A 57,671-nucleotide genomic window follows, 5' to 3' on the forward strand; every position below is an offset into this window, starting at 1 on the left:
CCACGTCGGCGAGGCCGAGGGCGAGGGCGAGGGAGGCGAAGAAGGTCTCGCCGCCGGAGAGGCTCGCGGTGTCCCGCTCGCGGCCGGTCCAGGCGTCGATGACATGCAGTCCGAGTCCGCTGCGGGCGCCGCGTCCGGCGCGGTCGTCGGAGTGGACCAGGGTGTAGCGACCGGCCGACATCCGCTGCAGGCGGGCTGTCGCCGCGGCGGCGACCTGTTCGAGCCGGGCCGCGAGAACGTAGGACTCGAGCCGCATCCTGCGCTCGTTGTCCGCAGAGGTCCCGGCGGCGAGGCCGGCCAGGCGCGCGACACGGTCGTACTCCTCGCGCAGCGGGGCGAGTCGGCGTGCTTCGGTGGCGGCCTGGCGCGAGAGCCGGTCGAGTTCGCGGCAGCGTTCCTCGGCGGCCGAGCGGGCGGTGACCGCTCGCTGCAGGGCCCGCTCGGCCTCCTCGGCGGCGCGCTCGGCAGCCGCCGGGTCGGCCGGGGGAAGCTGGGCCGCGGCCTGGGTACCGGGTTCGGCGAGGACCGCCCGTACGGCCAGATCCTCCTGCTGCCAGGCGTCGAGGCGCCGCTGCAGGGCGCGGTGGGCGGCTTCGTCGAGCGCGGCGGCGGCCGCCGCCTGCGGGGTGTCGAATCCGGCCCGGTAGGCGGCTTCGGCGAGCCGGCCGTCGGCGTCCTTGAGCCGCTCGGCGGCCTCCCGCGCCGCCCTGGCGGCCTCGGCGGCGCCGCCGAGCAGCTCGGCCTGCCGCTGGAGTTGGCGGGTCCGGTCGGCGACACTCGCCGCCCGGCCGCGTGCCCGGCTCAGCTCCTCCTCAAGCACACTCTGCTCCCGCGCGAGACTCTCGCGCCGCGAGGTGCGGGATGCGCCGCGGGTCTCGGCGTCCTGCCGGGCGGCGAGCCGACGTCCGTGCTCCTGCTCCTCGCGGCTGAGGGCCTCCCGTGCGGCGTGCAGGGTGGAGGCGAGGGCCCGGACCCGGGTGTACTCCTGCTCGACGGCGTGGAGTGCGGCGGCAAGTTCCGCGGCCGGTGCCTCCCCCGCCGCCGCGGTGGCGGCGGCCCGGGTCTCACGGACCTGGGCGAGGGCCTGTTCGGCCCGGGTGCGGGCCTGCTCGGCGCGCTGGTGGGCGGCGAGTGCGTTCTCCTCGGCCTGCCGGTCGACGTGTCCTTCGGTCCTGCGCGCGGGAGCGGGGTGTGCGGCCGAACCGCAGACCGCACAGGGTTCGCCGTCGGTGAGCCGCTCCGCGAGTTCGGCGGCGATGGTGCGCAGCCGCTGCTCCTTGAGGTTCAGCCAGTGCTCGCGCGCCTCGCCCGCCCGGTCGGCCGCCGCGTGGGCCGCCTCCTGCGCCTCGGCGACGGCGGAGCCGAGCGAGTCACGGCGACGGGCCGCCTCCAGCTGCTCGCGGGCCGGTGCGATCCGGCCCTCCAGCTGTCCCGCACGGGTGGCTGCCTCCTGCGCCGCGTCGATCCGTGCCCGGTGCTCATGCATTACGGCATCCCAGTCGGCCAGCCATTGGGAGGCCTCCTGGAGGGCTTCCTGGTCGGCCCGCTCCTCGCGCTCCACCTCGGCGCGCTCCCGGCCCAGTTCGGCGAGGCGCTGTTCGGCGCGCCGGGCTGCGGTGAGCGTGCCCAGTTCCTCATGGGCCCGGCGGGCAGCGGTGGCGAGCGCGGCGGCTTCGGCTCCGGTCAGCGGGTCGGGCAGTGCCTGCCGTGCCCGGGCTTCCTCGGCCGCGGTCCGCTGCTGCTCCGCTTCGGCGTCCGCACGCAGGGACAGCGCCGGTGCCACGGACTCCGCCTTACGGGCGCGTTCCATCCGCTCCTGGTCCGCGCGGTGCTCCCCGGCGCGCTCGTCGAGCAGCACGGCCCGCTGCCGCGCCTCGGCGTGCCGCCGCTGGAGGCGGTGGGTCTCCCGTGCCGCGTCGAGATGTTCCCCGGCGGCGGTGCGCGCCCGGTGTGCCGCGTCCTGGGCCACGCGCGCCACGGTGAGGGTCTCGCGGGCGCCCGCGCGGGCGCAGGCCGCCCAGCCGAGCACGCCTTCCGCGAGGCCCGGTTCACCCGCGGCCAGTTCGGGCAGCGGCAGGCCGGCCGCGCGGCCGGCCGCCTGGCTCATCCGCTGCGCGGCGGCCAGCAGCCGCTCGTCGGCGGCCTTCACCTGGGCCTCGGTGGCCTTGCGCTGCTGGGCCAGCCACTGCTCGACGGCGGCGAAGCGGCGGGTGTCGAAGAGGCGGCCGAGCAGTTTGCCGCGCGCCTCGGCATCGGCCCGCAGAAAGCGCGCGAAGTCTCCCTGCGGCAGCAGCACGACCTGGCAGAACTGCTCCATGCTCATGCCGAGCAGCTGCCCGATCTCCTCACCGATCTCCTGGTGGGAACGGCTGAGGTCCTTCCAGGCGCCCTGCCGTGCGTCGTACTCCCGCAGCCAGGACTGGGCCTTCTCGATGGTGGTGCCGGTGCCGCGCTTCTTCGGGCGCTCCCACGGAGGCTGCCGCCCGATCTCCAAGTGGCGACCTGCCACGGTCAGTTCGAGCACCACCTCGGTGCGCGCGCCGGTCTCGGCATGGTCGCTGCGCAGCGCGGCCGAGTTGCTCTGCCGTACGCCGGGGACGGAGCCGTACAGGGCGAAGCAGACCGCGTCGAGCACGGAGGTCTTGCCCGCGCCGGTCGGCCCGTGCAGCAGGAAGATCCCCGCTTCGCCGAGCGGGTCGAAGTCGACTTCCTGTGTGCCGCCGAACGGCCCGAAGGCCGTGAGCTTCATCCGATGCAGTCTCACCGGGCCACCTCGCGCACCGTGTCGTCCACGCGCACGGCGTCGAACGCGGCCCGCAGCACGCCCCGTTCGGCCTCGTCGGCGCCCTCGCCGCGCACATGCGCCACGAAGTCCTCGGCGACCTGCTCGTCCGTGCGGTCCCTGAGCCGCTGCGCATAGGAAACCTGCGGCTCCCCCGCCACCCGCTCGGGTGCGAACACCAGGTTCAGTACATGCGGGAAGCGCTCGGCCAGCCGCGCCATCGGCTCGGGCGGCCGTACGGGATCGGTCAACGTGGCCTCGACCCAGTGCCCGGTCACCCGCTCGTGCTCCGGGTCGGCGAGCAGTTCGTCGAGCCGTCCCGCGATCCGGGCCAGCGGGCGCGGCACCGGGCAGTCGACCCGCTCGGCACTCACCTCACCGTCGGCGCCGAGGTCGACGAGCCACATCGACTTCCGGTGGTGCTGCTCGGAGAAGGAGTACGCGAGCGGGGAGCCCGAGTAGCGCACGCGCTCGGTGAGCGTCTGGCAGCCGTGCAGATGGCCGAGGGCGGCATAGTCGACCCCGTCGAAGACCCCGGCAGGCACCGACTGCACTCCTCCGACGGTGATGTCCCGCTCGCTGTCGCTCGGCTCGCCGCCGGTCACGAAGGCATGGGCGAGGACGACGGAGCGGGTGCCCCCTCCCCGTACGGCGAGATCGGCGCGCACCCGGTCCATGGCCGCGGCGAGCACCGCCTCATGGGCGGGCCTGTCCACCTTGAACTCGTCCTTGACCAGGGCCGGTTCCAGATACGGCAGCCCGTAGAAGGCCACCTCGCCGTGCTCGTCCCGCAGCACGACGGGCGCGCCGCAGTCGGCGGGTGCGGTGCGCAGGTGGATGCCCGCCTTGCCGATGAGTCCGGCACCGACGCCGAGGCGGCGGGCCGAGTCATGGTTCCCGGAGATCATCACCACCGGCACCCCGAGGTCGGCGAGCCGGTGCAGCGCCTCGTCGAACAGTTCCACGGCGGACAGCGGCGGCACCGCCCGGTCGTACACATCCCCGGCCACGGCGACCGCATCGACCCGCTCCTCGCGCACGACGGCGACGAGGTGGTCGATGAACGCGGCCTGGGCATCGAGCAGGCTCACGCGGTGCAAAGCCCGGCCCAGATGCCAGTCGGAAGTGTGCAGCAGCCTCATGATCCCCGAGACTAACGGGCGGGTCGGACAACCCGGGCGGCTCCCGGCGAATCAACGGCCTCAACGGACGGCCGGCGGATCATGCCCCACGGCTCCCCGGCGTCCGCGTACGCCCTACGCATCCCCGTACGCCTCCGCGCCGATGTCGAGCCGGGCCGTCCCCGCCGTCGCATCGGCCAGCCAGGTGCGGAAGTCTTCGACGTCGGCGTCGGGGAGGCCGATCTCCAGGGTCACGGCCTCCCCGTAGCGCATGTCGCGTACGTCACGTCCGGCCGCGCGGAGGTCGTTCTGCAGTTTGCCCGCACGCTGGTGGTCGACGGTGACCGTGACCAGGCGAAAGCGGCGCTTGGTGAGGGTGCCGAGGGCGTCAAGGGCTTCGCCGACCGCGCCCCCGTAGGCGCGGATCAGTCCGCCCGCGCCGAGTTTCACACCGCCGAAGTAGCGTGTGACGACCGCCACCACATAGCGCATGTCACGCCGGGTGAGCATCTGCAGCATGGGCAGGCCCGCGGTGCCGCCCGGTTCGCCGTCGTCGCTCGCCTTCTGCACGCCGCCGTCGGCGCCGATGACATACGCCCAGCAGTTGTGCGCGGCGGCCGGGTGCTCCTTGCGGATCCTGGCGATGAAGTCCTGGGCCTCCTGCTCGGTGGCCGCCGGGGCGAGCGCGCACAGGAAGCGGGAGCGGTTGACCTCGGTCTCGTGCACGCCCTCTCGGGCCACTGTGCGGTACGCGTCCTGCATCCGCCCAGCGTATGCGCAAGGCGGGCAGGTCTCCCCGGCGGGCTTGCGGGCGCAGGCCGACGGCCCGGCTTGCGGGCCGGGTGAGGCTCGCGGACCGCGCTTGCGGGCCGGGTCCCGGGGCCGGGCTTGCGGGACGGGTCCGGGGGCCGGGCTTGCGGGACGGGTCCGGGGGCCGGGCTTGCGGGCCGGGCTTCACGGGCAGGTACCCGGCTGACTGGATGGAGGCTCCATGGACAACGAATCCGCGCCCACCGCCCCACGGCCGGACGGCCCACGGCCCGCCGATCCGCACGGGCCCCCGCCCGGCGCCGCGCGCCCGTGGGAGTTCACGGACGACCGCGGACAGGTGGCCGTCGCGCCCCGCACGCCCGTCCGCTTAGCCGCGTACGCACAGGCGGGCGCCGCCCTCTGGGACCACGGGCTGCGCCCGGCCGGGATCTTCGGCTCCGGCCACGACGACCCCGCCGCGCCGGATCCCGCGAAAACCGGCGAGCTGCCCCTGGACGGGCTCCCCTATTACGGCGCCGGCTCTGCCCTCGACCTCGACGCGCTGCTTGCCTCGGCCCCCGATCTCGTGGTCGCCGTGACGTACGGCGGAGGGCAGACGTACGGGATCGCTCCCGAGGCGGCCAAGCACCTGGAGGAGCAGGTACCGGTCGTCGCCCTGGACGTGAGCCGCGGTCGCTCGCTCACCCAGGTCCGCGAGAGCTGCGCACGGCTGGCTTCCGCGCTCGGCGCCGTGCCCGACGAGGAGGCGGCTGCCGAACTGACCTCTGCAGAACGGCGGTTGACCCTGGCAGCCGGGGTGCTGCCGAAGCCGCGGGTTCTCGCCCTCTCCCCCGCCGACGGCGAGTCGGTCCACCTCGCCCGACCGCACGCCTGGCCGGACCTGAGCGCCCTGACCGCTCTCGGCGTCCCGCTCGTCGAACCCGCCCGGGCGGCGGGCGCGAACTGGTCGACGGTGTCCTGGGAGGCTGCGGCCGCGCTGGAATCCGACCTGGTGCTCGTCGACGTGCGGGCGCACGCGGGTGCCCTGCCCGCCGGCTTCGCCGCGCGCGTACACACCGGGCCGTGGAATCCGGAGCTGCCGCCGAGCGCGCGGGCGCACACCCGGTTCCTCGACACGGTGACGGCAGCGCTCCGGGGACTCCGGGCTCGGCCCGGGTCCTGAGCGGGCGGACCCGAGGGGCCGGCGGGGGAATCGCCGGCCCCGGCCGTACGTTCTGGTCCTTGCGCGCACCTTTGCCGCGCGACCGTCACCGCAGAAGGAGCCGTCCATGTACGCCGACGAGGCGACCATCCGCAGGATCCTCACGGAGTCGGGCGACACCTGGGCCGTCGTGGGTCTCTCGAACAACCGGGAGCGCGCCGCCTACGGAGTCGCCCGGGTCCTCAAGGACTTCGGCAAGCGCGTCGTGCCCGTGCACCCCAAGGCGGAGACGGTCCACGGGGAGCAGGGCTACCCCTCGCTCGACGCCATCCCCTTCGACGTCGACGTGGTGGACGTCTTCGTCAACAGCGACCTGGCCGGCGACATCGCCGACCAGGCCGTCGCCAAGGGCGCGCGGGCGGTCTGGTTCCAGCTGGGTGTGATCGACGAGCAGGCCTACGAGCGGACGCGGGCGGCGGGCCTGGACATGGTGATGGACCGCTGCCCGGCGATTGAAGTCAAGTCCCTGCGTTAGCTCCGTGGCGGTGAGCAGCTCCGGACTCGGCCCTGCCCACCGCCTGGACGCGCCGGCCACGCCCGCTTACGTGGTCACCGTCCCGGGAGTTGCCGGCATGAACACGTCACCTGCGGCAAACAAGGGTGTTGCGCCCGGCGACGGCCGCGGGGCGTTCGGCGACGTGCCGGGCGACCGCGTCGGCCATCGTGGTCCTTCCCGGCGAGACCACATCTTCGCCCGGGAAGGGGCGGGGTGGATGCTGGCCCAGGCAAGGCTGGACCGGCGATGCTGACGCTGCTACCAGATTGACTCGACCCACTCCGGGTGGTCGATGAACGGGTTCCGGTTGCCCTGGTAGTTCGTGTAGATGATGTTGTTGCGCCGCTCCTCAAAGGCGTCAGGCGGATCCTGGGCGCTCCATGCCTTGAGTACGGAGATGCGGCCCGTGAACGGGGTGCTGCCGTTGCTGACGAAGTCGTTGGTCTCCAGGTCCGGCCAGGAGTCGTCACCCTCGTAGCGGACCGCCATGTAGAGGATCATGCGGGCTACATCGCCCTTGACAGGGTCGCGGGGTTCGAAGGAGTTCGAGTCGGTGCAGCTGTCGGGGGCTCCGCTGACCGGGCTGCCGCCGTTGTCGAAGTCCTTGTTGCCCCGGATGCTGTTGACCTGGACGTCCGTGGGTCGCAGGTGGTGCAGGTCTGTGCCGGGGCCCGTCGAGGTGCCGAAGCCGCCGTGGGATTTGGCCCAGACGTGCTCGCGGTTCCAGTCGCCGACGTCGCCGCCGTTGAGCCACTTGCTGCGGGAGAGGCCGCTGTACAGCAGGATCACGTTGCCGCTGTTGTCCGGGTCCTGGTCGGTGACCCTGAGGGCGTTCCAGACGGCGGAGTACGAGAGCTTGTCCTGGTCGCTGATGATCGTGTGCAGCGCGCTCTTCAACGCGGGACCGGTCTTGCCGATCGCGTCCTGGTAGTACGTGTCGGCGGCGGCCGGAGAGGGGGACGAGGCGGCCGCCGACGAGGTGACGCCGACGAGCAAGGCGGCGGCTGCGAGGGCGAGGCTCTTCAAGCGGTGTATTCGGATCGGCGTGCGAGGCGGGACGGTCACGGGCACCTCCAAGAGGACGGCGTTCTACGCGGGTTGACCGTTGAGGCACTTTGACCGTGACATGCCCAGATGGCGTCCGCGGTGAACGCGGCGGGGCGGTCCCGTGTCGTTCCCATGGACAGGAGGCACAGTGGCCCGCAAACCTCGAAGACGGTCGATGATGACCGCGGAGAAGGCGAGGACCTTGTGTGAAGTCGCTGCCCTCGTGCGCCGCCCTTCGGCGCGTCAGGTCGCCCGTAGGATCCGCGCCGGCAGTCCGGGCGGGGCGACCGCGCCGAGGCCGTACTGCGTCGATTCATCGCGCCGCAGGAGTACCCGGACCGCTACCGCTGGGCGCTGATCGAACTCCGCGCCGCACGACGCCGGCGACAGCCCGACCGGGCAAGCACCCTGCCGAAGCCGGGCTTCAGCCGCGCCGAGCTCGTCGGCGGCCGTGATCACAGGACCGCCGGTGATCATGTGCGGGCCATCCTGAGGCGCGCACCCCTCGGGTACGCGCGCGGAGAAGGGCCGCTTCTTCTCAGGCGCGTTCGAGGATCGCCGTCACCCCCTGCCCGCCCGCGGCACAGATGGAGATCAGGCCGCGGCAAGGGCCTTCACGTTCGGCCAGGAGCGTGGCAAGTGTCGCGACGATCCGGGCGCCGGTCGCCGCGAAGGGGTGGCCGACGGCGAGCGAGGAGCCCGCCACGTTGAGCCGGTCCCGGTCCACCGGGGCCAGGCCCCGCTTCTCCCATGCCGCCAGCGTCGCCAGGACCTGGGAGGCGAATGCCTCGTGCACCTCGATGAAGTCGAAGTCCTCCATCCCGAGCCCGGCGCGTTCCAGCATCCGCGGCACGGCATACGCGGGCGCCATGAGCAGGCCGTCCTCGCCGCCGCGGACATCCCCGTCGACGAAGTCGACCGCAGCCGTCTCGTACGCGGTGAGGTAGGCCAGCGGTTTCAGGTTCCGCCCCCGCGCCCATTCCTCGCTCGCAAGGAGCACGGTCGCCGCGCCGTCCGTCAGCGGAGTCGAATTGCCCGCGGTCATGGTGGGTTCGGGGCCGTCGGTGCCGAACACGGGCTTGAGCTTCGCGAGCTTGTCCACCGTCGAGCCGGGCCGCAGGTTCTGGTCCTTGGCGACCCCGCGGAACGGAACGACGAGATCCCGCATCAGGCCCCGCTCGTACGCGGCCGCGAGCCGCTGGTGGCTCGTGGCGGCCAGCTCGTCCTGGGCCTCGCGGGTGATGCCCCACGCGCGGGCGGTCACCGCCGCGTGCTCGCCCATGGAGAGGTGGGTGCGCGGCTCCGCGTTGCGCGGAATGTCGGGGACCACATGACCGGGCCTGATGCGGGACAGCGCCTTGAGCCGCGCTCCGGTGGTCTTCGCGCGGCGCGCCTCCAGAAGAATCCTCCGCAGCCGGTCGTTGACGCCCAGTGGTGCGTCACTGGCGGTGTCGGTGCCGCCCGCGATCGCGCTCCGGATCTGCCCGAGGGCGATCTTGTTCGCCGCGGCGATCACGGCCTGCAGGCCCGTGCCGCAGGCCTGCTGGATGTCGTAGGCCGGGGTGCGCGGGTCCAGCTCCGAGCCGAGGAGTGTCTCGCGGGCGAGGTTGAAGTCCCTGCTGTGCTTGAGCACGGCACCGGCCACGAACTCGCCGAGCAGCTCGCCGCGCAGCCCGAAGCGCTCGACAAGGCCCTCCAGCGCCGCGCTCAGCATCTCCTGGTTCGAGGCGGTCGCGTACGGGCCGTCGGAGCGTGCGAACGGGATGCGGCAGCCGCCGATGATCGCGACGCGCTCCACCGTACGGCCTTCGGTTGTCATCTCGACCAACTCCTGACTCTGAAGTAAGATTACTACCAAGTAAGTTACGGCGATCCGGGGAGTTTTGACAATGACCGACCGCTACCTGCGCTTCACCGGCACGGCCCCCGGCCGGTTCCTGACCCGCAGGCTCGGGCTGCCGCGCCCGGCCGCCCTGCACCGCTGGTCCGGCGAACATCCCGTGCTGGACGGACCGTTGGTGCACCTGACCGTCGGCAGCCCGGCCCCCGGCCTGGACGAGGCACTGGCCCGTACCGGCCTGAAGACCGGTGACGGGCGCCCCGCGGCCGTGGTCGTCGATGCCTCCGGGCTGCGCGATGCCGATGCCCTCCGTGGCGTCCACGAAGAGCTGCGGCCCGTGGTCCGCTCGATCGCACCGAGCGGTCGGGTGGTCCTGCTCGGGTCCGTGCCCTCCGCGGACGACCATCACCAGGCGGCCACGCAGCAGGCCTTGGAGGGTTTCGTGCGCGCCCTCGGCAAGGAACTCGGCGGGGGCCGTACGGCGAATCTGGTCCGGATTCCGGAGGACGGAGCCAGGGCGGCGGAGTCGACGCTGCGGTTCCTCCTCTCGCCCCGGTCGGCCTACGTCAGCGGGCAGGTCGTCGAGATCTCCTCCGCGGCCACGCCGTACGACCCGGAGCTGCCCCTGGCCGGACGCACCGCCCTGGTCACCGGGGGCGCTCGCGGGATCGGCGAGGCGGTCGCGAGCACGCTGGCCCGTGACGGCGCGCGGGTCATGGTGCTCGATGTCCCGTCGGCGCGTGAGGACATCGAACGGGTCGCCGAACGTATCGGCGGCGGCACCCTGCCGCTGGACATCACGAAGGACGACGCGGGCGAGCGGATCGCCGCGGCACTGCCCGACGGCCTCGACATCCTCGTGCACAACGCGGGGATCACCCGGGACCGCAGGCTCGCCAACATGCCGGCCGGACACTGGAATTCGGTGATCGAGGTGAACCTCGCGAGCGTCCTGCGCACGACCGACTCACTGCTCTCCTCGCGGACGCTCAACCCGGGAGGCCGGATCATCACCACCGCCTCCATCTCCGGAATCGCCGGAAACGCCGGGCAGACCAACTACGCGGCCAGCAAGGCCGGAATCATCGGCCTGGTGCGCTCCCTCGCGCCCCGGGCGCTCGCCGAACACGGCTGCACGGTCAACGCCGTCGCACCCGGCTTCATCGAGACGAAGATGACGGCCGCGGTCCCCCTGTTCATCCGTGAGGCGGGCCGCCGCATGAACTCCCTGGCCCAGGGCGGGCTGCCGGTCGACGTCGCCGAAACGGTGAACTGGTTCGCGGGCCCCGGCTCCCAGGGCGTCAACGGGCAGGTGGTCAGGGTGTGCGGGCAGAGCCTGCTCGGCGCCTGAGCACGACCGCGGCCCGGACAGAAGCTGGACACGGCCCGGACACGGGCCGCACACCGACGACACCGCAGATCGCACTCCGACGACCTGCCGGCCGTATCCCGCAGACAGCAGACCGCAGACCTCACACCGACCGCTGACCGACTGCCCACCGATCCACACCGGACCCTGGAGACCTCAGCGTGACCACTCGATCGCTCCCGGCCGCACCTCGGCTCGGCCCCCTGCTGGCCCGCGGGGCCCTGCTCTCCCCGCTCAAACGGGTACGGCAGGACGCCACCGCCCCGCCCACCCGGCTCCTGCTCGACGCCGCGTCGGCCGACCCCAAAAAGCTGGCCGCGTACCGCCGGATCTGCCGCTTCCCGCTCACGGGACCACTCCCCGTGACCTATCCCCACCTGCTGGGCTTCCCTCTGGCCATGCGGCTGATGGCCGAGCCGGCCTTTCCGCTTCCGCTGCTCGGCCTGGTCCACACGTCGATCGAGATCACCCAGCACCGGCCGCTCAGCCCCGGCCTGCCGCTCGAAATCAGCGTGTTCACCCAGGGGCTGAGCGCGCACCGGCGTGGCACCGAGGCGAACGTGGTGACACAGGCGCGGCTCGGCGGCGAGCCGGTGTGGGAGTCGCACAGCACCTACCTCGCCAAGCACCGGACCCCGGCGGACGACCGGCGCGGACCGGACCCCGCCCTGGCCGTGGTTCCCGATCTGCCCGTCTCGGACCGGTGGACGCTCCCCGCGGACCTCGGCCGCCGCTACGGGGCCGTCTCCGGCGACCGCAACCCCATCCACCTGCACCCCCTGACGGCGAAGGCCTTCGGCTTCCACCGCGCCATCGCCCACGGCATGTGGACCTTCGGCCGCTGTCTCGCGGAGCACGGCGCCGAAGGGGAAGTCCGGGTCGGCGCGCGGTTCAAGGCACCGGTGCTGCTCCCCGGAACGGTGAGCTACGCCGCGGACGCCACACGCTTCCAGTTGCGCGGCGAGGACGGCCGGCTGCACCTCAGCGGTGCGGTGACACGGAACGGGCAGGCCTGAAGAGGCGCCGACCGCGCGTCGCACCAGCGGGGTCGGCGCCTGACGAGGCCTCGGCCTAGCGGGGCTCGGTCCAGATACCGAAGGCCTTCCACAGCGGCTTGTTCACCCGGGTGACCAGGCCGAGCTCGGCCATCAGGTCGCGGACCTTGCCGACCGAGGCGCGGATCTCCTCCCGGGCCGTCTCCGACTCGTATGCCTCCCGGACGACCTCGGGCGGAATGGAGAAGCGCCGCACCATCGCGCCCGGCGGGGAGAGCATGATCCGGGCCATGACGCCCAGGATGACCGGCGTGACGAGGCCGAGGTAGCGGCGCCGGGCGCGGCGCATGCCGGGTACGCGGTGTCTGAGGTAGTGGCGGGCGAAGGAGATGTGCCGGGCCTCCTCCGCGATGTGGATCCGCATGATCGCTTCTTCCAGCGGATGCTTGATGTGCCCTTCCTTGAGGGCCTTGCGCTGGACGTAGTCGATGGGGTCCTCGCCGCCGAGCACGAAGACGAAGAACAGCTCGGTGTTGATCAGTGGGATGAGCGGCGTGACCTCGGCAATGGTGCGCAGGGAGCGGGGCATTCCGCGGATGGGCAGCCCGCTGCGGTTGACGAACTCCTGGAACATCATGCCGTGATGGCATTCCTCGGTCGTCTCGTGGTAGACGTACCGGAACTCGGGTCGGCCGTTGGGCAGCCGGTAGGCGTAGTTGAGCAGGCCGCGCTTGAGCAGGTTCTCGAACTGCAGGCCGATCTTCATCATCGTGGCGACGCGCCAGAGACCGATCTGCGCCTGGACATGCTCCGGCTGGGCCCGGTACCAGGCGGTGCGGCCCAGCCGGTCGGCGTCGGACAGGATCCAGCGCGGGTCGTTCCGGTCCACGCGCATCTCCGGATCGTCCCAGGCGATGTCCGCGTACGCTTCCCAGTGCTTTTCCACGGACGCCTTGTTGAGGCGGTCGATGACGCCGAGGTAGGAGCGCTTGTCCTTCACGTCAGCGCGGATCTCCTGGGCGAGATCCTTGGGGGCCTTCGTCATGTCGGGAGTCCCTCGGGTCGGCTTCTGAGTCGGGGACGAGCAGTCTGGCCAGCGCTTTGAACTGATCGACGACGGCGCGGTGATGTCCGTGGACGTCGTCGTCGAGCGCGTTCTGCACGGAGAGCCCCACGTACATCGCGTAGACGGCACGCAGCGGGAGCACCACCGATCCGTCGGAGGGGTTCGCACGCGGGAAGAGCTGCTCGAAGGATGTCTGGATGACGTGCAGCACCCGGTCGTTCAGGTCGCTGCACAGGGCACGCAGTTCGGCGTCGGTACGGGAGGCCACGGCCAGCTCGAGGAGCGCCCTGGCGGGCGGCGAGCGGAAGACGTCCCAGAGCAGGTCGAGCGCCCCTTCGACGTTGTGCCGCTCGGGCGGCAGTTGCGCGAACGCGGCCTCGTACGCCTGCCGTTGCCGTTCGAGGAGGTGCTCGACCGCCGCGTCGACCAGCTCAGTCTTGGTGGGGAAGTGATGCTGCTGGGCACCGCGCGAGACGCCGGCGCGGCGGGCCACCTCGGTGGTGGAGGTGCCGGCCCAGCCGAGTTCGGCCAGGCAGTCGACGGTCGCGTCGAGCAGCCGGGACCGGGTGCGAGAGCGGCGCTCCTCCTGGGTGCGCCGTCCGCCGTTCGCCGTCGAGCTGGACATGCCGGTCACGGTCATGACTGCAAGGTAGAGCGCCAACATACAAGCAGGCAAGCCTGCTTGTATGTTGCGCTGCTCTCAATCGGCTTGCTGGGCAGGCGTGGTTGGGCTCGGTTCGCCGGGGCTCGGGGCGGGATCGGTTGCGCTCGGGGCGGTGGGGCTCGGAGCGGTGGGGCTTGGCTCGGTGGGGCTTGGCTCGGTGGGGCTCGGGGCCGGAGCCGAAGGGCTGGGGGCAGGGCTGGACGTGCCGGGACCGGGTTCCGTCGGCTCTGGGCTGGGGGTCGGGCTGGGACCGGGGCCTGTCGGGTCGGGACTGGGGCTGGGGCCAGGACTCGACGGGTCAGGGTCGGGGCCCGCCGTGGGGCCGGTCGGTGTGGCGCCGGGGTTGCCCGGCGACGGCTCACCAGGGGTCGGCGAGGGGGAACCGGACGGGGAGGCAGACGGCGAGGCAGGCGGCGAGGGCGAGGGGACGGCCGAGCCGGTCTCTGCCGGCTCCGACGGGGGGCCTCCGACCACGATCCCGCCGCCGTCCCCGACGGGCCCGTTCGCCGGTGTCTCGCCGCCCGGTCCCGGACTGAGGGGCAACGCGCCCTTGCCGTCGGGTACTTCCGAGACTCCGTCCCGGTAGAAGTCCAGCCAGGAGAGCACCGTACGCAGATAGGCGGTCGAGTGGTTGTAGCTGAGGATCGCCCGGTCCAGGTCCGCCCGGACGGCGAGGTCCCGGTCACCGGCGCACAGGTAGCGCCCGGCGGCGAGTGCGGCATCGTGCACGTTGTTCGGATCGGCGCGGCCGTCCTCGTTGCCGTCGGAGCCCCAGCGCGCCCAGGTGGACGGGATGAACTGCATCGGGCCGACGGCCCGGTCGAAGTGCGCGTCACCGTCGTACACGCCGGCGTCGGTGTCGGTGATGCGGGCGAAGCCGTCGCCGTTCAGGACCGGCCCGAGGATCGGCCTGAGCGTGGTGCCGCCGCGGTCCACGCGGCCTCCGCGCGCGTGCCCCGACTCCACCTTTCCGATGGCGGCGAGGAGTTGCCAGGGCAGTCGGCAGCCGGGGGCCGAGGCCCGCAGGGCGCTCTCGGCACTCCGGTATGCCGCCAGGGCGGAGGCCGGGATGCCCGACGCGGAGTCCGTCCGGGTGCCACCGGTGTCCTTTGCGCGGCCGTCGCCCCCGGTGTCGGCCACCGGCTGGACGCGCAGCGGCGGGAGTTCGGTGTGGTAGACGTCGGCGGAGGGTCCGCCGGGCGGGATCCAGTCGCCCTCCCCCGTACCCCCACCGGTTTCTCCGGGCGGGGCCGGTGCGGCGGATGCCCCGCCCGGCATATGGGAGGCGGTGAGGCCGGCGAGCATCATCGCCACCAGCGCGGAGCCCGCCACGCCCCGGCCGAGACGGCAACGCTCGGGCCTTCGGTGCCTGTTGTGGTACCCCATGGGTCACCTCTCGTCTCACTGGGAATCGCGATGCCGGGGCGGGCGGACCGGTCAAGCGGCCGGGGCGGACCGGCTCAGCAGGTGGTGGTCGCCGGCCGGTCGGCGAGCCGGTCCGCGATGTACGTCATGGCCTCGGCGTTCGCGGCCTGGATCGGCCACAGGTGGTCGACCACCGGGTCGCGGTCGTCGGTGTCGTAGGTCTTCCAGGTCAGGGGCACGCCCTGCTCGCAGTACGCCTTGTGGAGCGCGTCGGCCTGGTTGGGCTCGACGAGGGCATCCTTGGTCGCGTGGTACTGGAGGACCGGGACGGTGATGTTCGTCGACTCGCCGAGGGAGTTCTCCGTGTAGCGGGCCATCCACTCCGGATCGAGCAGCGGGACTCGGGTGGTGTGGTCGGCGAGTGACTTGTGGCCGTACTTCCCGATCATCTCCAGGGCGCAGCCGTTCGCCTCGAGGTCCGCGACCATGGCGCGGCCCGCGTCGTTCAGCGATGCGTCGAGTTCCAGCTCCGGGTACGCGTTGTCGAGGCCGATCAGCGCGTAGAAGAGGAATCCGGAGCCGGCGCGGCCGTTGAGCGGCAGCGCGAGCTCCATCAGATTCGCCGGTACGCCGCCTGCCACGATGCCCTTGAGGTTCAGTTCGGAGGCGTAGTCCGGCTGGAACTCACCGGCCCACATGGCCGCTCCGCCGCCCTGCGAGTAGCCGCGGAACACGACCGGGGCGTCGGCGGAGAGACCGGCGTCGGTCAGCCGCTGGGCCGCCCGTACGGAGTCGATGAGGGCGGGGCCGAGCGACTTGCCCACCATGTAGGTGGTGTCCGGCTGCGGGTGGTAGCCCTCGTAGTCGGGAACGGTGACCGCGTAGCCCTCCCTGAGCATGTCGTTGATCACCCACTGCTCGTAGAGCGCGCCCTTGGCGATCATGCGGGAGGGGGTGCAGCGGAAGGCCGGTCCCTGGGTGCCGGGGCCCCAGCCGATGATCGGGTGGTCGGCGGGTGAACCGGCCTTGGGGACCAGGACCGTGGCGGTCAGGGCGATGGGCTTGCCCTGGGCGTCCTGGGACAGGTACATGACCTGCCAGGTATCGGCGAGCTCGCGGGGCGTCGGGGTGCCGGGGTCGACGCGGCGGGAGCGGATGATGTCGCCCGGTGCGCCGTCGGGAAGGGTGGCGGGCGGCACGTAGAAGTCGTCGGACGGAAGCTGGGCGGCGGTCTGTTGTGTGCCCGCCTGAGCCGCTGCCTGCGAGTCGGCCTGCGCGGCCGTCTCGCCCGCCGCGGACTCCTGTGGCGCTCCGCTCGATGTGGTGACGGTCAGGGCGCAGGCTCCGAGGAGCAGCGTGAGGACGGTGGCCAGTCGCCGGGTCCGGTGCGGTGCCGAGATCGGCATGTCTAGGTCTCCTGAGTGGGGTTCGGGTCCGGTGCGGAGGGGCCGGGCTCCCGCCGGGCGATCACCCGGTAGGCATTGCTCAGCGGGGTACGGCGGGTCAGCGGCGCGAGGGCCAGGTCGAGCCCGTACGCGACGAGGACGAACGGCAGCGCCGTGAGGGCCACGGCCCAGCGGAGGGCGACCGCCGCCCTGCCCGGTCTGCGCCCGAGCCAGGGGGCGTCCTCCTTGGGCATCGCGCGGCTCGCCCAGAACCAGGTGGCGCAGGCCAGGTCGACCGGGATGTGCTGGTCGCCGCGGCGCTGGGCCGTGACGACGGTGAAGCCGATGCGTTCCAGCTCGCGGCAGAGGTTGCCGATCGGTATGAAGTGCAGGTGCTGCGGCTGGAACCAGGGCATCCACCGGCCGCGGAGCAGCCTGCCCAGGGGTGATTCGGGGTTGGGTACCTCGATCAGCAGATGGCCGCCGGGGCGGAGCGCGGTGTGTGCGGCGGCGAGTTCGGCGCGCTGGTCGAGGGTGTGCTCCAGGTAGTGGAACATGCTCACTACGTCGTAGGTGCCCGCGAGGTCGGTGGCGAGTTCGGTGAACTGGCCCCGGTACGCCGTGCTGATGCGGCCTTCCTTGGCGGCCCGTTCGACGCTCTCCCCCATGTCGAGCCCGTCGAACTCGGTGTCCGGCAGTTCAACGGACGCCGCCACGCAGAAGTGTCCGTGTGAGGTGCCCACGTCCAGCCAGCGGGCCGGATCGGCGTGGCGGAGCAGGGCCCGTGCGCTCCTGCGGAAGCGTTTGGTGCTGCCCCGGCCCTCGAACATCTTGGCCGTGGACTCCTCGCCCAGGCCCTCGTAGAAGTCCCGGTAGTAGAAGTCGAGTCCTTCGAGGGTGAGCCGGGGGTTCTGGAAGATGTGCCGGCAGTCGCGGCACTCGTCCAGGACGAAGACACCCGGCTTGTTCTGCACATGGTCACGGGTGCGCAGACGGCGCTTCAGGCGCGGCGACGCACACCACGGGCATGTGGTGCGCCGCGGCAGGAAGAAGCGTTCGGTTCCCCGGGCCAGATCGGCCTGGTACCGCGGTCTGCGCTCGGCTATCTCAGCAGTCCGTGCCATGAGTTCTCCTGTTCTTCGGTGGCGATGCGCTCCAGGCAGGTGGCGGCTGCAGCGGTGCCGCCGGCGGCGCGGAAGGAGTGGCTGATACGGCGGGCGGCCTCGGTGAAGTCCGGATCGCCGAGCACGGTGTCGAGCGCGGAACCGACCCGTTCGGCATCGGAGCGCCCGAAGCGCAGGCGGACACCCGCGCCGACCGAGGTGACCTGGGCGGCGACGACGGGCTGGTCGTCCCTGATCGGGGCGACGATCAGGGGGACGCCGTGCCACAGGGCCTCGGTGACGGTGTTGTGTCCGGCGTGGCAGATCGCGACGTCCGCCCTGGCCAGGAGGGCGAGTTGAGGCACCGCGGGCAGGATGAGCACATCGTCGTCGAGGTGGTCCGACGGCTGTCGCCGCAGGGCCTCGCCCGGGTCGACGACGATCGCCCTCAGGCGGTCGGAGCGCGCTCGTGCGGCCTTCACGCACTCGGCGAGAAAGCGCCCGCCCACCTCGGCGTTGGCGGTGCCGAGCGAGATCAGGGCGAGGGCCCGTCCGTCATCGCGGTCCACCCACTCCCAGGGAAACCCCGGGAAGCCGTCGCGGGCGCCGAGCGCGGGTCCGAAGAACCGCAGCGGGCCGGGTGACCGTACGACCTGGCCGGTGAGTTCGGGGGTGGAGAAGACCAGGGAGAGCCGGGGCGAGAAGCGCAGGTCGTGGCGGGCCGAGGGGTCGCCGAGGCCGAGCCGCAGCCCGTCAAGGAGGTCGGTGATCCACTGGTCCACCTTCGGCAGGCCGGAGAGGCTGCCGGTGAGTTCGGCCGAGGTGGTCGCCGAGGTCACGTAGGGAACGCCGAGGCGTTCGGCGACCAGGGCGCCCGCAACGGTCTGCTGGTCGACCACGAGCAGGTCGGGGCCGAACTCCATGACGGCGGTGGTCACTCCGGGCGCCATGGCGTGGGCCAGCGGTGCGAAGAAGTCGCTCCACAGGTACTTGAGCGCCGCGACGCCACGCAGTTCCCGCGGCCGGTCGTCGATCCGCACCGGACCGGCGCAGGGGAAGATCCGCGCGCCCGCGGCGGCCAGGCCTTCGGATGCTCCGGGCGGTACGGCCCAGGCGACGGAGTGCCCGCGCTCGACGAGCTCGGCGGCGACGGCCGCGGCGGGATTGATATGCCCGGCGAGCGGCGGCGCGACGAAGAGGAAGCGCCTCATACGTCACCTGCCCCATGTGCGGTCCGGCGCAGCGCCCACTCCAGGGCGAGCGCCCCGACCTCGTCGGAGGCTTCCACAAGTACCGAGTGCTTCTGGCCCGGCACCACGGCGACCTCGCAGTCCTGCAGCAGCCCGGCCAGATGCTCGGTCTGCCCGCCCACCAGGCCGTCCTGGCCGTTGATCAGGAGGACCGGGCAGTCGATCGCCTTGAGCTGGACATCCGTCAGGAGCCGTCCGCCGTGGATGTCCGTTGAAATGGTGGTGGCCGCGATGAGCCGGGCCGCCTTCCGGCCGAGTCGCGCGATGTGGGCATCGTGGCGGGCGTCTCCCTGCCGGGTCGAGGCGAGGGCCCCGTACTCGGCGACGAACCAGTCGAGCGCCTCCTGTTCGGGCAGGGTCGCGGTGGCCTGGTGCAGCGCTCCGCTCATGCTCGCCGCCCAGTTCTGTGTGGCGGGACCCGACTCCACGACGGTGACGGCGGCCACCCGTTCCGGATGGTGGACCGCGAAGTCCAGCGCGAGGGTGCCGCCGAAGGAGTTGCCGACCAGCTGGACGCGGCCGGTAACGGCGAGGGCGTCGAGCAGTGCGTCGAGGTCGGCGGAGAAGTCCTCCAGCGTGTAGCCGGACGCTGGTCGCTCGCTGCGTCCGTGTCCGCGCAGGTCGTACATCACCACGTCGAATCCCGCGTCCGCGAACTGCGGGCCGAGCGTGAAGTAGTAGCTGGCCAGGCTGTCGATGAAGGCGCCGTGCAGGAAGACGACGGTGGGCGCGTGGCCCGTGGAGCCCGCGGCGCCTGTGGAGCCCCTGGCATCCATGGAGCCCGCGGCGTCTGTGGAGCCCCCTGCGCCCCGGGACGTCCGGGCGCGCGCCCTGTCGCGGTGGGGCAGTCGCTGTACGTGGTGGACGATTCCGTTCGCCCGCACTGAGGCCATGGTCAGCGCCCCGTCCCGGCGGCGCGCAGGGCGTCGGCCACGTAGGTCACCAGGTCCGAAACGGTCAGCTCGATGATCTCGTCCAGCTCCAGACCCGCGAGGTACTCGGCGAGGTTGACGTCGGCCCCGTACCACTCGCCGAGGAGGCCGGCCAGTGTGACGAGGTCGATGCTCTCCAGTTCCAGGTCGTCGCCGAGCCGGGTGTCCATGCCTATGTCGGTCGCGTCGAGCAGGCCGTCACCGAGCACCGTGGTGATCATCTCGGCTATCTCGGTGCGGATTCGGGAAGCATCGGGTGGCGCGGTGGCTTTCACAGGGCGTACTCCTTTGTCGTCCAGGCCACGACGTAGCGGTGGTGCGGTGATCCGGGTACAGAGGTCGAGATGTGCTCGCAGCGCACGTGGTGACGCTGCCGCTCGGTCCGAACGAGCAGCCCGTACGGGCTGGCCGAGACCACGGCGAAGTCGCGCGGCCGGCCGCGCAGCCCGTGCCCCTCGGCCTTGGCCGCGGCCTCCTTCGCCGCCCAGAAGCGGGTGAACCACACCGCTTCGTCCTCCCCCGCCGACTCGGCGAGTTCCGTGAGCAGTTCGCGTTCACGGGCGTCCAACGCGACGCGATGGGTGGATTCGGCGCGCTCGGTGACCAGCTCGATGTCGATGCCCACCGACGTGTCCGGGTGCTCACGCTCGGCGCGCGGACGCACGAGGGCGACGGCAGCGTCCGCCCGGTGGGCCACGGAGAGGTCGAGGTCCGGCAGCTCGCGTCCGTGCATTCCGACGGCGTAGGGCCGCCCTTCACGGTCGTTGCGGATCTCGATCTCGGCGGGGAACACGGCGCCCTCACCCCTCTCCCACAGCCAGTGCCGCACCGCGTCCTTAGCGGCGATGCGCCCGAGCAGCCACTGGCGGCGGCCGCGCGGCGGGTGACTGCCGTAGGCGGAGCGTTCGGCGGCGCCCAGATGGGTGCGCACGGCGAGATCGCGGGAGGCGAGGTCGTGCCAGTGGTCCGTGAGCAGGGCCCAGCCGCCCAGCCGTGCTTCGGACAGGGCGAGGCGTTCGGGGTAGCCGCCGGGCAGGTCCGCGCTCATCACGGTGAACCTGCGGTCCTGCCAGCCGGTGATCTCCGCCCAGACCGTGCCGTCGTCGTGGGTCAGCTGGATGTCCGCGGTGAGCAGCGAGCGCGTGATGGACGTGATCCTGACGTGGCAGTCGACGCCGGTGCCGGGCGCGGGTTCGGGTCCGAAGAACCTGAACCCCCGCATCCCGACGGGGAAGACGACCCGGCGCTCGGTGTGCTGGGCGAGGATCCAGTAGCCGAGCAGCTGGCCGACGTTGTCGAGCAGCGCTCCGGGTGCCGTGGGCACGGTGATCCTGCCGCGGATGTGCGCATCGCCGATGCCGGTCAGCTCGGTGACGCCTTGGAAGGCGGGGCCGTGGAACATCCACCGGTCCCGGTACAGGTCGGCGGCGCGGATCTCGCAGGCCCGTTCGCCCCGCGGCCGTGGCCACGGGGTGGGCGTCCGCTGCGGGTGCTCCTCGGAGAGTTCGAGGACCGCGCGGGCGTACGGTCCGAGGCTGACCCTGACCCGGGTGCTGTCCGGCTCGGGGGTCACCACCACCTCGACGACACCGGCGGGCTCCGCGGTCAGCCACTTCTCCAGGCGTACGTCGTACGCGGCGACGGCGCGGCGTCCGGGGAAGGCGCGCTCGGCGGCGTCCGTCATGTGGCGCAGGGCGGTGGTGGCGGGTACCACGGGGTGCCGGTCGGAGAGTTCGGACCAGCCGGGCCGCTGCGGGATGAAGCAGTGGTCGACGAGGTACGGCATCTCGTCCACGCCGACGCGCAGCCGGCTGCGGTGTGCCGTGGGTGCGTGGCGGCGCACCTCGGCCGGAACGCTTCCGGTCGCGGGAGCGGAGCCGTCGGCCGGGGCGCCGTCGACGCCCGCACCGCCCGCACCGCCCGCACCGCCCGCACCGCCCGCACCGCCCGCACCGCCCGCACCGCCCGCACCAGACAGGGTGCCGCCAACGGGCCGAACATTGTCGCCAGGCGGGGCATCAACGCCGGGCATTGCACTGTCGCCGGGCACGCGACCACCGCCCGCGGTTGTACCGCCGCGGGGGGCGATACCGTCCCAGAGAGGTATGACGCGTGCCGCCGCGGGCACCGGGCCGGCCGGAGTCGGCGACCCGGCTGCCGGCATTGCGGCCCGAAGGGTCGTCGGCGATGCGGAGGGTTCCGCCCCGCCCGCTCGGGCGGTCGCGCCGTCGCGGCGAAGCCCGGCGCCGGCGAACAGGGTGACCGCGGTCTGCGCCGTCTCGGTGAGGGCGGCGCGGAGCTCGGCCACCGCGGGAAACCGTTCGGCGAGCCCGCCGAGCCCTCCGAGCCCGTCGTTCGTCTCCTCGTGCGCGGTGGAGCGGCCCAGCGCGGTGAGCAGCTCCGCGCGCAGTTGCGAGCGTACGGGCTCGGGCAGCGAGACCGAGGCCGCGCCGAGGTCGAGCTTCACCGGCGGCGCGGCGACGGCCCGCCGCACGGAAGCCTCGGCATTCGCGCCCGGTTCGCCCGACGACGGAACGCGCGACAGCGCCGCCCCGGCCCCCGGCCGCCCTTCGGTCCACAGCGCGCTCACGACGCGCCGCAGCTGGGCGAGTCCGCCGCGTCGCGACGCGGCCGCCGCGACGGTCAGCACCTCGCGCCCGTGCAGGGTGTCGCCGATCAGCGAGCCCAGCTGTCCACCTCCGACCTGCACGAAGGCCCGGCACCCCGCCTCGTACATCGCCTCGGTCAGCTGCCGGAACCTGACCGGTTCGACGAGGTGGCGGACGAACAGCTCACGCACCTCGTCGGGCGCGGCCGGGAACGGCTCGGCCGTCGTGCCCGACCAGACCGGTACCCGCGCCTCGCGCACCGGGGCACAGCGCACGCCCTCGGTGAGCGGGCCGAGGTAGTCGGTCAGCATCGGGGTGTGGAAGCCGGAGCGGAACGGCAGGATGCGGGCGATGATCTGCTGCTCGCGCGCCTCCTCGACCAGTTCCTCGACGGCCTGCCGGGGGCCGCAGATCATGGCCTGGCCGGGTGCGTTGTCGTGGGAGAGCACGACGTCGCGGCGGCCCCGGAGCCGGTCCTCGACCTGCTGTGCGGGCGCGCCCAGTGCGGCGAAGACCACGCCGGGCACCCGCAGCGCATCGGGGTCGAAGTCGGCGAGCAGCTCGTTCGCGGTGGCGCTGTCGTAGAGGCCCCCGGCGAGCATGGCCGACCATTCGCCGATGCTGTGGCCCGCCACGGCATCGGGTTCGACGCCCAGTGCCCGCAGTGCGCCGTCCAGCACACGGCCGGCCGCAAGCACGCCGATGCCGTGCCGGCCGACATCGCCGACGACGGCGCCTTCGGTCTCGGTCTCGGTGAACGGCAGCCGGAAGTGCTCGGCCACCTCGGCCAGGCGTGGGGTGAACTCGGACTCCAGGCCCGGGAAGACGAAGGCGAGCCGCCCGCCCGACGACGGCGTGAGCAGCGGATCGGGGGTGAACCACACATCGCCCCGGCCACGCCAGGCGTTGCCCTTGGCGACGGCTCGGCGGGCCAGCGCCAGGCGCCGGGCGTCTGGTGCCACGACGGCGAGCCTGGTCCGGCCCTCGGGCGGATCGGCGTCGGCCTGGGCCAGCAGTTCGGCGTCATCGCGGTCGAGAGCCTCGGCCAGCTGCTCGGGCGTGTCGGCGGTGAGCCGCAGGATGTGTTCCGGCTCCCGTACGTCGGTGAGGGTGCGGATCGCGGAACCCTCGGAAGCCGCGGCGGACGCGGCGGACGCGGCGGACGCGAGACCGGGGTGCCGGGGCGCCACGGTGCGAGCCGCCCGCGGTGCCTGCTCCAGTACGGCATGGGCGTTGATGCCGCCGAAGCCGAAGGCGTTGACGGCCGCCCTGCGCATCGGCCCCGGCCAGGGACGCGCCTGGGCGATCGGGGCGAAGCGGGTGCGGTCGAGGTGCGGGTGCGGGTCCTCGCAGTGCAGGGTCGGCAGCAGGGTGCCGTGGTGGAGGGCGAGTGCGGCCTTGACCAGGCTCGCGGCCCCGGCCGCCGGCATCGTATGCCCGATCATCGACTTCACGGATCCGATGACCGCCGTCGGTTCGCCCTGGCGCGGCCCGAAGACCTCGCCGAGCGTGGCGAGTTCGGCTGCGTCCCCGGCCGGGGTGCCGGTGCCGTGCGCTTCGAGGAGCCCGAGGGCGTCGGGCGCCGCGGGGTCGAGGCCCGCCACGCGCCAGGCCTGCCGTACCGCGCGGATCTGGCCGCCGGGGTCGGGGCTCGCGAGGGCCGCGGCTCGGCCGTCGGCCGATACTCCGGTGCCGCGGATCACCGCGTAGACGCGGTCGCCGTCGCGCTGTGCGTCGGCGAGGCGCTTGAGGACGATGATCGCGGTGCCTTCGCCGATGAGGATGCCGTCGGCGGCCGCGTGGAAGGGCCGGCTGCGCTCGCTGCGGGAGAGTGCGCCGAGGCGGGCGAAGACGCTCCAGAGCGTGATGTCGTGGCAATGGTGGACCCCTCCGGCGAGCATCAGGTCGCAGCGCCCGGTGGCGAGTTCGGCGATGGCCTGGTCGACGGCGATCAGTGAGGAGGCGCAGGCCGCGTCGGTGGTGTAGGCAGGGCCGCGCAGGTCGAGCCGGTTGGCGACCCGGGCGGCGGCCAGGTTGGGGACGAGACCGATGGCCGATTCCGGGCGGTCCGGGCCGAGTTGTGCGTCGAAGGCCTCCGCGACACGGGCGAGCCGGTCGGCGCCCACCTCGGGCAGCAGCTCCCCCAGGGTCGTGACGAGCTGGCGGCCGGTGCGCACCCGCTGGTCGTGCCGGGCCTGACCGGGTGTGAGATAGCCGCCGCGGCCGAGGATCACGCCGATGCGCTCGCGGTCCGGCAGTCGCTCCTCGCCGCCCGCGTCGGCCAGGGCGCGGGCGGCGACCTGGAGGGCGATGAGCTGGTCGGGCTCGGTACCCGGCACGGAGTCGGGCATCACGCCGAACCGCGCGGCGTCCACGGTGGCGTGGGCGTCGACGAATCCTCCGCGCCGGCAGTAGATCCGCTCCGGGTAGTCGGCCGGGTCCCAGCGGTGGCCGGGGGCCTCCGTGATGGAGTCGGTGCCGTCGACCAGGTTGCGCCAGTACGTGTCGAGGTCGGGAGCGCCGGGAAGCAGTACCGCCATTCCGACGATCGCGACGGGTGAGGCTGTCGCCATGCCGCCCTCACCGGCCCGATGCGGTGAGGACGACGGAGGTGAGCGCCGGATCACCGAAGGCCAGCTCCCGCAGCAGGGCGAGGATGCCCTCGTCCGGGTCGATGAGGTGGATGCCCCTGCGGGCGTAGTCGCGGCCGAGTTCCGGGGTGACCATGCCGGCGTGCGCCCCGACGGGAGCCCAGGGGCCCCAGTGCACGGTGAGCGCGCGGTGTCCGGTGCGGGCCGCCCAGTCGGCGCCGAAGCTTTCCAGCGCCGAGTTCGCGGCCGCGTAGTCGCTCTGGCCGCGGTTGCCGTGCACCGCGGCGATGCTGCCGAAGAGCACGGCGGTCATGGGTTGTCCGGTGAGCGTGGCCGCCGCGTCGAGCAGGTGGCGTGCGCCGTCCACCTTCGTGCCGTACACCCGCCGGAACGACTCGATGTCCTTGTCCGCGAGCAGACGGTCCTCGATCACCCCCGCCCCGGCGACGACGAGGTCGATCCGGCCGTGCTCGGCCAGGACCTCCTTGAGCGTGCGGCCGACGGCGTCCGGATCGCGCAGGTCGACCGCGTGGTACCGGGCCGGGCTGCCCAGCGCCGCCAGTTCCTCGAGGGTGGAGCGGACCTCGCGCTGCGCGAGGATCAGCCCCGCCGCACGGTCCACTTCGGCCGGGGTGCGTCCGCCCGCCGAGGCGAGGACGGAACGCAGTGCAGCCCGGTCCGGGGCGGCCGCCGTGGCCGGGTCCTCCAGGGTGTCGGGCGCTGCGGTGCGGCCGAGGAGCTCCACCTTGCAGCGGGCGGCCCCGGCCAGGGCGAGCGCGAGCCTGGCGGTGATGCCACGGGCCCCGCCGGCGAGTACGACGACCGAATCGGCGCCCAGGCCGCAGGCCGCCACCTCGGCCGCGCCGTCACCCGCCGGCCCCGCGCCGCTGTGCGCCAGGGAGCCGAGGGGAGTCGGCTCGGGGCGCGGGGCGGTACGGCCCTCGGGTGTGCGGTCGACGACGGGTTCGTCGTCGACGGCCGCCAACTCGTCCAGCAGGGCCCGTGCGAACCGCCCGGCGGGTTCCGTGTGGCCGCTCATACGCACCAGCCGGGCGGTCGTGCGGGGATACTCGCGCGCGACGGTGCGAAGGAGTCCGGGCAGCCCGGCGCCCGATTCGCCCGTGCTGTGGGCCGCGCAGACGAGCCAGGTGGGGTTCCGGTCGAGGGCGGACCTGAGGACCGGCATGTCGCCCGGGAGGACCGGGCCTGCCTCCTCCTCCAGGGCGGAGAGGTGGAAGACGCCGTCCAGCGGCTCGTGTTCGGTCGTGAGCTGGTGGCCGCGCTCCAGGACCACGGTGCTCGCACCACGTCGGGCGAGTTCCTCCACGAGAGCCTCGGCCACCTCGCCGCCGAAGTGAGTCCCATCGCGGTCCTGGCTGCCGCGCGCGCCGACGTCCTCGGCGCCGTCACCGTCGGCGGCTCGGCCCGCATCGGCGGCGGCGCCTAGTACGGCGAAGCGGCGGCCGCTCAGATCCACGGAGCCGGGCGGCGGGTCGAGCTGCACGGGCCGGACGAGGTACCGCCGGGGGGCGGCGCTCACCGGCTCGGACGCTTCTTCACGGGCGCTTTCCGCTGTCGAGGAGTTCGCCGTTGCCGAGGATGTCGCCGTAGCCGAGGCGTTCACCGTTGCCGGGGTGTACGCCGTTTCCGCCGCGCTCTCCGTCTCTGCCGCGCTCTCCGTCTCTGCCGCGCTCTGCGTCTCTGCCGCGCTTTCCGCTTGCTCCCCTCCCGGGGCCAGGGTGTGGTCACCCGGCGCCGGAAGGGTGGTCTCGGGGCTGGTGGGGTCTTGTCGCGCGGTCAGCCATGCGGCGATCGCCGCCGCCGTACGGGCCTGCGAGAGTTCCTCCAGTGCCCGGTCGTCCAGGTGCGGGCCGGCCGCGCCGCCCAGCCTGCTGCCGAGTTCCCCGGCGATCTCGGTCCGCTTGATGGAGTCGATGCTCAGATCGGCCTCCAGGTCGAGATCGGGCTCGATCATGTCGGCCGGGTAGCCCGTGCGTTCGCTGATGATGTCCAGCACGGCCTGCAGCAGGGACGCGCCCATCGGGGCAGGGGTCTCGTCGGCGCCCCCCGTGGCCGGGGCGGGCACCGGCCGGGCGATCGGCGCGGGCTCGGGCTGGGTGACCGGCGCGGGCTCCGGAAGCGGGGAGGCGAGCGCGTGGTGACCGGCGTCGGGCGAGGCGGCAACGGCGCGCGGCGTGGGCGTCGCACCGAAGTAGGAGAGCAGCACGTCCCGTTGGGCGGCGACCAGCTCCCTGCTGCTGCGCAGGAACTCCGAGACCAGGGCGTCCTGGTCGGACTGCTGGGCTCTGTGCGATGCGTTGCCGGTCACGCTTTCCTCCAAGGAGATACGTCGGGCCGGCCGCAGTGCGCCCGGCAGGGGTTCTCCCGTGGCGTCCCTGACGAGATGGCCGTCCACGGTCCAGCCGGGGGCCCGGGTCCGCCGCTTGCCCTCGGTGGTGTGTCGTCCGTGGAAGAGGGAGTCGGTGCGTACGGGCACTCCCGCCACCGCGAGTCGGGCCAGGCACTCCAGGAATCCGTGCAGTCCGGCGTCCGGCCAGGGCTCGAGGGGAACGGCGACATGGGGGCGGTCCGCGAGGATCTTGCCGACCAGGCCGGTGAGTACGGTGCCGGGGCCCGCCTCTACGAAGATCCGGGCCCCGGCCGCGTACATCGCCTCGATCTGTTCGGCAAAGCGGACCGGTGCACCGATCTGGGCCGCGAGGAGGTTCCGGACCTCGCCGGGCGACTGGGGATAGGGCTGCGCGGTGGCATTGGACCAGACCGTGAACTCCTGGCCGCGCACCTCCGCTTCCTCCAGGTCCGCGCGGAACCGAGCGCAGGCATCCGCCACCAGTGGGCTGTGGAAGGCGCAGGCCACGGGCAGTGCCTTGGCGCCGTGACCGGCCTCCCGCAGGGCGCGCGTCGCCTCCCGTACCGCCTCGGTCGGCCCGGAGATCACGCTCTGGGCCGGTGTGTTGAGGTTGGCGAGCACGACCTGGCCCGCGAGGCCCACCGCTTCCAGGGCGGAGCGCGTCTGCCACTCGTCGGCCGCGACCGCGGCCATGCCGCCCGGGTCCTCGCCGGCCGCGTCCAGGATGGCGCGGGCGCGGCGGCCGCTCAGGTCGATGAGAGCTTCGGATCCGAGGGCGCCCGCCGCGCTGAGAGCCACGAGCTCCCCGTAGGAGTGACCGCCCGCCATGTCGGGCGCCACACCCGCGCGGGTGAGCAGATCGTGGCCTACGAGCCCCGCAATGCCCAGGGCCGGTTGGGCATTGCGGGTGTCTGTGAGGGCGGCGCGCTGCCGCTCGGCAGCTTGGGAGGAGAAGCCGTCCGCGGGGTAGAGCACATCGGCGTAGGGTGCTCCGAGCCCCAGGTAGCGCTGGAGCCAGGGGAAGGCGATCAGCAGATCGGACGCCATGCCCGGGCGCTGGCTGCCCTGCCCCGGGAAGAGGAAGGCAACTCTGCCGCGGGCCGCGCCTTCCGCGCCTTCCGCGCCTTCCGCGCCTTCCGCGCCTTCCGCGCCTTCCGCGGCCAGGAATACGCCCACAGCGGGATCGTGCTGTCCGGCCAGCGCCTTGCGCAGCAGCTCGGGCAGGCTCAGCAGGTCGGGGGCGACCACCGCGATGCGGGCCGGGGAGGAGCGTTCGGCGGCGCGGATCGCGGTGGCCGTGGCGAGTTCCCGCAGCCGCCGGGGGCCGTCGGTCGTCGGGCCGTCGAACGTGTCGAGCGTGTCGAGCAGGCGCCGGACCTCCCGCTCGGCCGCCTCCCGGTCCCGGCCGTGGAAGGTGAACAGTTCGGCGGGCCAGTCCAGGTGACCGTGCGCGGGCGGTGCGCCGTTCCCGTACGCACCGAGCACGACGTGGAAGTTCGTCCCGCCGAAACCGAACGCACTGACTCCGGCGTAGCGCTCCGCGGGCTCGCGCCCCCAGGGGCGGGCGCGGGTGTGGAAGACGAAGGGGCTGCGGTCCGGCTGCCATGCAGGGTTCGGGTGCGTGAGCTGCCGGGTGGGCGGCAGCACTCCGGTGTGCAGGGCCATGGCCGTCTTGATCAGCCCGGCCAGTCCCGCGGCGCATTTGGTGTGCCCGATCTGGGACTTCACGGAACCCAGCGCGCAGCTCGCCTTCCCGGCCCCGGCCTGTGTGAACACCTCGCTGAGCACGGTCAGTTCCGTGCGGTCGCCCACCACGGTGCCGGTGCCGTGCGCCTCGACCAGGCCGACCTGCGCCGGTGAGACTCCGGCCCGCCGGTAGGCACGGTCGAGCGCCGCCTTCTGGCCTTCGGGGCGGGGCGCGGTCAGTCCTCTGCCCCGGCCGTCGCTGGCGCTGCCGATGCCCTTGATCACCGCGTAGATGCGGTCCCCGTCCCGTTCGGCGTCCGCGAGGCGCTTGAGGACGACGCAGGCGACGCCCTCGCCGAGCGCGATGCCATCGGCGTCCGCGTCGAAGGTCCGGCAGCGTCCGGTGGGCGACAGGGCGCCGACGGAGGAGAACAGCAGGTAGTCGTTGATGCCGTTGTGCAGGTCCGCACCGCCGCACAGCACCATGTCGCTGGTGCCGAGGGCGAGTTCCTTGCAGGCGACGTCGACGGCCGCGAGCGAGGAGGCGCAGGCCGCGTCGACCGTGTAGTTGGCTCCGCCCAGGTCGAGACGGTTGGCGATCCGGCCGGCGATGACGTTGGCGAGCATGCCGGGGAAGGAGTCCTCGGTCAGCGGCGGCAGCTGGTCCGCGAGCGCGGGCGGTACGTCGCCGACGTAGGCAGGCAGTACGGTGCGCAGGGTCGTGGCGTTCGCGAGGTCGCTGCCCGCTTCGGCGCCGAACACGACGCTTGCCCGGGAGCGGTCGAAGGCCCGGTCCGCGTATCCGGCGTCGCCCAGCGCGCGGCGCGCCGCCTCCAGGGCGAGCAGCTGCACCGGCTCGATGGCGCCGAGCGAGGCGGGCGGGATGCCGTACGCCAGTGGGTCGAAGGGGATTCGGGGCAGGAAGCCGCCCGAGGTGGAGGGGGTGCTGTCCGGGCCGCTGCCGTGGTAAACGGCCGGATCCCAGCGCCCTTCGGGCACCTCGGTCACCGCATCGGCTCCGGAGAGGATCTGCGCCCAGTACGCGTCAAGACCGTCGGCTCCGGGGAACATGCAGGCCATCCCGACGACGGCGACGTCGAGGGGCGCCGTGCACTCGTCCGGCTCGGCGGCGTCGGGCACGAGCCGGGGTCGAAGCAGGCGTGCGCGTGCGCGCAGGAAGTCTCCGGCCGCCTCGCCGACTGCGTGGTGCAGGGCGCCGACGGTGGTCCGGGAGGACCGCAGGACGGACACCTGACCGGCCATGAACATTCCGGCGGCCCGCTGCCGTTCGTCGTCGACCACGTACAGTGCCCCGCCGGAGCGGTCGGTGCCCTCGCCGCGTGCCACGCCCTTGCTGGCAATGCGCAGGCGTCCGAGGTTCAGCCGTTCCAGCTCGGCCCACACCTGCTGCTGCGGCAGACCGCTCTGTCTCAGCCGCCGTTCCTCCGCGGCGAATTCGGCGGTGTACGGGCTGGGCACGCAGCGGGTGGCGTGACCCGGCGCGGTGCGCAGCAGCTCCGTGGTCTGCGCCGCGGCCACCTGTTCCTGGAAGCACGGCCGTACGGCGCCGAGCGCGACCGCTTCGTCGGTGAACAGGTAGGCCGTGCCCATCAGGAAGCCCGCCGCCGCGCCACGGGCCACGAGAGGTCCGGCCATGGCCGCCACCATCGCGGCGGAGCGTTCGTCGTGGATGCCGCCGGCGAAGAACACCTCCAGCTGCCCCGCGGCCTCGGGGTGCTGCTCCGCGTACGCCTCCAGGACGCCCAGTTGGGCCTCCCACAGAGGGAAGGAGGCGAGCGGTCCCACATGGCCGCCGCACTCCGAGCCCTCGAAGACGTAGCGCCGTACGCCCGCCTCCAGGTACTGGCGCAGCAGGCCCGGTGTGGGCACGTGCAGGAAGGTGCGGATACCGGCTTCCTCCAGCTCGGCCGCCTGCGCCGGACGCCCTCCTGCGATGATGGCGTGGCTGGGCGCGAACTCCCGTACGGCGGCGAGCTGGGCCGCCCGGGTGCTCTCGTCGGCGAAGCCGAGGATGCCGACGCCCCACGGGCGGCCGGCGAGCTCGTCGCGGGTGCGGGCGAGGAGGTCTCCGGTCTGTTCGCCGTTCGAGAGGGCCAGCGCCAGAAAGGGCAGTCCGCCCTCGGCCGCCACCGCCGCAGCGAAGCCCGGCTGGTCGCTGACCCGGGTCATCGGCCCCTGGGCGAGGGGCAGTCCGGTGCCCAGGGCGGTGGCCATCGCGGATCCGGCGCCGAGGACGGGCGGCGGGCCGTCGGCCGTGCCCGCGTACTCGTGCCCGCCCTTGCCTTCGCGGTCACGTTCGCCTTCGTTCCCGCTCCCGCCTTCGCTCCCGCTCCCGCTCTCGCGGACGACGGCTTCCTCGATGGCGGTCCGTACTCCGTGCACCGCTCGTACGGCGGTGCCCCACCGGCGGGCGAAGCGGGCGGCGAGATAGCCGTCCTCCCCGACCGGAAGGAGCGTCTCCCCGTCCGGGCCGCGTCGGCGCAGCAGCCGCGTTCCGTCGACGAGGCTCGTCTCCGTCCCGTCCATGGCGGCGAGCGCCGACCGCTTGCTCTGCGGCAGCGAGGACTCGGCGAGCAGGGCCAGTTGGGTGTCGAGGACGACTCCGACCGCTCCGCCGAGCACTGCGGCCGCCGCGGTGTGCTCCCCGATGCCTCCGCAGGCCCAGACCGGCAGTCCCACGTCCGGGTCGTCGAGGAGTTGCTGCAGCAGGACGAAGGTGCTGAGGTCCCCGACACGCCCACCGCTCTCGCTGCCGCGGGCGACGAGGCCGTCCGCGCCCGCGGCGAGCGCCCGCGCGGCCTGCTCACGGTCCGTCACCTCGGCCAGCACCCAGTAGTAGTCGCCGAGTTCCGTGGCATCCCAGGCGGAGTCCACGCCGAGGAGCACGGTGTGCGCCCGGCCCGCCGCGAGTCCGTCGAGCTCGGAGGGCCGCAGCTCGCAGTGCGATCCGACCCGTACGCCGAAGCCCTGGGGCTCGCTGTGGGCCAGCCGCGCCAGTTCCTCCCGTGCGGCACGGTCGCCGGCACCGAGGTCGAGCAGCCCCACGCCGCCGGCCCGGCTGACGGCGCTCACAAGACGCGCGTCGGGACGGCCCAAGGGGCTCACCCCTATGACGGTGTCCGTAATTTCCGCAGAAGGATTCATCGGCGCTCCGCATCGTCGATCGCTACGGCTCGGCACGGCCCGGACGTTGAATACGAAATCGAGCCGAGAGCGGAAGTTAGACACGGGCCTCCGAGCAGGTCAATGCTTGTTTCACTGCACCGGAAATTCCTGTGGCGTTGTGAGCAAGGACCTGGGTCGCGTTGTCATCTGTGCGCACATGGGGCGACAGGATCCGCTCCCTCGACGACGAGGTGCGCACGGCGGAAAACTTTGGCAGTTCGGTACGAAGCCCGCCGGTTCCGTACTCACCTGCCCACGAAAATTACCGCTCCGCCACCACACGGAAATACAGCTGGAATGATTCCATTGACCGCCAAACTACCTGTCAGTAGTTTGGCGATTCGAAAAATAGAGCCGTATTTCAGTGACTACGACTGATACGGCTACGCCCCATGCACCCTCACTCGATACGAAAGGCAGCACATGGGAGCCCAATCAAGGAGAACCCTGACGCGCCGCGTCGTGGGTACCTTCGCCGCCGCCGGACTCGCCGCCGGCCTGGTCAGCCTCAGCGCCGGACCTGCCTCGGCCGTTCCGGTTCAGCTGGACCAGACGTACACCTGCGTCTTCCCGATCATCAGCTCCGATCCGATCAAGGTCCAGATCACCACCGATATGCCGACCGAGATGGAGGTCGGCGATCAGGTTCCCGCGTACGACATCACGGCCGTCACCGAGGTCAGCGCACGCGCGGCCCAGGGACTCGGCGTCATGGGAGCCGTCAGCCTCGAAGGCAAGGCGACCGCCGACGTCAACGTCAGCCTTCCGGGCGGCGGGAACCTGCCCATCAAGGTGGTGAACACCGTTGCCCCGGCCGACATACCCAACCCGGCCGCGGCATTCAACGTGACCGCGACCGGTCAGTCCCCGGGCGGACTGCTGACCTGGGCGGACCCGGGTACCGCGAAGTTCGACGTCACCGGCCTGAAGCTGCACAACATGATCGCGCGTGACGTCGACGGCAACCCCGTCGCCCTCCCGCCGTTCACGGACGAGTTCACCGCGGAGTGCACGCTCGACGAGGGCCAGCCCACCACACTGCACACGATGGACATCAAGGGCGGCATCGTCGACCCGCCGCCCGAGGGCGAGACGCTTGACCAGAACCTGAACACCCAGGTCACGCCGAAGGCGGTGGAGGGCACCCTCTCCATGGCCCAGGCGGGCGACGCGGTCTCCCTGTCCCCGGTCGAGGAGGGCTCGGGCGACAGCTCCACCGGCGACCTGCAGACCGTCACCGTCTCCGACACCCGCGCCGGTGCCACGGGCTGGTCGCTGACCGGCAAGGTCACCGACTTCACCGGTGACGCCGGTTCCATCGGTGCGAGCCAGCTGAGCTGGACGCCGTCCTGTGAGACGGCGGCCGGTTCCGCGAGCACCTGTGTCCCCGGCTCGGAAGGCGTCGTGGGCGCGGAGGGTGCGACCCTCGCGAGCGCACCTGACGCCGCCGAGACCGGCGGCGAGTTCTCGGTCGGTGCCGGGCTCTCGCTCGGTGTTCCGGCGGACGCCGCTCCCGGTGACTACGCGGCGGTGCTCACGCTGACGCTCACCTGATCCACCCCCAGGTGGCCTGCCATCCCCCGGCTGGCCACCCGATGGACCGGCCGTCCACGGCCGGTCCATCCGAGGTGGGTCGGCCATCCCTCCCGGCCGGCCCACCTCTTCCGCGCCTCCCACACCGGGCGCCGTCTCCCACGCCGGCCGCTTCCGGCTGTCCGCCTCGCATGGTTGGGGTCACCCATGACAGACACACACACCACGAACACCCTGCACAGATCCCGCTCACCCCGACCGCCGCGCCGTATCGGAGCGGCGGTCCTCACCGTTGTGACCTTGGTGCTGGGCCTGCTCCTCGCAGGACGGGCGCCGTATGCACATGCGGCGGACAACGGCCTCTGGTCGGTCTTCCCGGCAAGCTCAGACGGCAAGGACGGGGCGGCGAAGAAACCCTACTTCCGTATGAGGGCCGATCCCGGGAGCACCATCAAGGACAAGGTCACGATCTCCAATCTGGCGAAGGAGACAGTTACCTTCCTGGTCTACGGGGCCGACGCGTACAACACCCCGCGCGACGGCGGTTTCGCCGTCCGCGAGAAGTCCGAGAAGCAGCGGACGGTGGGGCGGTGGACGCGGCTGAAGCATACGGAGGTCACCATCCCCGGGGGCGAGAAGGCGACCGTTCCGTTCACCCTGACCATCCCGCGCGAAGCAACACCCGGCGACCATCCGGGGGCGATCGTCGCGCTGGACAAGCGCGTCGCGCGGGCCAAGGGCACGGGGTTCGGCATCCGGCAGGCCGTGGGAGCGCGGGTCTATCTCCAGGTCAACGGGAAACGCACACCCGAACTCGACATCAAGGACGTCAGCTTCGACTACGAGGTGCCGCTGATCCCCGGCCTCGGCGATTCGGCGACGATCTCCTACACGCTCGTCAACAGCGGCAACACGCTGCTCGAGCCGCGTGTCGACCTCAAGGCCAAGGGCCTGTTCGGCCGTACGTCCTTCCGGAGCGACGCCGACCGACTGCCGGCCGAGCTGATGCCTGGTCAGAGTGTACGGGTCACCGAGAAGTGGGGGGCGCCGCCACCGGTCGACTGGGGTGATCTGCAGGTGACGGCATCCGACGACGGCGGAGAGCTGGCGACGACCGCCGCCACCGCGTATCGCACGGTGAACAAGGTGGTGCTGACGCTGCTGCTCGTTCTGCTGTTCGGTGGGCTTGCCGGCTGGTTCCTGGTGCGGCGGCGACGCCGCCGCCGACGTGTCCCTGCGGCCGCCGGAGCCTGACACCGGCGGAATTGGCACCGACAGCGACTGCGCCCGCGGCTGCGGGGGTTCTCCCCCCTCAGCCGCGGGCGCAGTCGCTGTCGGTTCTTCGCCTTCCTGCCCGTCAGGCGCTTCTTCGGTTTCCCGCCCGTCAGGCGCTCCGTCCCTGGCCGCGGCCCCTGGGCGTGCGTCCGGCGTAGGAGACTGTCGCGACACCCGCCGCACAGAGCCCACCGGCCGCCGCGAGGGCCCAGCCGAGCTTGGCCAACCCGGTGTCGGCCAGCCCGCCACCCGAACCGGAACCCGAACCGACCACCGTGGTACCGAGCTGGACCCCGGAAGCGCCGGAGAGGCCACCGCTGGTCCCCGCGGTACCGGCTCCACCGGTACCGCCCGAGTCGCCGCCCGTCGTTCCTCCGCCGGTGGTTCCGCCGCCCGTCACGGGGTCGGTGGGGTCCGTCGGATCTGCCGGGTCCGTCGGATCGGTCGGATCGGTCGGATCCGTGGGGTCCATCGGGTCCGTCGGGTCCGTCGGGTCCGTCGGGTCCGTCGGGTCGACAGGATCCGTGGGCGGGTCCGACGGGTCGGAGCCGCCATCGCCCTCGATGGTCATGGTGTGCAGCGTGGTCGGCTGCCCCTTCCCCAGCGTGCAGTCCGCGGTGAACTCACCCTTGAACGGCGGCAGATCCACCGGATTTCCCGCCTTGTCCCGGGCAATCATGTTGTGCAGCCTGAGCCCGGTGACATCGAACTTCGCGGTCCCCCCCTTCTCCCAGGTCAGGAGGCCGCCGGGGGACTGCCCGGTCGCGGTCACCTCGAACGCGGCGGCCGGGTTCGGGATATCGGCCCGGGCGACGGTGTTCGCCACGTTGATCGGCAGGTTCCCGTCACCACCCGGCAGGGTGACGTTGACGGCCGCGGTCGCCCTGCCTTCCAGCGTCACCGCGTTCATGACACCGAGGCCCTGGGCCGCACGCTCGCTGACCTGGGTCACTGCCGTGATGTCGTACGCGGGAACCATCTCGCCGGCCTGCATCGTGGCCGGCATGTCGGTGCTGATCTCGACCTTGATCGGATCATCGCCGATGATCGGGAACGTGCAGGTGTATTCCTGCGTGAACGACACCGGGTCCGCCGCCGCGCTGCCCCCACCGGCCAGGGCCAGCACCAGGCCTGCCACTCCGGTGAGAGCCGAGCCCGCCATCAGGCGCCGCTCCTTGCCTTGCTGCTCGTCCATAGACTTCCCTGCTTTCGGAAAAGGCACAGTCGAGCAATTAGTACTGACGGGTAGCCGGGTGGTCAATCTGACTTCAGGAGATTGAATTCTGGAGATCAAGGAGTTGTCATCCCGCTACATACGCATACTCACCGGGGTCACAAAAGTGGCACCGTTCACACAGGGGGCCGCACGAGACCTTGACCCGGACCGTACCGCTCAGTAGTTTTCCGGCTTGAAACATTGCCGAATCGCGATGAGCATAATTCCGCTACGGCAATTTATCGTGCCTCCGGATATTCCCTGGACGACAGGGCCGGCGATTCCCGGGGAAACACCGGGGGCGCAGTCATAGTTCGTGCCCATTCACACAGCACGAGAGGTAGCTCATGAGAGCGCAGCGAATGTCGGCCCGAGGCCGTGGTGCACTGAGCGTGGCGGCGGCCGCGGGGCTGGTGGCCGGTCTCGTCACCCTCACGGCGGGACCAGCCGCGGCCGAGTCGGTTCAGCTGAACCAGTCGTACACATGTAAGTTCCCGATCATCGGCGACGACCCGATCAAGGTCGAGATCACGGCCGACATGCCGGCCACGATGCAGGTCGGCGAGACGGTTCCCGAGTACGACATCACGGCCGTCACCGAGGTCAGCGCACGCGCGGCCCAGGGACTCGGCGTCATGGGAGCCGTCAAGCTCGAAGGCAAGGCCACCGCCGACGTCAACGTGACCCTCCCGGGTGGCGACGGGAACCTGCCCATCAAGGTCGCGAACGTCGTCGCCCCGGCGGACATCCCCAACCCGGCCGCCGCCTTCGACGTCATCGCCACCGGCAAGTCGCCCGGCAACCTCCTTACCTGGAGCAAGGAAGGCACCGCGAAGTTCGACGTCACCGGGCTCAACCTGCACAACATGATCGCGCGTGACGCCGACGGCAACCCCGTCGCCCTCCCGCCGTTCGAGGACGAGTTCACCGCGGACTGCACGCTCGACGCCGGCCAGCCCACCACGCTCCACACCATGACCATCGGTGGCCAGCCCGATCCGACGGATCCGACGGACCCCACGGACCCCACGGACCCCACGGACCCGACGGACCCCACGGACCCCACGGACCCCACGGACCCCACGGACCCGACGGACCCCACGGACCCGACAGACCCGACAGACCCCACGGACCCGACGGACCCGACAGACCCCACGGACCCCACCGACCCGACCGACCCCGGCAATGAGCCGGTGAAGCTCGACTTCGACATCAAGGGCGTCTCCCACATCAAGGCGGCCAACGGCAACACCCCGCTCAGCGGCGACATCAAGACCCGTTACGACCTCGCCGCCGGCACCTTCGACGCCGACCTCAACCTCCTGCCCAACACCGGCAGCTTCACCATCCTGGGCTTCCTGCCGACCACCGCCGACGTCGCCTTCGAGCAGGACGGCATGACCACCGGCACCCTCGACGTGAACGGCGTCCTCAAGTCCCACTCCGAGATGTACGTCAAGCTCACCAGCGTCAACATCTTCGGACTCCCGATCGGCGGCGGCGAGAACTGCAAGACCGTCGAGACGGCCAAGATCGACCTCGCCAGTGAAGGCCGCTTCGCGCCCTTCAAGGGCGGCAAGCTCAAGGGCACCTACACCCTGCCGGGCATCGCCGACTGCGGCGGCTTCAACGACATCATCAGCGCCTTCATGGCCGGCCCCGGCAACACCATCGACATGGACCTCACCTACAAGGGCTAGAGGTACCCCCGGATCAGATCAGCTGAGCTGAACCGGTAAGCACCAAGCCCCGGCCCCCCGTCCCTCGCAGACGGGGGGCCGGACTTGTTCCCCCGACTTTTCCGAGAGGCAGAAATGAGAACGCGACGCAAGCGACGTGCGCGCATCCCGGCACGTGCCACGGCGGCCGTGGCTCTGCTGGCAGGGTTCATCGGCATGTCCTCCGGCGCCCCCGCGGCCGCGGACCCGGTGTCCCTGACCCAGACCTATGAATGCGTGTTCCCGCTCATCCAGGAAGATCCGCTCACCGTGGTCATCAAGGCCGACCTGCCGAGCGCAGTGGACGTGGGCGAGCCGATCCCGGCGTTCGCGGTGACCTCGGTGGCGACCGTCAGCGACGGCGCCGCCAGCGGACTGAAGGCTGTCGGCAGCGCCACCCTCGAAGGCGTGGCCACCGCCGACGTCACCGTGAACATGCCGGAGGGGCCGCCGCTCGACATCGCCCTGGAGAACACCATCAGCAGCACGCCGCTGCCCGACCCGGCCGCGGAATTCACCGTGACGGCCCGCGGCGAAGCGCCCCGCCTGACCTTCCGGCAATCCGGCACCGTCTCCATCGACGTCAACAGCCTCCTGTTGACCATGACTCCACGCGACGCCGCGGGCGACAAGACCTCGCTTGACACCTTCGAGACCGAGTGCACCCTCGATCCCGCCGACCAGGGCAGGACCCTGCACACGATCGAGGTCCTTCCGGAGCCGACGGACCGGGTGAAGCTCGACTTCGACATCAAGGGCGTCTCCCACATCAAGGCGGCCAACGGCGACACCCCGCTCAGCGGCGACATCAAGACCCGTTACGACCTCGACACCGGCGCCTTCGACGCCGACCTCAACCTCGCCCCCACCCGGGGCAACTTCACCATCCTGGGCTTCCTGCCCACCACCGCCGACATCGCCTTCGAACAGGACGGCATGACCACCGGCACCCTCGACGTGAACGGCGTCCTCAAGTCCCACTCCGAGATGTACGTCAAGCTCACCAGCGTCAACATCTTCGGCCTCCCGATCGGCGGCGGCGAGAACTGCAGGACCACCGAAGCCGCCAAGATCGACCTCGTCGGCGAAGGCCGTTTCCAGCCCTACCAGGGCGGCAGGCTCGTCGGCACCTACACCCTGCCGGGCATCGCCGACTGCGGCGGCTTCAACGACATCATCAGCGCCTTCATGGCCGGCCCCGGCAACACCATCGACATGAACCTCACCCACAAGGAGAGCTGACCCGGCCGGTCAGCGGCGACGACCGCACGCCTGAGCCCCCGCCACGTCCGATACCGGACGGCATGGCGGGGGCTCAGAGGTGAGTGCGGTCTCCGGGGTCAGGTCCCGGGACCGCGCAGCGTCCGCGCCACCCGTGCCGCGCCCAGCCAGAACGCCGTCGGCAGGAAGACCAGATCGCCCACGATGGTGATGGCGGAGAACATGGGCAGGGCCAGCAGCAGGCCGATGCCGAGGTGGATGCCGAACATCACGGCGAGCGCCGCGTACTTGAGCCGCCGGTTGAACACCAGGGCCGGGAAGAGCACCTGGGAGAAGACCGTGGCGTAGGCGAGAAACGCCATCCAATGCGTCTGGTCCGCGATCCAGGCGGAAAGCTCGGGGAAGGTGGCGAAATCGTCGAGGTGCAGGGAGTAGTAGAGGGCGCTGCCGTCCCGCCAGGACTCGCCGCGGACCTTGTACAGGCCGGCGGTCCCGTAGATGACCATCACCTGGAAGGCGAAGAGGGCCAGGCCCGCGTTGTGCAGCACCGTGACGATTCTGCGGCGCAGTTCCTCGGTCGGTCCGACGGGCTCCGGGTGCTGCTCGGGCCCCCTCTGCTCCGTACGTGCGGACCGGGCGGCGCGGCGCGCGTCCAGGGACCATCGGCGGCCCGAGGCGCACAGGACGAGATAGTTGGCGAAGAGCAGGCTGAGCAGCGCGAATCCGCCGTTCGCCAGCGATCCCCGGACGTAGAAGCCCGCAACCACGAAGGCGAAGAGCACCGCCATGACTCTGGTGTGCCAGCCGAGCAGGTAGAGCACGCTCACGACGACGGCCAGCGCGTAGGCTGCCCAGAAGAGGTCGGTGCTCTCCGTGCCGAGCCATGTGTACCACCAGGACAGCGTCCCGTCCTGGCCCCGTGCCCGCGTCGTCTCCGCGAACAGTTCCGGCGTGTACGGGGAGCCTGGCCCCCAGAGCCGGTCGGCGTGCCCGATCTCGCGGAGGAGCTGCAGGAGGAACAGGCCCGAGACGCCGATCCGCAGCACGGCGGCGCCGTACAGCCCGTGTGGCCGCAGGGTGAGCTCGCGCAGCCGCCCTCCGGCCCGCCTCGCCCTGTCGTCGAACGCCGTGCCGCCCGCCTGCATGACCTGCCGGAGCGTCACCGGGGCACCTCCCAGGTTCCGAGTGTCTGTCGGCTCGACCGCGGGGGCGGTCCCTGTTGACCGGGCGCTGCGGTCGGTACGCGTCGGACGCGCAGTTCGATGGCATCGGGCCGCGGCTCCCCCAGGTCCTCCAGCCGTACGACGACGACGTTGCGCAGATAGCGCGCCGCACGGGTCAGCGGAGCGTGCCGCTGCGAGTCGGGGGACCCCGTCAGATGGGCCGAGAGGGCTTTGCGCAGGACGGCCTGGTCCTCCCTGCTGGGCAGCGGGTTGCCGCGGTGGGCCGCGATGTCCTGCGCGGTGAGGTCGATCCACCGGCCAGGTCGGCCCGAGCGCCAGGGACGCACCTCCAGGTGTGCGCTGGCCTTCGGCGGGTTGGGCGCGAAGATGTTCCAGTCCTGGGGAAAGAGCGGCCGCAGCCATCCCTGGACCGTCGCCGACTGGGACTTGGCCAGCGGCAGATCGGGGCTGACGTCGAGGACGAGCAGCGCCATGTGCGTCAGCGTGAGGCCCATGACCAGCGCGGTGACGCATCGCCCGATCAGCCGGTGGACCCCATTGAGCGGGGTGCCCCGGGGGGCCAGCGGGTCGGGCGGCTCCACCGGGGCGGGCTCGTCACCGGCCGCGGCGGCCTCGGTCTGCGAGGCTTGGGCCCCTGTGACTTCGTCGGTCTGCGTGTCCCTGGCCGCCCCGTCCCGGGCCGCCTCGCCCCTGACCGCCTCGCCCCTGACCGCCGCGTCCCGGGCCGCCGTGTCCCTGACCGCCGCGTCCCGGGCCGCCGCGTCCCGGGCCGCCTTGTCCCTCGCCGCCGTATCCATGGCCGGGATGCCTCAGCCGGCCGAGGGTGCGGCCTGAGCGCCCCCGTCGGCGAGAACTTCGGCGCATTCCGGCGCCTCGTCGAAGGCCTTCTTGAGTTCCGGATGGGAGCGGAGGTCCTGCGCGGGCCCCTGGTAGGAGCCCGCCTTCTCGATGCCGTCACCCGCTTCGCGCAGCGCCTTCTCCAGGGACTTCTTGTCCGTGACCTTCGCCTTCTTGAGGCCTTCGTTGGTGGCCGACAAGGTGTCACGCGCCTCACGCAGGCGCTTCAGCGCCTTGTCGTACGCGCCCTGGCCGCCCTCGACCGGCGGGGCCTCGCCGTTCTCCATGTTCTTTTCCAGCGCACCGAGCTGGCCGTCGAGGGCGTCGAGGAAGCCGACGACCTCGGTCTGGTACTCCTTGGGCGAGTCCCCGTCGCCCTTGGGCAGCTGCAGCTGCGAGCCCAGGTTCTGGACCTCGCCGCAGAAGCCGCCCGCCCAGGCGAGCTGCGGAGCCCCCTCGGGCTCCGCCGTGCTGCAGCCGGTGGCCACCACCGTCACCGTCGCGAGCAGGGCCGCGGCCGCTATCTGTCGTCTCATCTCTGACCTCTCGTGATGTCGAGCCGGAGCGCGGTGATTCACCGGCTGAACGTGTCGATCTTCGTGATGCGCCAGGCGCCCTCGGTGTGGCGCACGTCCACGGCGAACATCGCGGGCGCGGAGGCCGCGGGGCCGTCCTCGGCGGTGCTGACGTTGCTCTGGTCGGCGAAGACGAGGACGCGTGCCCGATCGCCGTCGATGAGCTCGACCGCGCTGTGCGTGACGGTCGTGGTGAGCACGAGTTTCTGCTTCTCACCCTGCGCGCGGACCCGGGCGAGCATGTCCTCGTGCTGGCCGACGGCCTCGCCGGCGAGATGTTCCCGGGCGGCGCGGTCGGTGTTCTCGGGCTTGGTGTAGTCGTAGGAGAAGACCTCGTTCACGGCCTTGTCGACCACGCCGTTGATCTCGCTGGTGGTCGCCGAGTCGGTGAGGGCCGCGTTGTGCAGGGCCGGGACGTCGCGCAGGTCCGCGGCGCGGCCGTGCGCCAGAGCCGCGAAGGATACGGCGAGGACCGCGACCAGAACGAGCAGCGGCCGGTGTCCACGCGAGAGCGCGCTCACGGCGCGCCGGGCACGCCCTGCTGCGCGAGGCGGCTCGGAGTGGCGGGCCTGCTCCGCCGGTCGGCCGGCTCCGCGACCGCGCCCGGGGACGGGGACGGCCCGCGGAGCGGCTCCGGTCCTGCGTTCGGGCGCGGTCCTGCGTTCGGGCGCAGTCGAGCGAACGGATGCTGACTCGGACCGTGTTGGACCGGCCTTCGGTGGAAGCTCCGCCTGCTCGGTCCGCGCCGCGGCCAGCCGGCGCTGCCGGTTGACAAGATGACGGGTCGTGGTCGTAGCCATGGTTCCCTACCCCCTCAGTTCCCGGCGGCTGTCTCGCCGGTGGGTGCCTGGGCCAGCCCGCTGAGCTTCCAGCCTCCACCGGTTCGAGTGAGCTCGCCGAGCAGCCGGCTCACCTTGCTCGACGGCTTCTCATCCGGAGCGTCCACAGTGATCCGCAGAGCGATCAGGACACTCGCCCGCCCCGACCGCTCGTCGAGTTCGCTGAGGGCTCCGGAGAGCACCTTCGCCGTGGTCACCGTGCGGGCGGCACGTACCTCCTCCTCGAAGGCCTTCCGTCCCTCCCGCAGTTCCTCGCGGAGGTCTCCGGTCGTGGAGTCCTCCCAGGCGTCGAGTCCGCTCTCGAGGTGCCGGTGGTCCAGCGTGTTGAGGTTCTGGACCGCCTGCTCTCCCGCGGAGAGCGCCTTGTCGCGGGCGGTGGCGAAGGCCGCGGACTCGTCGTGGGCCGCCGCGTACCAGGACGAGCCGCTCCAGGCGGCGAGGGCCAGGGCTATTGCCGCGGCCAGGGCGGCCGCGGCACTCGTGCCTGCTCGGAGTGTCGTACGTGCCATGTCTCTCTCCCCTACCGTGCCTTGAGCCGGGTGATGGTCCAGCGACCGTCGTCGAGCCGGGCCGTGACGGACAGCTGGGCGGCCACCACCGTGGGCTCCGAGCCCTCGCGCACCGAGCGCTGGTCGAGGAAGACGAGCAGCCGGGCCCGGTCGGCGGAGAGCTCGCTGACGCCGGCCCGCACCACGTAGGTGGTGAGCGCCAGCTTCTGCTGCCTCGCTCGCTCCTCAAGCGTTGCGAAGATCAGCTCGTAGTCCTTCGCCGCGTCGCCCCGCAGTACCTCGGCCGCCCGCCGTCTCGTGGTGTCCAGGTCATCGGGGTCGTAGCTGAAGATCTCGACGAGCGCGCTGCCGACGTCGTCGAGAACGTGGCGGGTCGCTTTGCCGTCGGTCAGCGCCCAGTTGGCGGCGGCCCGATCGGTTTCGCCCCGCGCACGTGCCGCGAGCGTGAAAAGGCCCCCCGAGGCGACCAGGAGCAGAACGACGGAGATCGCCACCAGGGCCGTCAGCAGCCGGCGCACGGTGGATCGCTCGGCGGGCTCAGCGGGCTCCCGTGACTCCGGTGACTCCGGTGACTCCGGTGGGCTCTCCGCCTCGGGAAGGCGGTGCGGCTTCTCGGTGAGACTCATGGGCGGCTCCCTCCTGTCATGGCGCGCCGACGGGCACCGCGGTCAGTGAGCTGAGCTTCCAGCCCGCGTCCGTACGGTCCAGGGCCGCTTCGAAGCGTTTGCGGTCGGTGGTGGGATCGCCGCTGCGCGGTTGCACCTCGATGCGTACCGTCGCGATGGCCTCCGCGGTTCCCGCTCGTGCGTCGAGTGCGGTGAGGGCGGCGTCGGTGACGGTGGCGCGCAGGGTGGTGCCCTCCGCCGCAAGCACCTCGGCGCTGTCCTCGCCCGTGCGCCGGAGCTCGTCCGCCAGGGGGCCGTGCACGGCCTCCCGCCAGCGCCGCAGGGAAGCGTCGACGTCGTCGCCGTCCCTGCTGTTCAGCGTCGCGATATGGGTGCGGGCCGCGCTGAGCGCGTCATCGCGGCTGTGCGCGTACGCGGTGTCCGCGTCACCGCGCGCCGTGGCGTACGTCCAGCCGCCCGCCGCGCACAGCAGCGCGGCCAGCACCGGTACGAGCCATCTCACATGCCGCAGCGAATGCCGCATCGAGTGCCGTCTCATCACTCCCCCAGTCCGAGCAGTCCGCCCATGCCGGTGGGGCTGTCGTTGAGCGCGGGAGCCGCACCGAAGCCGCCCGAGCCCGGCTTGGCCGGGGTGGGGACGCCGCCGGTGGGGGCGTTCTGCGAGCCGCGCACGTTCTGGCCGCTGCCGGGATCCGCGGTGCACCTGGCTTTGGTGTTGGCCGGTGCCGGTGAGGTGTCAAGGCCGTTGCGGTAGGTGGTGCCGCCGTATCCCGCGGTGCAGGGCAGCGGCTGGAAGAAGGTGGTGACCATGCCGAAGTCCACCCCGTCCGGTCCTACGGCGGTGGCGCCGGCGGCGGCCAGGCGCGGGATGCGCACCATCAGCTCCTCGGTGCCGCGCTGCCGCGTCACAAGGAGCTCGGAGGTGGTGACGAGGTTCGCGAGCATGACGCCGAGTCCGGGATCGGTGTCACGGAGCAGGGCCGTGAACTGGCTCGCCGCATCCGGTGCCTTGGCGATGAGGCGGCGCAGGTCGGGGTCGGACTTCTTCAGCTGCCCGGCGAGTTCGGCCGCGCCCTTCGCGAAGTCCTTGAGCGCGCCGGACTTCTCGTTCTGGGTGCGCAGCACCGTCTCGGCGTCGACGAGGAGTTCGGTGGTGGCGGGAAGTGCCTCCTGCGCCGCCTCGATGAACTCGCTGCCGGTGTCGATGAGGATCCGCAGATCCTGTCCGCGTCCGTCGAAGCTCGCGCCGAGCTCTTCGACCACTGTACGGAGATCGGCGAGGTCCACGGACGAGGCGAGACGGTCCACGCTGCTGAGCACTTCCGTCACGGGTGCGGGGGTGCGGGTGGCCCGGCGCGGTACGACCGAGCCCTCACGGAGGTAGGGGCCGTCGTCGGTGCGCGGGCTCAGGTCGAGGTACTGCTCGCCGACGGCCGAGAGGTTGGCGACCTTGGCGACGACGTCGCCGGGGATCGGCGGAGTGGACTCGTCGATACGGACCCGGGCCTCGACTCCGTCCTCCGTCAGACCCACGGATTCCACCCGTCCCACGTCGACGCCGCGATAGGTGACGTTGGCGTTGCCGAACAGTCCTCCCGCCTCGGCGAGTTCGACGCGGATCGTGTAGTAGTCGCGGACGCCGACGTATTTGCCGAGGTCGGCGTAGGTGAGGGCGATGTAGACAAGAACGACCGTGCCGACCACGAAGAACACCACGTTCTTGAGGTACGTGGTCCAGGTGAGCATCAGGCATCGCCTCCACTGCTTGCGGTGACCGAGGGCAGCGGAAGCGGCGCCCCGGCCGTACGGTCCGATGCGGCCGGGTTTCCGCTGCCGACCGGAGGGATGATCCGGGTGCCCGGTGCGGCGGTGGTCCGCAGATAGACGTTGAGGTAGTCGCCCTTCACGCCGCTGAGCACCTCGTCGGTGAACGGGTAGGTGAACATCACCTGCAGCGATTTGGGCAGGTCGTCTCCCGCGTCGGCGAGGTTCTTGAGCACGGGGGCGAGTGCCCGCAGGTCGGCGGCGATGTCGTCCTTGGTGCGGTCGACCGTGTCGACGGCGACGGTGGAGAGGGAGTCAAGGGCGCGGAGCATCCTGACCAGGGATTTCCGCTGGTCCTTGAGGACCTTCAGGCCGGGCGGCAGCTTGGTGATGACCTCGCCGATCTTGCGGTCCCGGGTGGCCAGGGTGGACGTGAGGCGGTTCATGCCGTCGAGCGCAGCGGTGATGTGTTCCTTGTTCTTGTCGAGGCTCTTCGCCGTGGTGTTGATCTGCCGGAGCATCGAGCGGATCTCCGGCTCGTTGCCGCCGAGCGCCTTGTTCAGCTCGCCGGCGATCGTCTGGATCTGTTCCACACCGCCGCCGTTGAGCACCAGCGAGAGGGCGCCGAAGACCTCTTCGACCTCCGGATTGCGGTTGGTGCGCTCGACGGGGATGACATCGCCGGGCCGAAGCCGGCCCCGGTTGCTCGCATAGGTGGCGGTGACCCCGGTCTCGGTGTCCTGGAGATCGGGCCTGGCCCGCATGGACTCGGGCGCGACGAGCTGGACGTACTTCTCGCCGAGCAGACTTGACTGCTCCAGGTTGGCGTAGGCGTTGGCGGGCAGCCGCACCGATCCGTTGATCCGCAGGGTGACGTGGGCGGTCCAGCCGTCCTCGGCGAGGGCGATGTGGGTCACCCGGCCGACGGCGACATCGTTCACCTTGACCGCGGAGTGCGGGAAGAGGCTGACGACGTCCTTGAACTCGGCGGTGACCTCGTACGGGTGGTCGCCGAGGTCCGCTCCGCCCGGCAGCGGCAGGTCCTCCAGACCGTCGAAGTCGGGAAGGCCGCCCGGCACCAGGCCGATCCCGATCAGCATGACGCCGAGTGAGAGGCCCAGCGCGGTCCGGGTGATCCAGCGCCGCCGCATCACCTCGCTCCCCCGTCTTCTCCGCCGCCCTCACCTGGCGCTTGTGTCCCCTGGGTGCCGTAGACCGTGCCGGCGGTGGGCAGCGGCAGTGCGGCGGCCAGTTCGTTGAGGTTGGCGCGGCCGTCGATGGTGCCGGTGCGCGGGTTGTACGCCTCGTCGAGGTTGATCGCGGCCAGTGGCAGGACATCGAGCGCCTCGGCCACGGAACCGCGCTGGTCCACGACGGACTGGGTGAGCAGGGCGAGTTTGTCGACGTTGCTCTTCAGCTTGCCCCGGTTGGAGCCGATGAACTTCTTGACCTTGCCCAGGGCTGTGCCGAGTTCCTTGAGCGCCCCCGCCAGCTCGTCCTTGTCCGCGGCGAGGAAGCGGGCCACATCCGCGAACTGCTCCTCGGCCTTGCGGACCTGGCCGTCGTTCGTCTTCAGCATGCTGGTGAACTCCTGCAGCTGCTCGACGGTGTCGACGAGGTCCCCGCTGTTGCCGTTGAGAACCGCGGAGGCGCCGCCCAGCTGGTGAATGGTGTCGTTGATGGCCTTGCCGTTGCCGTCGAGGTTCTTCGCCCCGGCCTCCACCAGGCCCGCAAGGGCGCCGTTCTTGTTGATGCCGTCGGGGCCGAGGTCCTCGGAGAGTTCGGTGACGCTCTTCAGGAGTTCGTCGACCTCCACCGGGCTGGCCGTGCTCTCGGTGCCGATGACCGTGCCGTCCGGCGCCTGCGGTCCCTTCCCGTCGTAGGCGGGGCTCAGCTGGACGAAGCGGCCGGACACCACGCTCGGCGCGACCACGATCGCGCGCACGTCGGCGGGCAGCTGCACGCCTTCGTCCACCGTGAGACGCACCCGGACCCGCTCGCCCTCGGGCCGCACATCGTCGACCTGGCCGACCCGTACGCCGAGTATCCGGACATCGGAGCCGGGGTGCACGGCCACGGCCCGCTCGAAGTAGGCGGTGACGCGCTTGCCCTGCTCCGGCTCGAGGAAGGCCCGGTATCCGGCCACCACGCCCGTCACGAGCAGCGCGAGCACGATGAGGACCGCGGTGAGGCGGCGGGCTCCCACTGTTCTCGTCACGGCCACGAGCCGCCGGCTGGGCAAGCCACGGGACGTGCCTGCTGCGCGCGCCATCAGCGCTCACCCGCCTTCTTCTTCGGGGGGAGGCACCCCTTCTTCGGTGCCGTCTTCACCGGGAGGTAGTCCCCGGGCACGAGACCGCACAGATAGGAGTCCATCCAGCGGCCGTTGCCGAGGGTGTTGCCGACCAGCCGGTAGTACGGGCCGGCCGCGGCGAGTGCCTTGTCGAGGTGCTTCTTGTTCCTGGCGATGACGTCGGTGATCCGGTCGAGCGCGGCCAGGGTGGGGCCGAGCTGCTTCTCGTTGTCGTCGATCAGGCCGCTGAGCTGCTTGCTCAGGTCACGGGTTCCGGTGAACAGGGCGTGCAGCGAGTCCCGGCGGTGGCGGACCTCTTCGAGCAGCAGGTTGCCGTTCCTGAGGAAGCTCTCGAACTCGTCCTTCTTGCCGTTGACGGTCTTGGTGAACTTCGCCGTGCCGCTGAGCAGTTCGGCCAGGTCGTCATTGCGGGTGGAGATCGTCCGGGACAGGTCGGAGAGGCCCTTCATGGCCTTCTGCACATGCGGCGGGGTGTCCTTGAAGGTGGTGGTGATGGCTTCCAGGCTCTGGGCGATCTTCTCCTTGTCGAGCTCGCCCACCGTGCGACTGAGTCCGTCGAACGCCCGCATGACGTCGTACGGGGATGTGGTGCGGGAGGCCGGGATGCGCTTGCCCGGGTCCTGCCGCTTGCTGCCGAGCGGGTCGACGGCGAGGTACTTCGAGCCGAGCAGGGTCTTGATGGCGATCCCGATCGTGCTCCGGTCGCCGATCCAGGCGTTCTTGACCTTGAAGGTCACCTCGACCCGGTCGCCGTCGAGGGCGACGGACTTCACCTCCCCGACGCGTACGCCGGCGACCAGCACCTCGTCGCCGGACTTGAGGCCGGCGGCCTCCTTGAACTCGGCGGTGTAGCTGGTGCCCCCGCCGACAACGGGCAGGGAGTCGGCGTTGTAGGCGAGCAGTCCTGCCAGGGTCAGCGAGAGCAGTCCGACGAGGGCGACGGTGATCGGGTTGCGTTCGGTGAGCGGCTTGAGGCGCGGGCGGCGCAGGAAGCGCCGCAGTCCTCTGCGCGGCAGCCGCGGTCCTCGTCGCGGCAGCCGCGGTCCTCGTCGCGGTGAGCGGGCCTGCTTCATCCCCGGCACCTCCCGTCCCGAATGGCGATCCCGGTGGGCGGCTTGCTCCCGTCGTAGCCGGAGACTCCGTCGACCCGGGCCTCGCACAGATACAGGTTGAGCCAGGAGCCGTAGGACGCGGTGCGGGTGAGCACGGCCATCTTCTGCGGCGTGCGCTTGAGGAAGTTCTCGACCAGGGGGGTGTTCTCGGCCAGCGTGTCGGAGAGCCGTCCGAGCTCGCGGACCGAGGCCTTGAGGGGGGCTCGGCCGTCTTCGAACATGTCCGCGGTGCTCACGGTGAGGTCCGCGAGGGAGGTGATCGTGCCGCCGAGTGTCTTGCGGTCGTCGGCGAATCCGGCGACCAGCTCCTCCACGGTGTCGATGAGTTCCGTGAACCCCTTCTGGCGGGTGTTGACGGTCTTGAGGACGCGGCCGAGGTTGCTGATGACCTCGCCGATGACCTGGTCCTTGGCCGCGACGGTGCTGGTCAGCGAGCCGATCGTCTTCAGCAGGCTCTCCACCGTGCCGCCTTCGCCCTGGAGTACCTGCACGATGGAACCCGCCAGCTGGTTGGTCTCCTTCGGCGACAGGCCCTGCATCAGCGGCTGGAATCCGTCGAAGAGCTGGGTGAGGTCGAGCGCCGGGCTGGTCCGCTTGAGCGGGATCGTGGCGCCGGGCTCCAGGGTGCGTCCGACGGGGCCCGCGCCTCGCCCGAGGTCGACATAGCGCTGGCCGACCATGTTGAGGTACTTGATCGACGCGGTGGCGGAGGCGGGAAGCGTGCGGTCCTCGTCCACAGTGAAGGACACCTGCGCGTAGCGGCGCTGGACGATCTCGATGGAGGAGACCTGACCGACCTTCACTCCCGCGATCCGTACCGAGTCGCCCTCGTTGAGTCCGGTGGCATCGGTGAACCAGGCCCGGTAGCCGTGGGTCCTGCCCACCTCGGTGCCCGACACGCTCAATGCGAGCAGGGTGGTGGCAAGGGCGGTGACCAGGAAGAAGACCGCCGATTTCACGGCCGGTCCGGTCAGACTGCGCTGTCCGCTCACTTCAGGCTCACCTCCGTCCCGCGCAGGACCGGACCGGCGAGCACACTGGACCAGTCGGGCAGTGAGCCGGGGCGCGCCTGTGTCTCCGCGGCGAGCAGTTCGGTGACAAGGGCGTTCTCCTGGGGTGAGTTGGCCACGCCGAGCCCGCCGCTGAGTTCGGTGACGGCCGCGGGCGCGCCGGTCTGAGCGGTCTGCCGGGGTGCGTAGGAGGCTCCGGTGTAGGGCACCGGGTAGCAGCGGGGGCCGCCGCTCGCCTCGTAGCGCGGCGCGTCCCGGCCGGGCACGTACGCGCCGCGCTGCGGGACGACCTGCACGTCGACATGCAGGCCTGGCTCGTCGGTGCCCTTGCCGAGTGCGTCGTCCATCGCCGGCACGAACGCGGCGACGGTGCGCAGGGTGCAGGGGAAGGAGGGGGCGTACTGCGCGAGGAGTTCGAGGGTGGGCCTGCTGGTGCCGCTGAGGCGGATCAGATTGGCGCGGTTACGCCGCAGCCAGGTGCCGACGTCGTGCGAGTCGCTGGTGACGGACGCGTAGAGCGAGGCCAGTTCGGAGCGTTGCTCGACGAGGGTCGCGCTGGTGCGGGTGGCGTCGTGCAGCGCGTCCACGATGTCCGGGGCCACCTCGGCGTAGGTGTCGCTCAGCTCGACGAGTTCCCTGATGTTGCGGTTCAGCGCGGGGAGCTGCGGGTTGAACTCCTTGAGGTACCTGTCCAGGGCCACCATCGAGGCGCCGAGCTTCTCGCCCCTGCCCTCCAGGGCCTGTGCGAGCGCGGACAGGGTCGCGGACAGCTCGTGCGGTTTCACGGCGGTGAGCAGCGGCAGCAGATTGTCGAGCACCTGCTCCAGCTCGATGGCGTTGCGGCTGCGGTCCTGCGGTATGACCGCGCCGTCGGCGAGCGGCTCGGGTGAGGGCTCGTCCGGCGCCACGAGGGCGACGTAGCGCTGTCCGAACAGGGTGGTGGGCAGGAGGCGGACGCGGACGTCGGAGGGGACGTGGCCGAGCTGTTCGCGCTGCATGGCCAGGGTGAGCCGGGCGCCGCTGCCCTCGCTGTCGATCCGCTCGACCTCGCCGACGACCACTCCGCGCAGCTTCACCTCGGCCGTCGGGTACATCTCGCTGCCCGCCTCGTCCACTTCCACGACCACCGTCGCGGTGTCGGCGAACTCCTTCTCGTAGACGGCGATCGACAGCCATACGAGGAGGGCGGGCACCAGGAGGTAGACGACCCCGGCGAGCCTTCGGCGCCGGCTCAGGGCGCGTTCGCCGGGCCGGGTGCGGACCGGACCGCTGGGCGCCCGGTCCGGCACGGGCGTCGTCGGGGTGCGGGTCGGGGCGGTCATCCGGCCACCTTCACCGTCGTCGTGGCGCCCCACAGCGCCAGGCTGAGGAAGAAGTCGGTGATGCTGATCAGCACGATCGCGGTCCGCACGGACCGGCCGACGGCCACCCCGACCCCGGAGGGACCGCCGGCGGCCCTGAAGCCGTAGTAGCAGTGCGCCAGGATCACCATGACGCTGAAGATCAGCACCTTGAGGAAGGAGAGGAGCACGTCCGTGGGGACGAGGAAGAGCTGGAAGTAGTGGTCGTAGGTGCCGGTCGACTGGCCGTTGAAGAGGACGGTCGTCGCGCGGGAGGCGAGATAGGAGCCGAGCAGCCCGATGCCGTAGAGGGGGATGATGGCGACCGCGCCGGCCACGATGCGGGTGGAGACGAGGAAGGGGATGCTGCGGACGCCCATGCTCTCCAGGGCGTCGACCTCGTCGTTGATGCGCATGGCGCCGAGCTGGGCGGTGAAGCCCGCGCCGACCGTCGTGGACAGGGAAAGCGCGGCGACCAGCGGGGCGATCTCGCGGGTGTTGAAGTACGCGGAGACGAACCCGGTGAACGCGTCGGTGCCGATCTGGCTCAGCGCGGCATAGCCCTGCAGCCCCACGACCGTGCCGGTGAACACGGTGATCCCGATCATCACGCCGACGGTGCCGCCGATGACGCCGAGCCCGCCGCTGCCGAAGGCGACCTCGGAGAGCAGCCGCTGGATCTCCTTCGGATAGCGGCGCACGGCACGCGGGATCCAGAGCAGGGCCCGCAGGTAGAAGAGGAGCTCGTCGCCGGGGCGGTCGAGCCAGGCGAAGGCGCGCCGGCTTCCGGCGCGGTTGGCGAGGGCCATGGCTACAGACCCTTCGGCGGGACGAGCTGGAGATATATGCCCGTCAGGATCATGTTGACGAAGAACAGGATGAGGAAGGTGAAGACCACCGACTGGTTGACGACGTCGCCGACTCCCTTCGGCCCGCCCTTCGGGTTGAGCCCCCGGTAGGCGGCGACCACGCCCGCGATGAAGCCGAAGACCATCGCCTTGAACTCGCCGACGTAGAGGTCCGGGAGCTGAGCGAGCGCCGAGAAGCTTGCGACGTACGCTCCGGGGCTGCCGTTCTGCATGATGACGTTGAAGAAGTAGCCGCCGAGCGTGCCCACCACCGAGACCAGGCCGTTGAGCAGCAGCGCGACCAGGACGACGGCGAGGACTCGCGGCACCACCAGGCGCTGGATGGGCGAGACGCCCATGACCCGCATCGCGTCCAGCTCCTCGCGGATGGTGCGCGAGGCCAGGTCCGCGCAGATCGCGGCACCGGCGACCCCGGAGATGAGCAGCGATACGAGCAGCGGGCTCGCCTGCTGGATGATGACGAGCACACTGGCGCCGCCGGTGAAGGACTGCGCGCCGAACTGCTCGATCAGGGAGCCCACTTGCAGGGCGATGACGGCTCCGAACGGGATGGTCACCAGCATGGCGGGCAGGATGGTGACGCTCGCGATGAACCAGAACTGTTCGATGAACTCGCGCCACTGGAAGGGGCGTTTGAAGATCAGCCTGAGCACGCTGAGGCCGAGGATGAACATCCGGCCGGTCTCGCGCAGGACGCCGAGGCCGGGAAGCGGACCGCGGGGCCCGGCGGGTGCACTCGGCACGGGAGGCGGGTTCGGGCCGCGTGGCGTGGTCGGGGCTGTCACGGCCTTTCCCTTCTGGCCTGCTGTGGCAGGAGCAGGGTCGGGGCCTCCGGGGTGGCAGTGCCACCGGGCCTCGCTCCCCGCGCGCCGCCGGGGCTTCCCGTCGTCTCGCGCATACTTGCCTCCACGGCACGGCGGGCCGCGGGCGGCATTTCGTGCAGCATCGACGTGACCCGCGCCCGGCGTCGGTGCACCGCCTGACGGGGCGGCATCCCCGGCGTCGGCTCCAGCTGGGGCACGATGACGCGCTCGGTGGGCGGCCCGGCGACGATGCCGTGCGAGGCCTCGAGGGCGAGGGTGGCCTGGTCCTTCTCCTCCGACATGCCGATGGGGCCCGCCCTGCGGCCGTTGAGGAACTGCTCGACCACCGGTTCCTCACTCGTGAGCAGCACCTCGCGGGGACCGAACATCACCAGGTTTCGGCGGAAGAGCATGCCCATGTTGTCGGGGACGGTGGCGGCGATGTCGAGATTGTGGGTGACGATGAGCATCGTCGCGTCGATCTGCGCGTTGAGGTCGATGAACAGCTGGGAGATGTAGGAGGTGCGCACCGGGTCGAGCCCGGAGTCCGGCTCGTCGATGAGGATGATCTGCGGGTCGAGGACGAGTGCCCTGGCGAGCCCCGCGCGCTTGCGCATACCGCCGGATATCTCGCCGGGCAGCTTCTGCTCGGAGCCGGCCAGACCCACCATGTCCATCCGCTCCATGACGATGCGGCGGATCTCGGATTCCTTCTTCCTCGTGTGCTCGCGCAGCGGGAAGGCGATGTTGTCGAAGAGGCTCAGGGAGCCGAAGAGCGCCCCGTCCTGGAACATCAGGCCGAAGAGTTTGCGCGCCTCGTAGACATCGCGCTCCGGGCTGTTGACCATGTCCACGCCGTCGATCAGGACCTGGCCCTGTTCGGGCCGGATCAGGCCGACGAGCGATTTGAGGAAGACGGTCTTCCCGGTTCCGGACGGGCCGAGCATCACGCTCACCTCGCCGTGTGGCAGGGTGAGGGTGACGTCCTGCCAGATGTTCTGCTTTCCGAACGACTTGGTCAGTCCCTGGACGACCACTTCGACTCCCATCGCACACCTCCTTCGGTTCGTTCGGTTACAGCTCCGGCAGTGGCGGGATCTTCTTCCCGCAGGCCGACCCGGTGCAGACGCTGCCCTGTTGGATCTTCAGCACGTTCCCGGGGCCGGAGATCACCCCGGTGAACAGGGCGTCGAGGTTCTCGCCCGCAGGGGTGCCGCAGCCGGAGAACGGCGGGATGTCGAGCTCGCCCTGCAGGAGTCCCCCGCTGCTGACGGGGTAGGTGCCGCTGAGGACGGTCTCGACGGGGCGCGACGTCCGGCAGTCGGGGCCCACGTCGAGGGGCACGCCGTTGATCCGTACGTCGTGGAGCCGCAGATGCTGCCGGTAGCTCGCGCGGGTCGTCATCGGACCGTCGCCGCGCTGCGCGTTGACGATGGTCGCCGGCTCGGCCTCGAAGCGGACCTTGGCCGAGGTCGGCTGGAAGCCGAAGGCGAGGAACGTGCCCTCGGCGTCGGGGAGCCGGATGATGCCGAGGTGGTCGTACTCCACGTATCCCGGTGCCTGCACCTGGCGCATGAGCATGCCCAGATGCATCAGGCCCATCCGGCCCGCCTCCGGGTCGTTGACGATGAGCGAGCTGTTCAGCTTGCGCATGGAGGCGAATCCGACGGGCACCGCGCAGGCGGAGGTCGGCTCGCCCTCGGTCACGCTCGCCCCCTCGGGCGGCGTGGGCAGCCGCTTCGGGGCGAGTTCCCCCTCGGGGGGTTCGGCCGGACAGTCACCTGGCGCGCCGAGCGCGCGTGGTCCGGCCTGGATGGCGGGCGCCTCGGGATCGCTCCACCCGTCCGGGGCGTTGTCGGGGGCTTCCGTTGCCGCGCGGACCGGTACGGCCGCGAGCAGCATGTCGGCGCCCGGCGCGGGGGTGCAGGTCAGACGTGTGTCATCGCCCGCCGCCTTCGGGGCGGGCGAGCCGACGACCGGTGGTTCCCCGGTGCCCGGCACGGCTTCCGTCCCCGAGGCCCCGTCCGCGCCCATGGCGCTCAGGTCAAGAGTCAGCTCTCCCGCGGTAAAGGTGACCGCGCCTTCCGCGCCCACCGTCACATCAGGCACCTCACCGGTGAAGGTGATTTCGAGGCCGCCGTCCGCCGCGGGCTCCACCGGGGAGGCGAGCAGGCCCGCCCACTCGGCCTCCGCCGTCCGCGGCCCCTGTGCGACCGTCGTGGTCAGCCGCGCGGTGCCGCCGACGGCCTGCACCGCTTCCGGCGACACCCGGGCCGCCTGCTCCGGCGGCAGGGCCGCCACCAGACTCACTTTCCGGGGTCTGATCGGCTCCCCGACGACACCGCCCCCGGGGAATACCGCGGCAACGGTGATCTCGGCGCCGACGCCTTCCTGCGACGAAGGCAGGCGGCAGTCGTACGCCGCTCTCACCGTGTGAGCCACTCCGTCACGCGCGGCCGAATTCGCGCCGGGAATGAATCCGGCCACCAACGCACCCGCGGCGACCACGGCCAGCCGCAGAGCGGGCCCTCGGCGCACAACAGTTGTCATCAGTTTTCTCCCGGGAGGGCGGACGAGGACCGGCAAGGGACGGCCGAGGAGGCACCGCGTTCCATTCCGGCCGTTGCGCCGCCGAGATCAGGTCAGCCTCCGCTGCTGCTTGCGGCGCTGACCCTACGCACGGGTAATCAAGAGGCGCAACGGTCGAATTGAAATAGCTCAACGACGGGCTCCGGAAGGGCAATTCCTTTGTCCGCACGGCAGCAATGCCGAAGACTCCTTCATGTACATGTGAGCGTTCTCCGCTCCGGCCCTTGACAGATGGAGGGTGCCGGTTCACAGTCCACGCCCCGGACGGTTCTTGTCACCGCACTACAAGTCGAGAAGGATGTTTCGTACGTCAGTGAGCACGACGATGCCGACACCTTGACGCAACAGCCCTGCTGCGGCCCTAGTTGTCACCGGCACAACACAGCCGTACCCGCCGGCCGATCAAGGCGACCGCGCCGAGTTCGGCGCATGACGGGGACGAGTTGGGCTACCGTTCCGGAGGTACCGACTGGCCAGTATGAACTGAGAGGGCCGCTGTCACGCCGGCTACCGCATCGCCGGCACAGACCGGGCGCATCCCCCCAACCGTTCCCTTACGGAGGACCCGGTCACAGGCTGAGTGAGGGGAACTCTATGACGACCGCGATCAGAGCCGACGAGCCGAATCACCCGGTGGGCCCGCTGCCGCGGGAATTCGCCGCCGTCATGCGGCCCGAACTTCCCGGACTGATCCGGGAAGTGGTGAACGAAATCCGCCGGTCCTTTCCCGAGTACGCGGAGGTGCTCGACGGGCCGTACGCACGAGCCGTTCATCTCATCGTCGAGCACAATCTCACCAATTTCGTCGACCGCGTGGCCTTCCCCGGGACCTCCACCTTCCAGCGCGACCGGGTGTGCAGGATGTTCGGCCGGTTCGAGGCCTATGCGGGCCGCGGCCTCGACATGCTGCAGGCGATCTTCCGGCTCGGCGCGCGGCTCGCGCTGCAACGCACCAAGCGGGTCATGCAGCGCATGAACCTGCCGGCGCCGCTGGTCCTCGCGTTCGCCGACGCGCTGCTCGGCTATGTCGAAGAGCTGATAGACGTCTCCCGCGAGGGATACGAGGCGGCCGTCGCGGAAATGGAACAAGGCCAGGACATCCAGCGCCAGAAGCTCCTCGAACACCTGCTTTCCGATGTGGCCACGCCCAGGGCGAACCTCACCGAACTGGCCGAGCGCGCCAAGTGGCAGCTGCCCGAGGAGGTCACCCTGGTCGCCTTCAGCCCGGACGCGAAGCCGGAACGCGGCGCGATCTCCGAGGAGGTCCTGGTCAACCTGGGCTCGGCGCATCCCCACGCGCTGATCCCCGGAGGCATCGACCCGCAGCGGCGCGCCTTCATGGACGCCGCCCCGGACACGGTGCGTGCGGCGGTCGGTCTCACCGTGCCCCTCGCGGACGCCTCGGAGTCCCTGCGCTGGGCACGCAGGCTGCTGGGCCTGGTCGAGGCGGGCATCGTGCAGGGCGCTCCGTACACGCACTGCGAGGACCACCTCGTCACGCTCTGCCTCTTCGCGGACGCCGGGCTGACCGCAGCGCTCGCCAAACAGCGGCTCGCCCCGCTGGCCGATCTGACCGCCAACCAGCGTGCCCGCGTCGTCGAAACGCTGCACGCGTGGCTCGACACCCGCGGCAACACCGTACAGATGGCGGAGCAGCTCCATCTGCACCCCCAGACCGTGCGTTACCGGCTCCGCAATCTGGAGAAGTCCTTCGGCGACCGGCTGCTCGTGCCCGATCACCGTTTCGCCATCGAATTCGCGCTGCGAGCCGCGGAACTCCGCGCCCGCAGGAACAGAGCGGGCAACAACACGCCGTCCACACCTGCCGAAACCCGCTGACGGCCCCACGCCGATCCGTCCCCCGCCAGTCAAACACCTGGCCCCTCAGCCCGCCCGGCGCAACACCACGGGCCGCAGGCGGCTGTAGCCGCGCACCGACACGGGCCGCAGCGCCCGCAGCGCATACTGCTCTGCCCCCGCCAGCCCCAGGGCGAACGACGTGTCGACGAGTACGGTGCCGGGCCGGGCCACCGAGGTGAGCCGGGCCGCGATGTTCACCGCGGGCCCGTACACGTCGCCGAACCTGCCCAGTACCGGGCCGTGTGCGAGTCCCGTACGCACCTCGGGCAGATCGGGGTCCGTGGGCGCGGACAGTTCCAGGGCGATCTCCGCCGCCGCCTGAACCGTATCGCACACATAGAGGACTTCGTCACCGACGGTCTTCACCACACGGCCGCCGCCGTCCGCGACCACACCGGCCGTCCATGTCTCGAACCGGTCGAGCAGCTGCCCGAGTTCGGTGATCCCGAGCCCCCGGGTCAGCCTGGTGTAGCCGACCATGTCGGTGAACCCCACCGCCTGCGGACGCGTCTGCGGACGGTCCTCCGCAGTGGTGAGGACCCGCTGCGCATACGCGGCCAGGTGCCGCCGCCACACATGGTTCTGCAGCAGTTCAAGTTCGGGCAGCAGCGCCTCGACGGCCTCGGCGAGGGTATCCCCGTCGAGGC

43 protein-coding genes (2 of these 43 running past the window's edge) are annotated in these 57,671 nt (G+C 71.5%); 9 read left to right on the forward strand and 34 right to left on the reverse strand.

Annotated features, from left to right (window positions below):
* From ACLF6P_RS10035 to ACLF6P_RS10045, 3 genes are all read right to left on the reverse strand, one after another.
* Positions 1-2,764, reverse strand: the 5' portion of a protein-coding gene (locus tag ACLF6P_RS10035) for an AAA family ATPase (protein ID WP_415949597.1). The gene continues 239 nt to the left of window position 1, outside the view; only the first 2,764 of its 3,003 coding nucleotides appear in the window; the start codon lies at positions 2,762-2,764; its stop codon lies off the left edge, out of view.
* Positions 2,761-3,924, reverse strand: a complete 1,164-nt coding sequence (locus ACLF6P_RS10040; RefSeq protein ID WP_415949599.1) for an exonuclease SbcCD subunit D — start codon at positions 3,922-3,924, stop codon at positions 2,761-2,763. The genes ACLF6P_RS10035 and ACLF6P_RS10040 overlap by 4 nt, the downstream gene beginning before the upstream one ends.
* Positions 3,925-4,038: 114 nt before the next feature.
* Entirely contained in the window at positions 4,039-4,665 is a 627-nt protein-coding gene (locus tag ACLF6P_RS10045; protein WP_415949601.1) for a YigZ family protein, read from the reverse strand.
* A 229-nt stretch (positions 4,666-4,894) separates the two neighbouring features.
* On the opposite strand from ACLF6P_RS10045, the gene ACLF6P_RS10050 reads away from it, so the two are divergent.
* Both ACLF6P_RS10050 and ACLF6P_RS10055 read left to right on the forward strand, forming a co-directional pair.
* Positions 4,895-5,836, forward strand: coding sequence for an ABC transporter substrate-binding protein (locus ACLF6P_RS10050; protein ID WP_415949603.1), 942 nt, complete (start codon positions 4,895-4,897; stop codon positions 5,834-5,836).
* Between the two features lie 106 nt (positions 5,837-5,942).
* On the forward strand, positions 5,943-6,350 hold the full coding sequence (locus tag ACLF6P_RS10055; RefSeq protein WP_415949604.1) for a CoA-binding protein: 408 nt from the start codon (positions 5,943-5,945) through the stop codon (positions 6,348-6,350).
* Positions 6,351-6,629: 279 nt separating this feature from the next.
* Here ACLF6P_RS10055 and ACLF6P_RS10060 read toward each other — a convergent pair whose 3' ends face one another.
* Together ACLF6P_RS10060 and ACLF6P_RS10065 are read right to left on the reverse strand one after the other, a co-directional pair.
* Positions 6,630-7,397, reverse strand: a complete 768-nt coding sequence (locus tag ACLF6P_RS10060; protein WP_415949605.1) for an endonuclease I family protein — start codon at positions 7,395-7,397, stop codon at positions 6,630-6,632.
* A 559-nt stretch (positions 7,398-7,956) separates the two neighbouring features.
* Entirely contained in the window at positions 7,957-9,237 is a 1,281-nt protein-coding gene (locus ACLF6P_RS10065) for an acetyl-CoA C-acetyltransferase (RefSeq protein WP_415949606.1), read from the reverse strand.
* 70 nt (positions 9,238-9,307) lie between these two features.
* On the opposite strand from ACLF6P_RS10065, the gene ACLF6P_RS10070 reads away from it, so the two are divergent.
* Together ACLF6P_RS10070 and ACLF6P_RS10075 are read left to right on the forward strand one after the other, a co-directional pair.
* Positions 9,308-10,609 carry a 3-oxoacyl-ACP reductase gene (locus ACLF6P_RS10070; RefSeq protein WP_415949607.1) on the forward strand — a complete coding sequence of 434 codons (1,302 nt, stop codon included), beginning with the start codon at positions 9,308-9,310 and terminating at the stop codon, positions 10,607-10,609.
* Positions 10,610-10,788: 179 nt separating this feature from the next.
* On the forward strand, positions 10,789-11,643 hold the full coding sequence (locus ACLF6P_RS10075) for a MaoC/PaaZ C-terminal domain-containing protein (protein WP_415949608.1): 855 nt from the start codon (positions 10,789-10,791) through the stop codon (positions 11,641-11,643).
* Between the two features lie 55 nt (positions 11,644-11,698).
* Here the strand turns inward: ACLF6P_RS10075 and ACLF6P_RS10080 are convergent, their stop codons facing one another.
* The 10 genes from ACLF6P_RS10080 to ACLF6P_RS10125 all read right to left on the reverse strand — a co-directional run bounded on the left by ACLF6P_RS10080 (position 11,699) and on the right by ACLF6P_RS10125 (position 31,809).
* The gene (locus tag ACLF6P_RS10080) at positions 11,699-12,667 is read right to left on the reverse strand and encodes an AurF N-oxygenase family protein (RefSeq protein ID WP_415949609.1); all 969 of its coding nucleotides are present in this window, start codon (positions 12,665-12,667) and stop codon (positions 11,699-11,701) included.
* Positions 12,624-13,328 carry a TetR/AcrR family transcriptional regulator gene (locus tag ACLF6P_RS10085; protein WP_415949610.1) on the reverse strand — a complete coding sequence of 235 codons (705 nt, stop codon included), beginning with the start codon at positions 13,326-13,328 and terminating at the stop codon, positions 12,624-12,626. Before ACLF6P_RS10085 ends, ACLF6P_RS10080 begins: the two co-directional genes overlap by 44 nt.
* 60 nt (positions 13,329-13,388) lie before the next feature.
* Complete coding sequence (locus tag ACLF6P_RS10090) at positions 13,389-14,738, reverse strand: lytic transglycosylase domain-containing protein (RefSeq protein ID WP_415949612.1); 1,350 nt, start codon at positions 14,736-14,738, stop codon at positions 13,389-13,391.
* A gap of 74 nt (positions 14,739-14,812) precedes the next feature.
* Positions 14,813-16,123 (reverse strand): lipase family protein, encoded by a 1,311-nt coding sequence (locus ACLF6P_RS10095; RefSeq protein WP_415949614.1) that lies wholly within the window; start codon positions 16,121-16,123, stop codon positions 14,813-14,815.
* A gap of 2 nt (positions 16,124-16,125) precedes the next feature.
* Complete coding sequence (locus ACLF6P_RS10100; protein WP_415949615.1) at positions 16,126-17,226, reverse strand: class I SAM-dependent methyltransferase; 1,101 nt, start codon at positions 17,224-17,226, stop codon at positions 16,126-16,128.
* Positions 17,205-18,416, reverse strand: coding sequence for a glycosyltransferase (locus ACLF6P_RS10105; protein ID WP_415949616.1), 1,212 nt, complete (start codon positions 18,414-18,416; stop codon positions 17,205-17,207). The genes ACLF6P_RS10100 and ACLF6P_RS10105 overlap by 22 nt, the downstream gene beginning before the upstream one ends.
* Entirely contained in the window at positions 18,413-19,231 is an 819-nt protein-coding gene (locus ACLF6P_RS10110) for an alpha/beta fold hydrolase (RefSeq protein ID WP_415949617.1), read from the reverse strand. Before ACLF6P_RS10110 ends, ACLF6P_RS10105 begins: the two co-directional genes overlap by 4 nt.
* 119 nt (positions 19,232-19,350) lie before the next feature.
* Complete coding sequence (locus tag ACLF6P_RS10115; RefSeq protein WP_415949618.1) at positions 19,351-19,662, reverse strand: acyl carrier protein; 312 nt, start codon at positions 19,660-19,662, stop codon at positions 19,351-19,353.
* Positions 19,659-24,569, reverse strand: a complete 4,911-nt coding sequence (locus ACLF6P_RS10120; RefSeq protein WP_415949619.1) for a type I polyketide synthase — start codon at positions 24,567-24,569, stop codon at positions 19,659-19,661. The genes ACLF6P_RS10115 and ACLF6P_RS10120 overlap by 4 nt, the downstream gene beginning before the upstream one ends.
* 7 nt (positions 24,570-24,576) lie before the next feature.
* Entirely contained in the window at positions 24,577-31,809 is a 7,233-nt protein-coding gene (locus ACLF6P_RS10125) for an SDR family oxidoreductase (protein WP_415949620.1), read from the reverse strand.
* A 483-nt stretch (positions 31,810-32,292) separates the two neighbouring features.
* On the opposite strand from ACLF6P_RS10125, the gene ACLF6P_RS10130 reads away from it, so the two are divergent.
* Positions 32,293-33,384, forward strand: coding sequence for a DUF6801 domain-containing protein (locus ACLF6P_RS10130; protein ID WP_415949621.1), 1,092 nt, complete (start codon positions 32,293-32,295; stop codon positions 33,382-33,384).
* Positions 33,385-33,570: 186 nt separating this feature from the next.
* A complete protein-coding gene (locus ACLF6P_RS10135) occupies positions 33,571-34,617 on the forward strand; it encodes a WxL protein peptidoglycan domain-containing protein (protein WP_415949622.1) in 1,047 nt (348 codons plus the stop codon).
* A 130-nt stretch (positions 34,618-34,747) separates the two neighbouring features.
* Here ACLF6P_RS10135 and ACLF6P_RS10140 read toward each other — a convergent pair whose 3' ends face one another.
* Positions 34,748-35,833, reverse strand: a complete 1,086-nt coding sequence (locus tag ACLF6P_RS10140) for a DUF6801 domain-containing protein (protein WP_415949623.1) — start codon at positions 35,831-35,833, stop codon at positions 34,748-34,750.
* A 368-nt stretch (positions 35,834-36,201) separates the two neighbouring features.
* Here ACLF6P_RS10140 and ACLF6P_RS10145 point away from each other — a divergent pair, with 368 nt between their 5' ends.
* Positions 36,202-37,554: a DUF6801 domain-containing protein gene (locus ACLF6P_RS10145; RefSeq protein ID WP_415949624.1), complete on the forward strand. Its 1,353-nt coding sequence runs from the start codon at positions 36,202-36,204 to the stop codon at positions 37,552-37,554.
* A gap of 168 nt (positions 37,555-37,722) precedes the next feature.
* Positions 37,723-38,814 carry a DUF6801 domain-containing protein gene (locus ACLF6P_RS10150; protein WP_415949625.1) on the forward strand — a complete coding sequence of 364 codons (1,092 nt, stop codon included), beginning with the start codon at positions 37,723-37,725 and terminating at the stop codon, positions 38,812-38,814.
* A gap of 98 nt (positions 38,815-38,912) precedes the next feature.
* On the opposite strand, the gene ACLF6P_RS10155 is transcribed toward ACLF6P_RS10150, so the two are convergent.
* The 17 genes from ACLF6P_RS10155 to ACLF6P_RS10235 form a co-directional block, all read right to left on the reverse strand.
* On the reverse strand, positions 38,913-39,956 hold the full coding sequence (locus ACLF6P_RS10155) for an HTTM domain-containing protein (protein WP_415949626.1): 1,044 nt from the start codon (positions 39,954-39,956) through the stop codon (positions 38,913-38,915).
* Entirely contained in the window at positions 39,953-40,774 is an 822-nt protein-coding gene (locus ACLF6P_RS10160) for a DUF5819 family protein (RefSeq protein WP_415949627.1), read from the reverse strand. The genes ACLF6P_RS10155 and ACLF6P_RS10160 overlap by 4 nt, the downstream gene beginning before the upstream one ends.
* Positions 40,775-40,786: 12 nt before the next feature.
* A complete protein-coding gene (locus ACLF6P_RS10165; RefSeq protein ID WP_415949628.1) occupies positions 40,787-41,350 on the reverse strand; it encodes a hypothetical protein in 564 nt (187 codons plus the stop codon).
* A 38-nt stretch (positions 41,351-41,388) separates the two neighbouring features.
* Positions 41,389-41,910 carry a hypothetical protein gene (locus ACLF6P_RS10170; protein ID WP_415949630.1) on the reverse strand — a complete coding sequence of 174 codons (522 nt, stop codon included), beginning with the start codon at positions 41,908-41,910 and terminating at the stop codon, positions 41,389-41,391.
* Positions 41,911-42,203: 293 nt separating this feature from the next.
* Positions 42,204-42,737 carry a hypothetical protein gene (locus ACLF6P_RS10175; protein ID WP_415949631.1) on the reverse strand — a complete coding sequence of 178 codons (534 nt, stop codon included), beginning with the start codon at positions 42,735-42,737 and terminating at the stop codon, positions 42,204-42,206.
* Positions 42,738-42,748: 11 nt separating this feature from the next.
* A complete protein-coding gene (locus ACLF6P_RS10180) occupies positions 42,749-43,363 on the reverse strand; it encodes a hypothetical protein (RefSeq protein ID WP_415949632.1) in 615 nt (204 codons plus the stop codon).
* Positions 43,364-43,379: 16 nt separating this feature from the next.
* Complete coding sequence (locus ACLF6P_RS10185) at positions 43,380-43,865, reverse strand: hypothetical protein (RefSeq protein WP_415949633.1); 486 nt, start codon at positions 43,863-43,865, stop codon at positions 43,380-43,382.
* Positions 43,866-43,900: 35 nt separating this feature from the next.
* Positions 43,901-45,109 (reverse strand): MCE family protein, encoded by a 1,209-nt coding sequence (locus ACLF6P_RS10190; RefSeq protein ID WP_415949634.1) that lies wholly within the window; start codon positions 45,107-45,109, stop codon positions 43,901-43,903.
* Positions 45,109-46,278, reverse strand: a complete 1,170-nt coding sequence (locus ACLF6P_RS10195) for an MlaD family protein (RefSeq protein WP_415949636.1) — start codon at positions 46,276-46,278, stop codon at positions 45,109-45,111. Before ACLF6P_RS10195 ends, ACLF6P_RS10190 begins: the two co-directional genes overlap by 1 nt.
* Positions 46,278-47,399 (reverse strand): MCE family protein, encoded by a 1,122-nt coding sequence (locus tag ACLF6P_RS10200; protein ID WP_415949637.1) that lies wholly within the window; start codon positions 47,397-47,399, stop codon positions 46,278-46,280. Before ACLF6P_RS10200 ends, ACLF6P_RS10195 begins: the two co-directional genes overlap by 1 nt.
* The gene (locus ACLF6P_RS10205) at positions 47,399-48,514 is read right to left on the reverse strand and encodes an MCE family protein (protein ID WP_415949638.1); all 1,116 of its coding nucleotides are present in this window, start codon (positions 48,512-48,514) and stop codon (positions 47,399-47,401) included. Before ACLF6P_RS10205 ends, ACLF6P_RS10200 begins: the two co-directional genes overlap by 1 nt.
* Positions 48,511-49,545, reverse strand: a complete 1,035-nt coding sequence (locus ACLF6P_RS10210; protein WP_415949639.1) for an MCE family protein — start codon at positions 49,543-49,545, stop codon at positions 48,511-48,513. Before ACLF6P_RS10210 ends, ACLF6P_RS10205 begins: the two co-directional genes overlap by 4 nt.
* Complete coding sequence (locus tag ACLF6P_RS10215; protein WP_415949640.1) at positions 49,542-50,885, reverse strand: MCE family protein; 1,344 nt, start codon at positions 50,883-50,885, stop codon at positions 49,542-49,544. The genes ACLF6P_RS10210 and ACLF6P_RS10215 overlap by 4 nt, the downstream gene beginning before the upstream one ends.
* Positions 50,882-51,712 (reverse strand): MlaE family ABC transporter permease, encoded by an 831-nt coding sequence (locus tag ACLF6P_RS10220; protein ID WP_415949641.1) that lies wholly within the window; start codon positions 51,710-51,712, stop codon positions 50,882-50,884. The genes ACLF6P_RS10215 and ACLF6P_RS10220 overlap by 4 nt, the downstream gene beginning before the upstream one ends.
* A gap of 2 nt (positions 51,713-51,714) precedes the next feature.
* Positions 51,715-52,557, reverse strand: coding sequence for an MlaE family ABC transporter permease (locus ACLF6P_RS10225; protein ID WP_415949643.1), 843 nt, complete (start codon positions 52,555-52,557; stop codon positions 51,715-51,717).
* On the reverse strand, positions 52,554-53,624 hold the full coding sequence (locus ACLF6P_RS10230) for an ABC transporter ATP-binding protein (RefSeq protein WP_415949645.1): 1,071 nt from the start codon (positions 53,622-53,624) through the stop codon (positions 52,554-52,556). The genes ACLF6P_RS10225 and ACLF6P_RS10230 overlap by 4 nt, the downstream gene beginning before the upstream one ends.
* Before the next feature lie 25 nt (positions 53,625-53,649).
* Positions 53,650-55,125 carry a DUF6801 domain-containing protein gene (locus ACLF6P_RS10235; RefSeq protein WP_415949646.1) on the reverse strand — a complete coding sequence of 492 codons (1,476 nt, stop codon included), beginning with the start codon at positions 55,123-55,125 and terminating at the stop codon, positions 53,650-53,652.
* Positions 55,126-55,758: 633 nt separating this feature from the next.
* Here ACLF6P_RS10235 and ACLF6P_RS10240 point away from each other — a divergent pair.
* Positions 55,759-57,003: a PucR family transcriptional regulator gene (locus ACLF6P_RS10240; protein WP_415949647.1), complete on the forward strand. Its 1,245-nt coding sequence runs from the start codon at positions 55,759-55,761 to the stop codon at positions 57,001-57,003.
* A 45-nt stretch (positions 57,004-57,048) separates the two neighbouring features.
* Here ACLF6P_RS10240 and ACLF6P_RS10245 read toward each other — a convergent pair whose 3' ends face one another.
* On the reverse strand, positions 57,049-57,671 hold the 3' portion of the coding sequence (locus ACLF6P_RS10245; protein WP_415949648.1) for an adenylate/guanylate cyclase domain-containing protein. Its footprint extends 439 nt past the window's final position; 623 of the gene's 1,062 nt are visible here — the last part of the coding sequence; its start codon lies beyond the right edge, outside the window; the stop codon is at positions 57,049-57,051.

Origin of the sequence: Streptomyces lothianensis (assembly GCF_047779955.1) — a bacterium.
Lineage (GTDB): Bacteria > Actinomycetota > Actinomycetes > Streptomycetales > Streptomycetaceae > Streptomyces.

What these genes read in the sequence shown, in the direction of transcription:
- ACLF6P_RS10205 (WP_415949638.1), bottom strand. Translation starts at nt 48,514, where the DNA reads ATGAAGCAGGCCCGCTCACCGCGACGAGGACCGCGGCTGCCGCGACGA.
- ACLF6P_RS10095 (WP_415949614.1), bottom strand. Translation starts at nt 16,123, where the DNA reads ATGCCGATCTCGGCACCGCACCGGACCCGGCGACTGGCCACCGTCCTC.
- ACLF6P_RS10240 (WP_415949647.1), top strand. Translation starts at nt 55,759, where the DNA reads ATGACGACCGCGATCAGAGCCGACGAGCCGAATCACCCGGTGGGCCCG.
- ACLF6P_RS10065 (WP_415949606.1), bottom strand. Translation starts at nt 9,237, where the DNA reads ATGACAACCGAAGGCCGTACGGTGGAGCGCGTCGCGATCATCGGCGGC.
- ACLF6P_RS10140 (WP_415949623.1), bottom strand. Translation starts at nt 35,833, where the DNA reads ATGGACGAGCAGCAAGGCAAGGAGCGGCGCCTGATGGCGGGCTCGGCT.
- ACLF6P_RS10135 (WP_415949622.1), top strand. Translation starts at nt 33,571, where the DNA reads ATGACAGACACACACACCACGAACACCCTGCACAGATCCCGCTCACCC.
- ACLF6P_RS10180 (WP_415949632.1), bottom strand. Translation starts at nt 43,363, where the DNA reads ATGAGTCTCACCGAGAAGCCGCACCGCCTTCCCGAGGCGGAGAGCCCA.
- ACLF6P_RS10145 (WP_415949624.1), top strand. Translation starts at nt 36,202, where the DNA reads ATGAGAGCGCAGCGAATGTCGGCCCGAGGCCGTGGTGCACTGAGCGTG.
- ACLF6P_RS10160 (WP_415949627.1), bottom strand. Translation starts at nt 40,774, where the DNA reads ATGGATACGGCGGCGAGGGACAAGGCGGCCCGGGACGCGGCGGCCCGG.
- ACLF6P_RS10085 (WP_415949610.1), bottom strand. Translation starts at nt 13,328, where the DNA reads ATGACCGTGACCGGCATGTCCAGCTCGACGGCGAACGGCGGACGGCGC.
- ACLF6P_RS10080 (WP_415949609.1), bottom strand. Translation starts at nt 12,667, where the DNA reads ATGACGAAGGCCCCCAAGGATCTCGCCCAGGAGATCCGCGCTGACGTG.
- ACLF6P_RS10055 (WP_415949604.1), top strand. Translation starts at nt 5,943, where the DNA reads ATGTACGCCGACGAGGCGACCATCCGCAGGATCCTCACGGAGTCGGGC.
- ACLF6P_RS10165 (WP_415949628.1), bottom strand. Translation starts at nt 41,350, where the DNA reads ATGAGACGACAGATAGCGGCCGCGGCCCTGCTCGCGACGGTGACGGTG.
- ACLF6P_RS10235 (WP_415949646.1), bottom strand. Translation starts at nt 55,125, where the DNA reads ATGACAACTGTTGTGCGCCGAGGGCCCGCTCTGCGGCTGGCCGTGGTC.
- ACLF6P_RS10050 (WP_415949603.1), top strand. Translation starts at nt 4,895, where the DNA reads ATGGACAACGAATCCGCGCCCACCGCCCCACGGCCGGACGGCCCACGG.
- ACLF6P_RS10195 (WP_415949636.1), bottom strand. Translation starts at nt 46,278, where the DNA reads ATGCGGCGGCGCTGGATCACCCGGACCGCGCTGGGCCTCTCACTCGGC.
- ACLF6P_RS10125 (WP_415949620.1), bottom strand. Translation starts at nt 31,809, where the DNA reads ATGAATCCTTCTGCGGAAATTACGGACACCGTCATAGGGGTGAGCCCC.
- ACLF6P_RS10175 (WP_415949631.1), bottom strand. Translation starts at nt 42,737, where the DNA reads ATGGCACGTACGACACTCCGAGCAGGCACGAGTGCCGCGGCCGCCCTG.
- ACLF6P_RS10090 (WP_415949612.1), bottom strand. Translation starts at nt 14,738, where the DNA reads ATGGGGTACCACAACAGGCACCGAAGGCCCGAGCGTTGCCGTCTCGGC.
- ACLF6P_RS10200 (WP_415949637.1), bottom strand. Translation starts at nt 47,399, where the DNA reads ATGGCGCGCGCAGCAGGCACGTCCCGTGGCTTGCCCAGCCGGCGGCTC.
- ACLF6P_RS10110 (WP_415949617.1), bottom strand. Translation starts at nt 19,231, where the DNA reads ATGGATGCCAGGGGCTCCACAGGCGCCGCGGGCTCCACGGGCCACGCG.
- ACLF6P_RS10190 (WP_415949634.1), bottom strand. Translation starts at nt 45,109, where the DNA reads ATGCTCACCTGGACCACGTACCTCAAGAACGTGGTGTTCTTCGTGGTC.
- ACLF6P_RS10105 (WP_415949616.1), bottom strand. Translation starts at nt 18,416, where the DNA reads ATGAGGCGCTTCCTCTTCGTCGCGCCGCCGCTCGCCGGGCATATCAAT.
- ACLF6P_RS10215 (WP_415949640.1), bottom strand. Translation starts at nt 50,885, where the DNA reads ATGACCGCCCCGACCCGCACCCCGACGACGCCCGTGCCGGACCGGGCG.
- ACLF6P_RS10045 (WP_415949601.1), bottom strand. Translation starts at nt 4,665, where the DNA reads ATGCAGGACGCGTACCGCACAGTGGCCCGAGAGGGCGTGCACGAGACC.
- ACLF6P_RS10040 (WP_415949599.1), bottom strand. Translation starts at nt 3,924, where the DNA reads ATGAGGCTGCTGCACACTTCCGACTGGCATCTGGGCCGGGCTTTGCAC.
- ACLF6P_RS10100 (WP_415949615.1), bottom strand. Translation starts at nt 17,226, where the DNA reads ATGGCACGGACTGCTGAGATAGCCGAGCGCAGACCGCGGTACCAGGCC.
- ACLF6P_RS10220 (WP_415949641.1), bottom strand. Translation starts at nt 51,712, where the DNA reads ATGGCCCTCGCCAACCGCGCCGGAAGCCGGCGCGCCTTCGCCTGGCTC.
- ACLF6P_RS10070 (WP_415949607.1), top strand. Translation starts at nt 9,308, where the DNA reads ATGACCGACCGCTACCTGCGCTTCACCGGCACGGCCCCCGGCCGGTTC.
- ACLF6P_RS10230 (WP_415949645.1), bottom strand. Translation starts at nt 53,624, where the DNA reads ATGGGAGTCGAAGTGGTCGTCCAGGGACTGACCAAGTCGTTCGGAAAG.
- ACLF6P_RS10120 (WP_415949619.1), bottom strand. Translation starts at nt 24,569, where the DNA reads ATGGCGACAGCCTCACCCGTCGCGATCGTCGGAATGGCGGTACTGCTT.